The 54,759-nt window shown below is 65.1% G+C and carries 57 protein-coding genes, 2 pseudogenes and 1 riboswitch (2 of these 60 cut by a window edge); of the genes and pseudogenes, 36 read left to right on the top strand and 23 right to left on the bottom strand.

The annotated features are described in order from the left end of the window. From Q9235_RS25075 to Q9235_RS25065, 3 genes are all read left to right on the top strand, one after another. On the top strand, positions 1-351 hold the 3' portion of the coding sequence (locus tag Q9235_RS25075) for a CMD domain-containing protein (RefSeq protein ID WP_306224468.1). 117 nt of this gene lie to the left of the window's left edge; only the last 351 of its 468 coding nucleotides appear in the window; the start codon falls outside the window, past its left edge; the stop codon is at positions 349-351. Then, a complete protein-coding gene (locus Q9235_RS25070) occupies positions 348-938 on the top strand; it encodes a peroxidase-related enzyme (protein WP_306224467.1) in 591 nt (196 codons plus the stop codon). Before Q9235_RS25075 ends, Q9235_RS25070 begins: the two co-directional genes overlap by 4 nt. A 90-nt stretch (positions 939-1,028) precedes the next feature. Beyond that, positions 1,029-2,099 carry an NAD/NADP octopine/nopaline dehydrogenase family protein gene (locus Q9235_RS25065; protein WP_306224466.1) on the top strand — a complete coding sequence of 357 codons (1,071 nt, stop codon included), beginning with the start codon at positions 1,029-1,031 and terminating at the stop codon, positions 2,097-2,099. A 22-nt stretch (positions 2,100-2,121) separates the two neighbouring features. Here Q9235_RS25065 and Q9235_RS25060 read toward each other — a convergent pair whose 3' ends face one another. Together Q9235_RS25060 and Q9235_RS25055 are read right to left on the bottom strand one after the other, a co-directional pair. Beyond that, positions 2,122-3,090 carry a LysR family transcriptional regulator gene (locus Q9235_RS25060; protein WP_306224465.1) on the bottom strand — a complete coding sequence of 323 codons (969 nt, stop codon included), beginning with the start codon at positions 3,088-3,090 and terminating at the stop codon, positions 2,122-2,124. A 254-nt stretch (positions 3,091-3,344) separates the two neighbouring features. After that, a complete protein-coding gene (locus Q9235_RS25055; protein WP_306224464.1) occupies positions 3,345-3,911 on the bottom strand; it encodes a manganese efflux pump MntP in 567 nt (188 codons plus the stop codon). Between the two features lie 77 nt (positions 3,912-3,988). Further along, a riboswitch (yybP-ykoY riboswitch) is annotated at positions 3,989-4,090 on the bottom strand. Between the two features lie 585 nt (positions 4,091-4,675). Between Q9235_RS25055 and Q9235_RS25050 the strand changes: the two genes are divergently transcribed. The 4 genes from Q9235_RS25050 to Q9235_RS25035 all read left to right on the top strand — a co-directional run bounded on the left by Q9235_RS25050 (position 4,676) and on the right by Q9235_RS25035 (position 6,704). Beyond that, positions 4,676-4,900: a heavy-metal-associated domain-containing protein gene (locus Q9235_RS25050; RefSeq protein ID WP_306224463.1), complete on the top strand. Its 225-nt coding sequence runs from the start codon at positions 4,676-4,678 to the stop codon at positions 4,898-4,900. Next, positions 4,897-5,061 carry a heavy-metal-associated domain-containing protein gene (locus tag Q9235_RS25045; RefSeq protein WP_306224462.1) on the top strand — a complete coding sequence of 55 codons (165 nt, stop codon included), beginning with the start codon at positions 4,897-4,899 and terminating at the stop codon, positions 5,059-5,061. The genes Q9235_RS25050 and Q9235_RS25045 overlap by 4 nt, the downstream gene beginning before the upstream one ends. A 106-nt stretch (positions 5,062-5,167) precedes the next feature. Next, complete coding sequence (locus Q9235_RS25040; protein ID WP_306224461.1) at positions 5,168-5,803, top strand: peroxiredoxin; 636 nt, start codon at positions 5,168-5,170, stop codon at positions 5,801-5,803. A 28-nt stretch (positions 5,804-5,831) separates the two neighbouring features. Further along, positions 5,832-6,704, top strand: a complete 873-nt coding sequence (locus Q9235_RS25035) for an MBL fold metallo-hydrolase (protein ID WP_306224460.1) — start codon at positions 5,832-5,834, stop codon at positions 6,702-6,704. Positions 6,705-6,848: 144 nt separating this feature from the next. On the opposite strand, the gene Q9235_RS25030 is transcribed toward Q9235_RS25035, so the two are convergent. Further along, complete coding sequence (locus tag Q9235_RS25030) at positions 6,849-7,619, bottom strand: DUF1223 domain-containing protein (protein ID WP_306224459.1); 771 nt, start codon at positions 7,617-7,619, stop codon at positions 6,849-6,851. A 428-nt stretch (positions 7,620-8,047) separates the two neighbouring features. Here Q9235_RS25030 and Q9235_RS25025 point away from each other — a divergent pair, with 428 nt between their 5' ends. From Q9235_RS25025 to Q9235_RS24980, 10 genes are all read left to right on the top strand, one after another. Then, on the top strand, positions 8,048-9,388 hold the full coding sequence (locus Q9235_RS25025; RefSeq protein WP_306224458.1) for an Nramp family divalent metal transporter: 1,341 nt from the start codon (positions 8,048-8,050) through the stop codon (positions 9,386-9,388). Positions 9,389-9,896: 508 nt separating this feature from the next. Then, a complete protein-coding gene (locus tag Q9235_RS25020; RefSeq protein ID WP_306224457.1) occupies positions 9,897-10,388 on the top strand; it encodes a copper chaperone PCu(A)C in 492 nt (163 codons plus the stop codon). Between the two features lie 7 nt (positions 10,389-10,395). Beyond that, on the top strand, positions 10,396-11,016 hold the full coding sequence (locus Q9235_RS25015) for an SCO family protein (RefSeq protein WP_306224456.1): 621 nt from the start codon (positions 10,396-10,398) through the stop codon (positions 11,014-11,016). Next, the gene (locus tag Q9235_RS25010) at positions 11,013-11,555 is read left to right on the top strand and encodes a TlpA disulfide reductase family protein (protein ID WP_306224455.1); all 543 of its coding nucleotides are present in this window, start codon (positions 11,013-11,015) and stop codon (positions 11,553-11,555) included. Before Q9235_RS25015 ends, Q9235_RS25010 begins: the two co-directional genes overlap by 4 nt. 91 nt (positions 11,556-11,646) lie before the next feature. Continuing rightward, positions 11,647-12,039 (top strand): hypothetical protein, encoded by a 393-nt coding sequence (locus Q9235_RS25005; protein WP_306224454.1) that lies wholly within the window; start codon positions 11,647-11,649, stop codon positions 12,037-12,039. 135 nt (positions 12,040-12,174) lie between these two features. After that, the gene (locus tag Q9235_RS25000; RefSeq protein WP_306224453.1) at positions 12,175-12,717 is read left to right on the top strand and encodes a TlpA disulfide reductase family protein; all 543 of its coding nucleotides are present in this window, start codon (positions 12,175-12,177) and stop codon (positions 12,715-12,717) included. Then, positions 12,717-13,451, top strand: a complete 735-nt coding sequence (locus Q9235_RS24995) for a cytochrome c biogenesis CcdA family protein (RefSeq protein WP_306224452.1) — start codon at positions 12,717-12,719, stop codon at positions 13,449-13,451. The genes Q9235_RS25000 and Q9235_RS24995 overlap by 1 nt, the downstream gene beginning before the upstream one ends. Positions 13,452-13,468: 17 nt before the next feature. Then, on the top strand, positions 13,469-13,912 hold the full coding sequence (locus Q9235_RS24990) for a disulfide bond formation protein B (RefSeq protein ID WP_306224451.1): 444 nt from the start codon (positions 13,469-13,471) through the stop codon (positions 13,910-13,912). Next, positions 13,909-14,562, top strand: coding sequence for a DsbA family protein (locus Q9235_RS24985; RefSeq protein WP_306224450.1), 654 nt, complete (start codon positions 13,909-13,911; stop codon positions 14,560-14,562). The genes Q9235_RS24990 and Q9235_RS24985 overlap by 4 nt, the downstream gene beginning before the upstream one ends. A 58-nt stretch (positions 14,563-14,620) precedes the next feature. Next, positions 14,621-15,022: a MerR family transcriptional regulator gene (locus Q9235_RS24980; RefSeq protein WP_306224449.1), complete on the top strand. Its 402-nt coding sequence runs from the start codon at positions 14,621-14,623 to the stop codon at positions 15,020-15,022. Between the two features lie 44 nt (positions 15,023-15,066). Here Q9235_RS24980 and Q9235_RS24975 read toward each other — a convergent pair whose 3' ends face one another. After that, entirely contained in the window at positions 15,067-15,279 is a 213-nt protein-coding gene (locus tag Q9235_RS24975) for a hypothetical protein (RefSeq protein WP_306224448.1), read from the bottom strand. A gap of 406 nt (positions 15,280-15,685) precedes the next feature. Here Q9235_RS24975 and Q9235_RS26940 point away from each other — a divergent pair. The 4 genes and pseudogenes from Q9235_RS26940 to pcaD all read left to right on the top strand — a co-directional run. After that, positions 15,686-15,844, top strand: a pseudogene (locus tag Q9235_RS26940) (cation transporter); the annotation flags it as partial. 187 nt (positions 15,845-16,031) lie between these two features. Next, positions 16,032-16,424, top strand: a pseudogene (locus Q9235_RS24965) (CoA-transferase); the annotation flags it as partial. Positions 16,425-16,462: 38 nt separating this feature from the next. Further along, the gene (locus Q9235_RS24960; protein ID WP_306224445.1) at positions 16,463-17,560 is read left to right on the top strand and encodes a lyase family protein; all 1,098 of its coding nucleotides are present in this window, start codon (positions 16,463-16,465) and stop codon (positions 17,558-17,560) included. A gap of 11 nt (positions 17,561-17,571) precedes the next feature. Then, complete coding sequence (pcaD, locus tag Q9235_RS24955) at positions 17,572-18,855, top strand: 3-oxoadipate enol-lactonase (RefSeq protein ID WP_306224444.1); 1,284 nt, start codon at positions 17,572-17,574, stop codon at positions 18,853-18,855. Positions 18,856-18,858: 3 nt separating this feature from the next. Here the strand turns inward: pcaD and Q9235_RS24950 are convergent, their stop codons facing one another. Continuing rightward, positions 18,859-19,734, bottom strand: a complete 876-nt coding sequence (locus Q9235_RS24950; protein ID WP_306224443.1) for a helix-turn-helix domain-containing protein — start codon at positions 19,732-19,734, stop codon at positions 18,859-18,861. A gap of 131 nt (positions 19,735-19,865) precedes the next feature. Here Q9235_RS24950 and pobA point away from each other — a divergent pair, with 131 nt between their 5' ends. The 6 genes from pobA (at position 19,866) to Q9235_RS24920 (ending at position 25,774) form a co-directional block, all read left to right on the top strand. After that, positions 19,866-21,038, top strand: a complete 1,173-nt coding sequence (gene pobA / locus Q9235_RS24945; protein ID WP_306224442.1) for a 4-hydroxybenzoate 3-monooxygenase — start codon at positions 19,866-19,868, stop codon at positions 21,036-21,038. 139 nt (positions 21,039-21,177) lie between these two features. Beyond that, positions 21,178-22,371: an ABC transporter substrate-binding protein gene (locus tag Q9235_RS24940; RefSeq protein WP_422678239.1), complete on the top strand. Its 1,194-nt coding sequence runs from the start codon at positions 21,178-21,180 to the stop codon at positions 22,369-22,371. Positions 22,372-22,444: 73 nt separating this feature from the next. After that, a complete protein-coding gene (locus Q9235_RS24935; protein ID WP_306224441.1) occupies positions 22,445-23,308 on the top strand; it encodes a branched-chain amino acid ABC transporter permease in 864 nt (287 codons plus the stop codon). Next, a complete protein-coding gene (locus Q9235_RS24930) occupies positions 23,309-24,316 on the top strand; it encodes a branched-chain amino acid ABC transporter permease (protein ID WP_422678238.1) in 1,008 nt (335 codons plus the stop codon). Beyond that, positions 24,313-25,071, top strand: a complete 759-nt coding sequence (locus Q9235_RS24925; RefSeq protein ID WP_306224440.1) for an ABC transporter ATP-binding protein — start codon at positions 24,313-24,315, stop codon at positions 25,069-25,071. The genes Q9235_RS24930 and Q9235_RS24925 overlap by 4 nt, the downstream gene beginning before the upstream one ends. Beyond that, positions 25,058-25,774: an ABC transporter ATP-binding protein gene (locus Q9235_RS24920; RefSeq protein ID WP_306224439.1), complete on the top strand. Its 717-nt coding sequence runs from the start codon at positions 25,058-25,060 to the stop codon at positions 25,772-25,774. Before Q9235_RS24925 ends, Q9235_RS24920 begins: the two co-directional genes overlap by 14 nt. A 21-nt stretch (positions 25,775-25,795) precedes the next feature. Here the strand turns inward: Q9235_RS24920 and Q9235_RS24915 are convergent, their stop codons facing one another. From Q9235_RS24915 to Q9235_RS24865, 11 genes are read right to left on the bottom strand one after another with little or no spacing between them, the layout of a single operon-like run. Beyond that, a complete protein-coding gene (locus Q9235_RS24915; RefSeq protein WP_306224438.1) occupies positions 25,796-26,761 on the bottom strand; it encodes a 2-hydroxyacid dehydrogenase in 966 nt (321 codons plus the stop codon). Positions 26,762-26,797: 36 nt separating this feature from the next. Next, on the bottom strand, positions 26,798-28,474 hold the full coding sequence (locus tag Q9235_RS24910) for a cephalosporin acylase I (RefSeq protein WP_306224437.1): 1,677 nt from the start codon (positions 28,472-28,474) through the stop codon (positions 26,798-26,800). Positions 28,475-28,485: 11 nt separating this feature from the next. Further along, a complete protein-coding gene (locus tag Q9235_RS24905; RefSeq protein WP_306224436.1) occupies positions 28,486-29,166 on the bottom strand; it encodes an RraA family protein in 681 nt (226 codons plus the stop codon). A 9-nt stretch (positions 29,167-29,175) separates the two neighbouring features. Continuing rightward, positions 29,176-29,964: an ABC transporter permease gene (locus Q9235_RS24900; RefSeq protein WP_306224435.1), complete on the bottom strand. Its 789-nt coding sequence runs from the start codon at positions 29,962-29,964 to the stop codon at positions 29,176-29,178. Then, positions 29,961-30,803, bottom strand: a complete 843-nt coding sequence (locus Q9235_RS24895) for an ABC transporter permease (RefSeq protein ID WP_306224434.1) — start codon at positions 30,801-30,803, stop codon at positions 29,961-29,963. Before Q9235_RS24895 ends, Q9235_RS24900 begins: the two co-directional genes overlap by 4 nt. Beyond that, complete coding sequence (locus tag Q9235_RS24890) at positions 30,800-31,849, bottom strand: ABC transporter ATP-binding protein (RefSeq protein ID WP_306224433.1); 1,050 nt, start codon at positions 31,847-31,849, stop codon at positions 30,800-30,802. The genes Q9235_RS24895 and Q9235_RS24890 overlap by 4 nt, the downstream gene beginning before the upstream one ends. Before the next feature lie 10 nt (positions 31,850-31,859). After that, entirely contained in the window at positions 31,860-32,915 is a 1,056-nt protein-coding gene (locus tag Q9235_RS24885; RefSeq protein ID WP_306224432.1) for an extracellular solute-binding protein, read from the bottom strand. 53 nt (positions 32,916-32,968) lie between these two features. Then, positions 32,969-33,793: a creatininase family protein gene (locus Q9235_RS24880; protein ID WP_306224431.1), complete on the bottom strand. Its 825-nt coding sequence runs from the start codon at positions 33,791-33,793 to the stop codon at positions 32,969-32,971. Positions 33,794-33,826: 33 nt separating this feature from the next. Next, a complete protein-coding gene (locus tag Q9235_RS24875) occupies positions 33,827-34,645 on the bottom strand; it encodes an ABC transporter permease (RefSeq protein WP_306224430.1) in 819 nt (272 codons plus the stop codon). Beyond that, positions 34,642-35,598, bottom strand: coding sequence for an ABC transporter permease (locus Q9235_RS24870; RefSeq protein ID WP_306224429.1), 957 nt, complete (start codon positions 35,596-35,598; stop codon positions 34,642-34,644). The genes Q9235_RS24875 and Q9235_RS24870 overlap by 4 nt, the downstream gene beginning before the upstream one ends. After that, positions 35,595-37,127, bottom strand: a complete 1,533-nt coding sequence (locus tag Q9235_RS24865; RefSeq protein ID WP_306224428.1) for an ABC transporter substrate-binding protein — start codon at positions 37,125-37,127, stop codon at positions 35,595-35,597. The genes Q9235_RS24870 and Q9235_RS24865 overlap by 4 nt, the downstream gene beginning before the upstream one ends. A 321-nt stretch (positions 37,128-37,448) precedes the next feature. Here Q9235_RS24865 and Q9235_RS24860 point away from each other — a divergent pair, with 321 nt between their 5' ends. Then, positions 37,449-38,132, top strand: a complete 684-nt coding sequence (locus tag Q9235_RS24860; RefSeq protein WP_306224427.1) for a GntR family transcriptional regulator — start codon at positions 37,449-37,451, stop codon at positions 38,130-38,132. A 4-nt stretch (positions 38,133-38,136) separates the two neighbouring features. On the opposite strand, the gene Q9235_RS24855 is transcribed toward Q9235_RS24860, so the two are convergent. Continuing rightward, positions 38,137-39,588: an aromatic amino acid ammonia-lyase gene (locus tag Q9235_RS24855; protein WP_306224426.1), complete on the bottom strand. Its 1,452-nt coding sequence runs from the start codon at positions 39,586-39,588 to the stop codon at positions 38,137-38,139. Between the two features lie 230 nt (positions 39,589-39,818). On the opposite strand from Q9235_RS24855, the gene Q9235_RS24850 reads away from it, so the two are divergent. The 5 genes from Q9235_RS24850 to Q9235_RS24830 all read left to right on the top strand — a co-directional run bounded on the left by Q9235_RS24850 (position 39,819) and on the right by Q9235_RS24830 (position 44,273). After that, positions 39,819-40,688: a fumarate hydratase gene (locus Q9235_RS24850; protein WP_306224425.1), complete on the top strand. Its 870-nt coding sequence runs from the start codon at positions 39,819-39,821 to the stop codon at positions 40,686-40,688. After that, entirely contained in the window at positions 40,685-41,326 is a 642-nt protein-coding gene (locus Q9235_RS24845; RefSeq protein WP_306224424.1) for a fumarate hydratase C-terminal domain-containing protein, read from the top strand. The genes Q9235_RS24850 and Q9235_RS24845 overlap by 4 nt, the downstream gene beginning before the upstream one ends. Beyond that, positions 41,323-42,306, top strand: coding sequence for an NAD(P)H-quinone oxidoreductase (locus tag Q9235_RS24840; RefSeq protein WP_306224423.1), 984 nt, complete (start codon positions 41,323-41,325; stop codon positions 42,304-42,306). Before Q9235_RS24845 ends, Q9235_RS24840 begins: the two co-directional genes overlap by 4 nt. Positions 42,307-42,398: 92 nt before the next feature. Beyond that, positions 42,399-43,202 (top strand): DNA-binding transcriptional regulator, encoded by an 804-nt coding sequence (locus Q9235_RS24835; protein WP_306224422.1) that lies wholly within the window; start codon positions 42,399-42,401, stop codon positions 43,200-43,202. 84 nt (positions 43,203-43,286) lie between these two features. Beyond that, entirely contained in the window at positions 43,287-44,273 is a 987-nt protein-coding gene (locus Q9235_RS24830) for a Bug family tripartite tricarboxylate transporter substrate binding protein (protein WP_306224421.1), read from the top strand. A gap of 57 nt (positions 44,274-44,330) precedes the next feature. Here the strand turns inward: Q9235_RS24830 and Q9235_RS24825 are convergent, their stop codons facing one another. The 3 genes from Q9235_RS24825 to Q9235_RS24815 are packed head-to-tail and all read right to left on the bottom strand — an operon-like array spanning position 44,331 to position 47,009. Next, positions 44,331-45,263 (bottom strand): DUF6282 family protein, encoded by a 933-nt coding sequence (locus Q9235_RS24825; protein WP_306224420.1) that lies wholly within the window; start codon positions 45,261-45,263, stop codon positions 44,331-44,333. A gap of 11 nt (positions 45,264-45,274) precedes the next feature. Further along, entirely contained in the window at positions 45,275-46,198 is a 924-nt protein-coding gene (locus Q9235_RS24820; RefSeq protein ID WP_306224419.1) for a cupin domain-containing protein, read from the bottom strand. A 10-nt stretch (positions 46,199-46,208) separates the two neighbouring features. After that, a complete protein-coding gene (locus Q9235_RS24815; RefSeq protein ID WP_306224418.1) occupies positions 46,209-47,009 on the bottom strand; it encodes an HpcH/HpaI aldolase family protein in 801 nt (266 codons plus the stop codon). A 183-nt stretch (positions 47,010-47,192) separates the two neighbouring features. Here Q9235_RS24815 and Q9235_RS24810 point away from each other — a divergent pair, with 183 nt between their 5' ends. Next, positions 47,193-48,203 (top strand): amino acid ABC transporter substrate-binding protein, encoded by a 1,011-nt coding sequence (locus Q9235_RS24810; RefSeq protein WP_306224417.1) that lies wholly within the window; start codon positions 47,193-47,195, stop codon positions 48,201-48,203. 71 nt (positions 48,204-48,274) lie between these two features. After that, on the top strand, positions 48,275-49,345 hold the full coding sequence (locus tag Q9235_RS24805) for an Ldh family oxidoreductase (RefSeq protein WP_306224416.1): 1,071 nt from the start codon (positions 48,275-48,277) through the stop codon (positions 49,343-49,345). A 485-nt stretch (positions 49,346-49,830) separates the two neighbouring features. On the opposite strand, the gene Q9235_RS24800 is transcribed toward Q9235_RS24805, so the two are convergent. Beyond that, positions 49,831-50,706, bottom strand: coding sequence for a flagellar motor protein MotB (locus Q9235_RS24800; protein ID WP_306224415.1), 876 nt, complete (start codon positions 50,704-50,706; stop codon positions 49,831-49,833). A gap of 22 nt (positions 50,707-50,728) precedes the next feature. Then, entirely contained in the window at positions 50,729-51,592 is an 864-nt protein-coding gene (motA, locus tag Q9235_RS24795) for a flagellar motor stator protein MotA (protein ID WP_306224414.1), read from the bottom strand. A gap of 666 nt (positions 51,593-52,258) precedes the next feature. Here motA and Q9235_RS24790 point away from each other — a divergent pair. Then, positions 52,259-53,740 carry a tyrosine-type recombinase/integrase gene (locus tag Q9235_RS24790; RefSeq protein WP_306224413.1) on the top strand — a complete coding sequence of 494 codons (1,482 nt, stop codon included), beginning with the start codon at positions 52,259-52,261 and terminating at the stop codon, positions 53,738-53,740. Between the two features lie 410 nt (positions 53,741-54,150). On the opposite strand, the gene Q9235_RS24785 is transcribed toward Q9235_RS24790, so the two are convergent. Continuing rightward, positions 54,151-54,759: the 3' portion of a hypothetical protein gene (locus Q9235_RS24785; protein WP_306224412.1), read on the bottom strand. 63 nt of this gene lie beyond the right edge of the window; 609 of the gene's 672 nt are visible here — the last part of the coding sequence; its start codon lies beyond the right edge, outside the window — the gene reads right to left on this strand; the stop codon is at positions 54,151-54,153.

Below are 54,759 nucleotides of genomic sequence, written 5' to 3'. Positions count from 1 at the left end.
CCGCAATCGCCGGGCGCGATAAGTCACGGGCTTCGTGCCGCTCTCGCTTCTCGCATGGCCCGTCAGTACGAGGTGCCGAAGCTCGCGGAGCATTATGAGGAGCTGATCCAGCAGAGCCGCGATAACGACGAACCGCACGACGCTGCGACAGACGCTCAGACCGCCGCAATCGTCGCGCACTGCGACCTTCTCACATTGCGTCCCCGCGACGCGACCAGAGCCGACATCGAGAAGCTGAAAGCATCAGGCATGGGCGAGCCGGACGTCGTTCGCCTCGCCGAGTTGGCAGCATTCGTCAGCTACCAGGCCAGAGTGATCAAAGGCCTGCAGGCGTTGAAGGGGGCAAAATGACCCGCGTCGTCGAAAACTTCACCACGCAGGTCCCTGTTTGGTCGCCCTACATAAAGCCGGTCGAGTTGGCGTCTGCGACGCCGGAGCAGTTGGCCGCAATGCAGGTTACCCCATCCAACAAGGGGGTTTCGCCGTATGTGCTGACCCTCGCGCATGATCCGGAGTCGCTAGCCGTCCGGTCGCCGCTCTTCAATCAGATCATGTATGGAAAGGATGGGCTGAGTTCGGCCGAGCGCGAACTCGGCGCGGTTGGCGCCTCCGTCGTGAACCGCTGCATTTATTGCGCCGCAGTCCACGCTTCCCGCTTCAACAACCTTTCCAAGCGCCCAGGCGTCATCGACGAGATTTTCGAGCGAGAGCGCCAGGCCAGGCTCGAACCTCGCGACCAGGCGATCTTCGATTTTTCCGCTCAGTTGTCCGAGACCCCACCGGCCATCCCAAAAACCGCTGCGGCGGATCTGGCTAATGCCGGCCTGAACACATTGGAGGCCGTCGATCTCGTGCTTTCGAGCGCGCTCTTCGGGTGGGCCAATCGTCTCATGCACACCTTGGGCGAGCCGACAGAGCGAGAGCAGGCACCGCGGTAAGATCGGCTCCGAGGAGCACGAGAAGCCGCCCCGACGCGCTCGACAACGCCAGCACGAACCCCCTCCCGTTCGATCTAACGGAGTTATTCAATGCGTGTCGGCATTCTCGGTGCGGGCGGCATCGCCTTCGGAGCGGCTGCATATCTTCATCTGAACGGGCATGAGCCGATTCTCTGGTCCCCGTCCGGACGCGGCACGGCCGAGCTCGCGGCCGGGGCAGCGCTGAAAGCGTCAGGTGCTCTGGACCTGAGCTTTCACCCTCGGATCGCTTCGAGTGCAGAGGAGGCGATCGCCGGCTCTGATGTGGCGATGCTCGCCATGCCCGGGAACGCCCATCGCATGGCCATGGAAGAGATCGCCCGCAATCTGCGCGATGGCCAGCCGACAATCATCAGCTCCCACCTTTCGTTCGGAGCTCTCTATCTGTCGCGGTTGCTTTCCGAGCGAGGCATCAAGGCCCCGATCATCGCCTGGGGGACAACGCTGACGACCGGGCGCAAGCAGGGACCCACCGAGGTTGGCGTGAACTCCGTTCGTTCCAAGATCGACCTCGCGACAGTGCCCGAAAGCGACAGCGAGATCGGCAAGACGCTTTGCACCGAGCTGTTCGGCGATCGATTTGTTCGTCGCGACGGATTGCTGGCCATCTCGCTCAGCAATCTCAATCCACAAAATCACCTGGCCATCTCTCTTTTCAACCTCACGCGAATGGAGCGCGGGGAACGATGGGGCCAGGCGGAAAACGTCACAGCCTCAGTGGGGCGGGTCATGGAGCAACTGGACGCCGAACGGCTGGCGATCGCAGCGGAATTCGGCGTCCCGGTGCGATCGATCAAGGAGCACTATTCGTTTTCCTATCAGCTCCCCATCGCCAGCATCGCAGAGATGAACGCGGAGCTTCACAAGCGCGGGAAAGGCAGCTTTGGGCCGCCGACAACGGAGAGCCGCTACGTCCTCGAGGACGCTCCGTTCGGCCTATGGCCAACGATATTGCTCGGCCGTCTCGCAGGGCGTCCAGCCAGTCTTCACGAGGCAGGCTTGGCGCTGCTGTCGGCGGCATACGGCCGTCCGCTTGCCGACGACAACGACCTGTTGCCGTTGCTCGACATCCAAAACCTGTCACGCGACTACCTTCAGGAGATCTCCCGCGTTGGCATGTGAGCGCGCTCGCCAAGATGCGTGATCAGCGTTCGGATGAGTATGCCGGCCGTGCGAGATCGGCCACGAGTTGCTGCCTTGCCTCCGCAGGGTGCCTGACGAAACCCGGTATGGTCTCCCGGGCAATCTCGTCGAACTTGTCGATCAAGCCCGCAACCTGCGCGGCCAATGGACGACCGTACGGCGTAACAATCGCCCAGAAAAATGAGATCTTCACGTCGATCGGTCTGATCACCACGCCTTCGACAGGCATTCCATAAGCGATGATCGGCTCGATCAGCGCTACCCCCAGACCAGCCCGGGCCGACATGATGGCCGCATTCGACGTGTTGGTGTCCAACACTGCGGCGGGAGTTATTCCGTTAGCTTCCAAGGCGAGATCGACCCGCCGCCGCCATCTGAACGGGTTGGCCAGCGTGATCAGGCGGCGCCCCGCCAAAGCCGACAATGGCACGCAATCCAGCTCTGCGAGAGGATCGTCAGATGCGATCGCGGCGACGCAAGGGGCTTCACCGATCCAATGGATTTCCAACGCCGGATGATCCACCGGCAAGCTCGTGACGCCGATCTCTGACACCTGCGTAGCGATGTCCTGAACGACTTGCTCGGCAATCGCGGTGCGAATGTGAACCTGGTCAGGGAGATTATCGAGCCCAAGGCGACGGAGAGCAGCCGGCAGCATTCCTACCGAGAAGGATGCGATCGACGCGATGGAGAGCGACCGTGGCTTGTCGACCGCGATCGCGTCTGCCCGCTCTCGCAGTTGTCGGAGCCAAGCCAGCACTGGCTCGACCTCTTGATAGAAGCGAAGGCCCTGTTCAGTGGTCGTTACGCGCGGTCCGCTTCGATGAAGCAGGCTGAAGCCAAGCGAATTTTCGAGGTCCTGAATGAGGCGCGTCAGCGCGGGCTGCGATCGCCCGAGGAGCCGCGCCGCGCCAGTGATGCTCCCAGCGGACATGACCGCCGCAAATGCTTCAAGCTGACGTAGATCCATTGCGTCTCCCCGATCATGGGCATGATAGGGGCCCTATGATGCAGGTCAAGCATGGCGCGACTTCCCGTCCCGAGCGCCTCGCCGCTTCATTTATCCGACTGGTCCGCTCATCCCCGAACTTTGATCCGACCGGTTCGGATGCCGGTCGCGGCGAAGCACTATAGAGGCGCGCAAGGAACGAGTTCCTCGCGCTCTTCGAAGCTGCCGAGCGCTGGGAAAGCCAACACAACCACCGCCCGGATGGGATCTGATGATCAAGCCGCGGTGAGGTGGCTCAACAGGATCGAAATCCCTAATCCAATCAACGCGCCGCCGCCGACGCGCTCCGCCCATCGTCCAAATTTGGCACCGATCATGTTGCCGGCCATCATTCCGGCAGTGGACATAAGGAACGTTGCGAAGCCGATGGCGGCTGCAACGATGATGATATTGACATCGAGGAAGGCGAGAGAGACGCCGACAGCCATGGCGTCGATGCTGGTGCCGACGGCCGTCGCCATGAGGGTCCATAGGGAACGGCTCTGGACCGACTCGGAGCGCAGTTCTGCGGGCGCAAACGAATGCAGAACCATCCTGCCGCCGACAATGCCCAACAGCACAAACGCAATCCAATGGTCGACCGCCGCAACGTACTGGCTTGCGGCCAGGCCGGCTGCCCAACCGACGAGCGGCGTGATGGTTTCAACGATGCCAAAGACAGCTCCGGTCCGTAGCGCCTCGAGAAAGCGAGGTCGGGATGAGGCTGCTCCGCGCCCCACCGAAGCCAACAACGCGTCGACGGACATGCCCACAGCGAGCACCGCAATCGAAACAGGTGACATTTTCAACTCATGTTCGGACTGAGGATCGGACGGAAATCGAGACCCTGCCCGCAGGTCTCCCCGTCACGGTCTCGCTTGGCCGAAACACTCCGGCTGATCGCACCACGCGGTCCTCGCCGCGAGTCTGTTGATGCGACCGCGCCCCGACAAGGACGCCGCTACTCCCCGATGAGTGGCGGTGTAGTTCCCCTAGCCCCGAAAGTCAATAACCGAAACAAATCAATGGCTTGTCATTGAGAAGCATTTGCAGCAAGACGATATTCGGCACGGTGACTTCGCGAGTTTGGAGGAAGCATCTTATGCTGAGAGAGATGTGACCGACCTGTCGACGATGATCGCGCCTGCCAGCTCTCGCAGTTGTCGCGACCAAGCCAGCACAGGCTCGACCTCTTGATAGAAGCGACCCGCCTCGGGTCAGCACCTGATGGTTTGGAAATGTCGTAGCTTTCTTTAAACGAAGCCACCGTTGCGAAAATCTCGAAGCGGCGCCAGGCTGCATGTCAGCACGTCAGTGGTGAGTTCGAATGACTTCGCGATCGTGGATCAATCTGGGAATTCGGCTCGCGATCATAGCAGTCCTTGCATTCGGATTCTGGTCGGGGCGAATCGTCCTTCGTGGCTGACCAGCGGCGGCAAAAGCTTGCCCTCCTTTCGCATTGCGCCATCGACCCTGCAGGCTGCAAGTTCAGTCATGTGAGCCTCTTGACCCTGCAGTCGCTACAGACCCCACATTGGTCGGACAGGTCCTGAAACAGGAGGCGGTCATGGCCGAAAATTCATCTCAGACTCTCGAATTCAAGATTGAGGGCATGGATTGCGGGCATTGTGTCAGCTCCATCGAGAAGGCGATCCGCGCGCTTCCAGGGGTTGAAGCCGTGAAGGTGTCGCTCTCGGACAAGAGCGCGATTGTGAAGCACGATCCGGCAGCGATTTCGCAACACGCGGTCTTCGAAGCGGTCGAGGACGCCGGGTTCGACGTGCCGCGGTGAGCACGCTCGAGCTTCCGATCGGCGGCATGAACCACACCGCCTGCACCAAGAAGCTCCAGGGTGCTCTCAGGAAGCTGCCCGGCGTCGACGACGTCGAGATTCTGCTGAGCGCTGAGAAGGCGGTGATCGTCCGGTCGAGCGAGCGGGTGCAGATCGCCTGATCCGGCAAAAATAACGATGCCGGCGGGGACCGTTTAGTCCGCGCCGTCTTTAGACGCTGTCGTAGGATGCGGCGGCGTTTCCAATCCAACAGGAAAGGACATGACCATGACACTTCAACTCGGAGACACCGTTCCCGATTTCCGGGCCGAGACCACGATGGGGCCGATCCGCTTCCATGACTGGATCGAAGGCTCCTGGGCGGTGCTGTTCTCCCACCCGAAGAATTTCACGCCGGTCTGCACCACCGAGCTCGGCGACGTCGCGCGGCTGAAGCCCGAATTTGACAGGCGCGGCGTCAAGGTGATCGGGCTCAGCGTCGATGAGCTCGCCCGCCATAGCGACTGGGAAGACGATATCGAGGAGACCCAGGGCCAGCGCGTCAACTTCCCCCTGATCGCGGATTTCGATCGGAAGGTTGCCAGCCTCTACGGCATGATCCACCCTAATGCGAGCGACACCATGACGGTGCGATCTGTCTTCGTGATCGGACCGGACAAGAAGCTCAAGCTCAGCCTGACCTATCCGGCCAGCACGGGGCGCAACTTCGACGAGATCCTACGCACGATCGATTCGCTCCAGCTCACCGCCGGCCACAGCGTGGCAACCCCGTCGAACTGGCAGCCCGGCGGCGACGTGATCATCGTGCCCTCGCTATCCGATGAGGCGGCGAAAGAGAAATTCCCCAACGGCTGGAAGACGCTCAAACCCTATCTGCGCGTCGTGCCGCAGCCCAAGACCTGATACGGACCAGTAACGGCGGAGGCATCAAATGACCCCCAGCGTCGAAACGTTCTACGACAAGCGCAGCGGCACCGCGAGCCACCTGGTCTGGTGCGCACACGCAAAGGTCTGCGCCGTTATTGACCCGGTCTTCGATCTCGATCCGAAATCGGGCCACACCAGCAGAAAGCCGGTCGACGATATCGCCGACTTTGTCCGCGACAGCGGTCTCCGGCTGGAATGGATACTCGAGACCCATATCCATCACGACCATATCTCCGGCGCCGCCGAGTTGCGCAGGCTGCTCGGCGGCAGGATCGCGATCGGCGAACGGGTCGGGGAAGTTGCGGCGGCGATCGCCGGTGTCTACGGGCTCGACGCCGAGGGCCGCTGCCTCGACCGGTTCGACCGGCAGCTTGCGGATGGCGAGACGATCGCGCTCGGCGACCTGGCGATCGAGGTCATGGCCACGCCCGGGCATACGCTCGACCATCTCAGTTTTGTCGTGGGAGATGCCGTCTTCACTGGCGACACCCTGTTCATGCCGGATTCCGGGACGGCGCGTTGCGACTTCCACAAGGGAGATGCGGCCCGGCTGTTTCATTCGATCCATCGCATCCTCGACCGGCCCGACGACGCCATCTTGTTCGCTTGTCACGACTACGGCGCCTCCGGACGACGTGCGCCGGCCTGGCGCAGTTCAGTCGGTTCCCAGCGCCGGGCGAACATCCATGTTGGCAATGGAGCCGTCGAAAACGAGTTCGTCGCTTTGCGGAACAAACGAGACGCCGGTCTCGATATGCCGCAGCTCATGTTGCATGCGCTGCCGCTCAACATCAGGGCCGGCGATCTACCGGCACCGGCCGCCCATGGGCGGATCATGCTCAGCATTCCCCTAGACGTGCCGCGCGACGCGATGTGACCCCACCAAACAGAACAGAAGCGGCAGCGGCGCTCGGTGGTGTTCTCTGAATGATCGGCGATCCTGGTGTCCTAGACGCGCATCGCCTGCTTGCCGATCACGATCCCTACCGGGCGCGAGCGACACGCGCCGTGCCCAATGCGACTATCTTTCTCCATTCAGATTGAGTTTGGCGGCTCCATAGATCACGCCCGGTCCATCCTTCGTGGCAGCTTGAACGATAATAACCAGCCCGTCGGCATCCGGTGGAGCAGATGATTTCTGCACGGACAATGGATCGGCTCGTTCCGGCTGGACATCACCGAGCTTCTCAAAACCTCTCACCGCATTCCGATAGGTGACGGTCTTGCCGGCATTTTCTCCTGCCTCGATGCGAACCGACACCTCGTGCCTGGTCCAGAACGCCCAGATCTGCGCAGGTCTGTCCGTTGTGCCGACTTCGTATCGGCTCAGTGTGATGCCGATCCGGTCTCCCATATCCGTCAGTTCAACTGGCAGAGACAGGGCATCCGGATCTTTCTTGGCCTTGGCGAGAGCGTCAAGCAGCTTGCGCTCGTGATTGCCGAGAACCTGAACTCGGCCGTTGATCACGGCTTGAGGCGTGTAAATTTGGCGATCACCTCTTGCCGCGCCATAGGCCTTTTGACGTTTTGCAAATGCCGGCTTTGCAAGGCTGTCTTTCCACCCGAGATAGTTCCAGTAGTCGACATTCAGGGACAAGACGATCAGTTCGGGGTCGTTAGACAAGGCCGCGAGGTTGTCGTTCGCGGGCGGCGAGGCCGCGCAACCTTGGCTGCTGAACAACTCGATGACCGCGCGGGGCTTTTTGAACTCGCCTGCCACTGCCGCCTGCCAGGGCGTCGCTGCATACGCCGTCAGAGCGAGACAGGTAGCCAGAAGCGTCCGCCGGACCATGACGCTTGCTCCCCTTTTTTATGAAGGTCACTCAAAAAGCCAATACTCCGCTTGGCCACCTTGACGACGATCATAGTTGCGGTGAGCCGCCGAACCCATTCACGAAAGAGTTAGGGCGCCGTCGAAGGAAAAGGATCGGCGCCCGTCCAGCAGAAATGCGTAATGGGCCGGAGCGTCGCCAGAAGCCTGACGTCACTACAGTGTTCACGCCGGGCTTCAGCGGCTCATCATCTGAAATGAAAACTCATCGCTCGGAGCCGCCGCGATGGTCGGCGGCTTGTTTCGACCGCCGGACCTCGACGTTATGCATTACGGGCCTTTCGCGATGCGCCCCGACCATATTTCGAGCCGATCCGAAGATCATGGGTTGACAGGCTGCAACGCAATCCCTTATTGCAAATGCATCGCAATTACATCTTGAGGCAATCATGTCGAGCGAGAGCAGTCCAGCCGAGTCAGGCTGGCGCCGCAAGCGTGGCGAACCGTCGATGCTCGACGTCTTCCAATCGATCAGCGTTAAAAAGGGGGCGACGCCTTGGCGGCGCTTTCTCGCATTTGTAGGCCCAGGATATCTCGTTGCAGTGGGCTACATGGATCCGGGCAACTGGGCGACTTCGCTCGCCGGCGGAGCTCAATTCGGCTACACGCTGCTCGTCGTCGCGCTCATTTCCAACATTATGGCGATCATCCTCCAGTCGCTCTGCGCACGCCTCGCGGTATCGACGGGGCGGGATCTCGCTCAGGCTTGTCGCGACGCCTATCCGCGTGCCGTCTCCTGGCCCCTATGGCTCCTGGCGGAGCTTGCCATCTGCGCGACCGATCTCGCGGAGGTCATCGGCACCGCGATTGCGCTAAATCTGCTGTTCGGCATGCCTCTGGAAATCGGGGTCATCGTGACGGCGCTCGACGTCTTCGTGATCCTCTGGTTGCAACACAAGGGGTTCCGCTGGGTCGAGGCCTTCATCATCACATTGCTGGGCGTGATCGCGATCTGCTTCGGCGTCCAGATCGGCCTTGCCGACCCGAACTGGGGCGAGGTGATCCGAGGTTTCGCGCCGACCACCGAGATCATCAAAAACCCACAGATGCTCTATCTTTCGCTCGGTATCATCGGCGCGACCGTGATGCCGCATAATCTCTATCTGCATTCGGGCATCGTGCAGACGCGCGCCTACGGCGAGAGCCTGCCGGAGAAGCGCGAGGCGTTGAAATGGGCGACGCTCGACTCAACCATCGCGCTGATGTTCGCGCTGACGATCAACGCGTCTATCCTCATCCTTGCGGCCGCGACGTTCCACAAGACCGGTCAGAGCGGGGTGGAGGAGCTTGGTCGCGCCCACGAACTGCTCGCGCCGCTTCTCGGTGCTTCCATCGCGCCTACGCTGTTTGCCATCGCCCTGTTGTGTTGCGGCCTCAACTCGACCGTGACCGCGACGATGGCGGGGCAGATCGTCATGGAGGGCTTCCTCGACATCAGGCTCCCGGCATGGCTGCGGCGGCTGGTGACACGGCTGATCGCAATCGTCCCGGCGATCCTGGTCACCTGGATCTACGGCTCGGGCGAGACGGCGAAGCTTCTGATCCTCAGCCAGGTCATCCTGGGCCTGCAGCTACCCTTCGCGATTGTGCCGCTTGTAATGTTCACGGCGTCTCGCGCCAAGATGGGGGAGCTGGTGGCGCCGCGCTGGCTGACCTTCATCGCGAGTCTCGTCGCGGCCGTCATCATCGTGCTGAACGTCAAGCTGTTGATCGACTTCGTGATCGGATAAGCGCTGCGTCTCGTCGCATTGCGGGACGGTCGCTCATTCGCTAGTTGGAACACCGTGACCCGAACGGCATTCCAGCGTGTGATGCGAAGCCTGCTGGCGGTGGCGCTTGCTTATGCGCTGCTGCTGCAAGGCTCGCTTTTGCCGGCGCAGGCGAGCGCCCGGCTGGCCATGGCCAGCGCGTTGCCCGCCGGCATGTTGACGTTGTGCTCGGGCGCGCAGGTTGTCGACGGCGAGCAGAGCGACCCGTCCGCACATCATCTTTCGGCGCAATCGTCCTGTTGCGCCTGGGCATATCCCTTAGGACTCGACCCCTTCCTTGCGCCCGCACCGTCGGCAACCGAGCTCACATATGAAATCGGACACTCTTCGCCGGTCCTGAGGTCATATCCAGTCATATTAGCGGCGCCTTTCAGGGCGGTGACTGCACAAGGTTCAAGAGCGCCGCCTGTCCTCGCAGCGTGATCCGTGCCGGTCTTGCCGGCATCGTCATCCATCGAGGAGATATTCCATGAACCGTTCTGTCATGGGTGCCGTCGCGGCCGCCCTTTCCATAGCGCATTTCCCTACTGTTGCCGTTGCTCAAGATTACACGGTCGGATCTCTCAAGATCGACCATCCCTGGGCACGTGCGACACCGCCCGCGGCCAAAGTCGGCGGCGGCTATCTCAAGATCGTGAACAGCGGGACGACGCCGGATCGACTGCTCGGCGGATCAACCGAAGCGTCTGCCCGTCTTGAGATCCATGAAAGTAGCCTCGTCGATGGGATAGCCCGGATGCGCGAGAAGACCGATGGGGTCGCTGTCGGTGCCGGCGAAACCGTCGAGCTCAAGCCAAACGCGATCCATTTGATGCTGGTCGATCTCAAAGCCCCCCTGAAGCAGGGCGAAAAGATCCAGGCGACCCTGCGCTTCGAAAAGGCGGGACCGGTGGACGTCGAGTTCCAGATCCAGGGTATCGGCGCGCAGCCGCAAGCCTCTACCGATCACGCGACGCATTGAGGCCGCCATGCCAATCCTGAAATGGGTGCGCTACGGCGCATGGACCGCCGTCGTCCTCGTCGCCTTCGTCTCAACTGCGATCCTGCTAGGCTGGTGGAGGGTGGACGGGACAGACCCGGCTGGCGCAAGCAGCGCCAGCGAACAGGCTGCGCCGGCGATCGGCGGGCCGTTCACACTCGTCGACCACACCGGCAAGACCGTCACCGAGAAGGACTTCATCGGCAAGCCGATGGCGGTGTTCTTCGGCTTCACCTATTGTCCCGAAGTTTGCCCGACGACGCTTGTGCAGTTGGGCAATCTCACGAAGCAGATCGGTTCGATGGCCGATCGCCTACAGATTTTGCTCATAACGGTCGATCCCGAGCGAGACACTCCAGAGCAGCTAGCGCTCTATCTTCAGTCCTTCGATCCTCGTGTCGTTGGACTGACTGGCTCGCGCGAGCAGATCGACGCTGCGCTCAAGGCTTACAAGGCCTATGCGAAGAAAATTCCGACCGACGACGGCTATACGATGGACCATTCCGCCTCCGTCTATCTGATGAAGGCCGACGGTAGCTTTCGGACCATGATCGACTATCACGAAGAGGATGCTTCGGCGCTGGCCAAGATCCGTATGGTGCTGGGATGATCGGCGGCCGCAGGCTGGCCATCGGCGGCGTTCTTTTGGCGATCGCAGTGGCGACCTCGATAGCCCTGCTGACGAGGCAGGGAAAGCTGATGATGCCGCCAGCCGCGGCCGCGATCGCGTTCGAGGCGTCCGACGGCCGGCAGCTCTCGCTGGCGGATTTTCGCGGTCGCTTCATCCTGCTGAACCTCTGGGCGACCTGGTGTCCTCCTTGTGTCAAGGAGATGCCGTCGCTCGATCGCCTGCAGGCGGCGAAGGGCAGCGAAACCTTCGAGGTCGTCGCGCTGTCGCTCGACCGTCAAGGCATGGACGTGGTCGGGCCATTCTTCAAGCGGACGGGTATCGCCAATCTCGCAATCTATCTCGATCGCGCAGCTCGAAGCATGCCCGCGCTGAAGATAACGGGGCTGCCGACGACGATACTCATCGACCCTGCCGGACGCGAGATTGCGCGCTGGGCCGGAGCGAAAGAATGGGATCACGAGGCGAGCATCGCAGAAATCGAGGATCTCATCGAAAAGGCCCGGAAGGCCGCGAAATGAAGAGAGCCGTCAGCATCCGGAATGGTCAACAGAACGCGAGAAAGGTCCGCTCTCATTGCTTGGCGGCATCGTGCTGGGTTAGCGTTTCAGAATGACATCAGCTCGCACATGGCTGGATATGGGGCGCGGCCTGCTGTCCGCAGCCTGTGCGCTTGTGCTCCTGTTCCAACTGATGGCCAGTGCCATGGCCGGAAGCAACCATATCGCCACGAAATTCCGCGTCGGAGAGATTGCGCTCACCGAGATCTGCGGCACGACCCCGGCTTCAAAAAGCAACTCGTCGACCCATGTCGAGGGTGTCAATGCCTGCTGCGTTTGGGCAAAATCGGTTGCGCCGGCGCCGCTGATGCTTCCTGCCCTCATCGCGTCGGTTCCTGCGCGTACCGGCGCCATGGCAGTGACCTTCGACTGGCGATCAGCTCACACGAATGCCGGAGAGCCGGACGGGCCACCAAAGGCGACTGGACCGCCCCTGCAAGGCTGAACGGTCAAGCCTCCCTCGAGGCTTGCGGCGACACGGCGCTCAGTCCGTTTCGATCCATTGCTGCCGACCCTGGACGCGGCCGATGTGCCAGCGCGGTCGACGGCACGTAACCAGTCTACAATTCGAGGACCGAATTTGATCGGCCCAACGACAAGAACCGCATGGCTTGCCCTGTCGGCCGTTGTTACGGCGTCGACCGCCAACGTCATGGCCGACGATGGACAGGTCCGGCTGCGAAGTGATGGCACGCTTGCCATCCAGCGGCTCGATGGCGGTCGCGCGAGTCTCGCAGACTTTGCTGGAAGGGCCGTGCTCCTGACGGTCTGGGCAACCTGGTGCTGGTCGTGCCGGCAGGAGATGCCGGCGCTTGCGCGGCTCAATCGTCAATGGAAGGGGCGGCCACTGGCCATTATCGCCCTGTCGATCGACCGCGAGGGAGCAGAGGTCGTCAGACCCCTGATCAATGAGCTCGGTGTCGGCGATCTTGCGGTCTACCTCGATCCTCAAGGCGAAGTCGTGCGGCGCTACTCGGTCTCGGGGTTGCCGACGACGATCCTGTTGGGCTCCGACGGCCTGGAGCGGCGACGCTGGTACGGAGCCAGAGCGTGGGACGATCCGACCGCGGTGCAGGAGATCGCGTCGCTGCTCGCCGTCGAACCGAACAAGGTCACGCCCTGATGGAAATCGCCAATATCAGCATCCTGGCGGCGCTCGTGGCCGGTGCGGTCTCTTTCTTGTCGCCGTGCGTGCTGCCGCTCGTTCCCGGGTACGTCTCCTACATTGCCGGCGGCTCGGCCGCGGTCGGCGCGCGTACGCCGGCCAACTCGCGGATCAACGCTCTCGTCATGAGTGTATGGTTCGCGCTCGGCTTCTCGACCATCTTTGTCATGCTGGGCGCAGCGGCGACGGCCCTCAGCGGCCTCCTGCTCAGCTATCGCTATGAAGCTGGAATTGTCGGCGGCGCTATCGTTGTCGTCTTCGGCATCTTCACATCGGGCCTGCTCCGTCTTTCCTGGCTCGAACGGGAGCTACGCTTCAATCCCTCGATTGCCGGCGGCCGACCGATGGGCGCCTACCTCCTCGGGCTCGCCTTTGCCTTCGGCTGGACGCCCTGTATCGGGCCGGTTCTCGGCGCGATCCTGACCGTCAGCGCGACCTCACCAACCCCATCCACCGGCATCGCGTTGCTGAGCATCTACTCGCTCGGCCTCGCACTGCCATTCCTCATCACCGCGCTGTTCGCGGACAGCATCACGGTTCACCTGAGGCGCATGCGCGGCGCAGGCCGCGGTCTGCAGGTTCTGGCCGGGATCGTGATGATCGTGATGGGGCTCGCCATGATGTCGGGCCAGCTCTCGACAATGGCGTTCTGGCTTCTCGAAACCTTCCCAATTCTCGCAAAAATCGGATGAAAGGCACTGCTTCACCCATGGCAAACAACACGACGGTCTCCAGTGGCGATGACCGCTGGATTTATCTCTTCATCGCCTGGATCCTTGCGGTCGCGGCGAGTTTGGGCGCGCTCTTCATTGGGGAGATCGTTGGCCAGGCCCCCTGTAACCTGTGCTGGCATCAACGCGCATTCATGTTTCCGCTAGCCGTCGTTTTGGCGGTGGCAAGCTTCCGGAGTGATACCGGGGCATGGCGCTACGCGCTCCCTCTCGCCGTTATCGGCATGCTGATCGCGGGATTTCACGGCCTGCTCTACGCCGGCCTTGTTCCGGCGAGTATCCAGCCCTGCAGCCAGGGGCCGTCCTGCGCCAGTGCCGAAATGACCATCTTCGGCATGCTGCCCTTGCCCTACCTCTCGTTCGCAGCCTTTGCGGCGATCACGCTCGCGCTCATTGCTTCCAGAACAAAGGCCTCGTCATGAACCGTCGCGCTCTCGTAATCCTTACCGGCATCGGCGCGCTGGCCGTCTTTTCCGGTGCGACCACCTTCTATCAAAGGGAGCAAACCAAGCGGGCTCGCACCATTGCGGCAACCCGATCGGAGGCGCTCGTCCGAGATCATTCTCCGATCATCGGCCCGGCCGGCGCCCCTGTCACGATCGTCGAGTTCTTCGATCCTTCCTGCGAGGCCTGCCGCGCCTTCTACCCGCCACTGAAGCAGATTCTGGGCCTGTTCCCCAACGATGTGCGCCTCGTCGTTCGCTACGCGGCATTCCACGAGGGCTCGGATCTGGCTGTCAAAATTCTCGAGGCGGCGCGGCTGCAGGGCAAGTTCGAACCAGTTCTCCAGGCGATTCTGGAATTCCAGCCCGAATGGGCGGACCACGACAAGCCAGATCTCGAAAAGGCCTGGACCCGCGCCGGAGAGGCCGGCCTCGATATCGAGCGTGGGAAACGCGACGCGGCGCTGCCCGACATCAACGCGACGCTCCAGAAAGACGCTGCCGACGTGAAGACGCTGGAAGTCTCGCGAACGCCGACGTTCTTCGTCAACGGCCAGCCTCTCACCGAGTTCGGTCCGCGCCCGCTCTATGAAATGGTCAAGCAGGAAGTCGAGAAGGTGCGGAAATGAAGGCTGGCCAAGCCACATTGTCGAGCTACGCACGCCACGACCACGATTGGATGGCGCCATGCAAGCCAAGGTCCTGACGATCGGGCGGCTGTCCCGAGACACGGGCACGAAGGTCGAGACGATCCGCTTCTACGAAAAGTCGGGCCTGCTGCCGGAACCTGCGAGAACAGAAGGCAACTACCGAGCCTACGAGCCCAGCCACCTCGATCGCCTTCGTTTCATCCGACGTGCCCGCGTCCTGGGTTTTTCGCTGGAACAGGTTCGCGCCCTGCTGTCGCTCTCCGATGACCGCGCACGATCCTGCGCGGCGATCGACGAGATTGCCAAGGAGCATCTGGTCGAGGTCGAGCGGAAGATCGCCGATCTTCAGGCACTGAGGCGCGAGTTGAACCGCATGGTCGAACAGTGCGGTTCCGGAATCGTTGCGGATTGCCGGATCATCAGCTCCCTTTCTCCATAACCGCAGTCGCTTCCGGCAGATCGATGCGGAGCGAGGGCTGAAATTCAGTCGTGCATGGGATGGTCGTCGATCATTGGCGAGTATCTCTCCCACTCCCGGCGCGGGATCGGCACGCCGGGAGTGATCTCAAGGTCGACGACCTCGTCCAGCGATCGATCGAGCTTGCATGTGAACGTCAATGCACCTTGGAAGGCTGCAAGCATGGCGGCGGCGATCTGCCCACCGATCGATCTCTTTTTCGTCTGCGGCCGATACAAGGGGGATGCCGGTTACAAGAACCGATTACTGGAAGTGCCTCGCCAATTTTGCGAACCTCTTCCCGTTCTTGCGCCTTCCGCAACTCAAACCCGTCCATTTTCGTGCGAGATGCGATGACGCTGATGGATGGAACGGCCTTTAGGGAGAACCTGCAGGGTCGGGATTTCCTGGCTCGGCATCAGAGCCTAGCCGTGCTTCCCCGCCATCGCGGGGTACTCAAGGTTTCCAATGTTTGGCGACATCTCGGCTATCCTGCTATCGATGAGGGTCAATGCACTTGCACCCCATTTGCATTTAGATCGAACATCCACCAGTCCGGCGCACCCCATATTTTTCGCTTGAACCTGAAGTCACTAGAGGTCGTAAATGGGGGGCTTGTGATTTTCCGGCCGCAGGAGTTTTCCCATGCCAGCCACGAGCGACAACAAGCTACAGCCTCTGAGCTGGAAGATTTCCGGCATGGATTGCGCCAGTTGCGTGGCGAAGGTGCGCGGTGCCGTTGAGAAGATGCCAGGGGTCTCCGACTTCAGGTTGTCGCTGATGTCGGAAACGATGAAGCTGACGCTGGATGAGACGCGTACGACCCGTGAGGCTGTCGAGAAACGCGTCAAAAGCTTGGGCTTCGGTGCGGTGGCCATGGCTGAAACTCAGCGCCAGGTTGCCGCGGAGCCTGGGCATGATCACGAGCACGGCAAGGCCGACCCGGCCAACCAGCTTCTGTCCTGGAAGGTCGGCGGCATGGATTGCGCGAATGATCCGCGGCGGCCATATCGACCTGACCATCCTCGGCGCCATGGAAGTGGCGGCCAATGGCGACATCGCCAACTGGACGATCCCCGGCAAGATGGTGAAGGGCATGGGCGGCGCGATGGACCTCGTCGCCGGCGTCAAGAAGGTCATCGTCGTGATGGACCACGCCAACAAGGCGGGCGAATCCAAGGTGCTGGAGCGCTGCTCGCTGCCGCTGACCGGCGCCGGCGTCGTCGACATGATCATCACCGATCTCTGCGTGATGACCTGCGACAAGGCCAATGGCGGCGGGCTGACACTGGTCGAGATCGCGCCGGGCGTCACGCTCGACGAGATCAAGGCCAAGACGCAGGCCGCCTTCACCGTCGCGCCAAGCCTCGCAAAGGCCGCGTGAGCGGGCTTCTCCGCGCAAGGCCGGCGACGACCCCAGCCATGCTGGCCGCATTCTCGGATGCGGCCACGTTGCGCCACGCCCTCGCCTTCGAGGCGGAGCTCGCGCGAGCCGAGGCGGCCGAGGGCCTGATCGGTGCTGAAGCGGCCGAAGCGATCGCCGCGCTCTGCACCACGATCGCGATCGATCCCGCCGAATTGGCCGAGGAAGCGGCACTCGCCGGCACGTTGGCGATCCCGCTGGTGGCGCGCCTGCGCGCCACCTTGAGCGGCGAGGCCGCAAAAGCCTTGCACAAGGGCGCGACCAGCCAGGATGTCGCCGACACGGTACTGGCCTGCCAGATCCGCGCCGCGAGTGGCCTCCTCGACGCCGACCTGACCCGTATCACGACGGCGCTCGCCGCCCTCGCCCGGCGCCATGCCGCGACCCCGGCGATCGGCCGCACGCTGTTGCAAGACGCGCTCCCGATCGGTTTCGGCCTGCGCGTCACACATTGGCAAGTGGGTATCGCGGAAGCAGCAAGTCGCCTTCGCCATGAGGTCGAAACGGGCGCCGTCCTCCAATTCGGCGGCGCGGCCGGCTCTCGCGCCGGCCTTGGAGGCAAGGCAGCGGCTGTGTCCACCCACCTTGCGACCGCGCTCGGACTACCCGATGTCGCGCCCTGGCACGCGCGTCGTGGCGGCATCGCCGGCATCGCTGCGGCGCTCGCCATTACCATCGGCGCGCTCGGCAAGATGGCACGTGACGTCTCGCTTCTTGCCCAGAGCGGCATCGCCGAGGCCCACGAGCCCGTCGTTCCCGGCCGCGGCGGCTCCTCCGCCATGGCCCATAAGCGCAACCCGACCGGCTGCCAGGTCACGCTTTCCGCCAGCCTGCGCGCACCGGGCCTCGTCGCCGGCATCCTCGCCGGCCTTCCCGCCGAGCAGGAACGCGGCCTCGGCGGCTGGCAGGCGGAAGGCCCGGCACTGGCCGATCTCTTCCTGCTTGCAGCCGGCGCGGCCGAGGCGATGGCGACGGTGGCCGAAGGGCTGGAAATCGACGAGGCCGCCATCGCCCGCAATCTCGCAGCGGCCGGGCTCGGCAGCGATATCGGCGAGAGCGCGGCACTGGTCGCCGCGCTGCTCGCCCGGCACGACTGAGGAACGCAACCATGCCTTTCGCGACGAGCAACGGCACCCGCATTTACTGGAAACTGGAGGGTAGCGAGGACAAGCCGGCGCTCGTCCTGCTGAATTCGATCGGCACCGACATGTCGCTCTGGGATGCCGCGATGCCGGCCCTGCTCGCCGCCTTCCGGACCTTGCGGATCGACACGCGCGGTCACGGCGCCTCCGATGCCCCCGACGGCGATTATACGCTCGCCCTGCTCGCGGGCGATGTCGCCGCCGTCATGGCGGCCGCCGGCATCGCGCGGGCAGCCATTGCCGGCGTCTCGCTCGGCGGGATGATGGCAATGGAGCTCGCGCTCGGTCATCCAGAGCGTGTCTCTGCGATCGCCCTGATCTGCACCTCCGCGACGATGGACAAGGGCGTCTGGCGGGATCGCATCGCGCAGGTTCGCGCAAGCGGCACCGCGTCCATGGCGGATGCGGCGTTGCAGCGCTTCCTGTCGCCTGCCTTCACTGCCGGCCAGCCCGCGATCGCCGCGAGCCTCAAGCGCAACCTCATCGCCCAGGCGAGCCAGGGCTATGTCGGGGCGGGCGCGGCGATCCGCGACATGGATCTGATCGGGCGGATCGGCACCATCGCCTGCCCGGTCCTCGTCGTCACCGGCGGGCGCGACGTCTCGACCCCGCTGGCCGGCCATGGCGAGAACCTGCTCGCTGCCATGCCGGCCGCGAAGCACGTGCAGCTCGACTGCGCCCATCTGGCTCCCGTCGAAGCACCCGCGGCACTGGCCGGCGCCCTGCGCGCCTTCCTTGCGCCCGGCCCGGATGCGGCGAATGCGGCAGACGCCCTGTTCGAAGCCGGTCTCAAGAACCGCCGCCGCGTCCTCGGTGACGCCTGGGTCGACCGTTCGCTGGCCAACCGCACTCCCTTCAACGCCGAANCAGACGCCCTGTTCGAAGCCGGTCTCAAGAACCGCCGCCGCGTCCTCGGTGACGCCTGGGTCGACCGTTCGCTGGCCAACCGCACTCCCTTCAACGCCGAATTCCAGGCGATGATCACCCGCATCGCCTGGCAGGAGATCTGGAGTCGGCCCGGCCTTGACGACCGCACGCGCCGCCTGCTCGTGCTGGCGATCACCGCGAGCCTCGGCCGCTGGGAGGAATTCCGCCTCCATGTCCGCGCCGGGCTGACCCGCGGCGGCTTCACGCAGGACGACCTCAAGGAAGTGCTGATGCAGACGGCGATCTATGCCGGGGTCCCCGCCGGCAATACCGCCTTTGCCGAGGCCGCCGCCGTGATGAAGGAGATCGAGGCAGCCGGCTGAACCTCAGGCTTTCGCCCGGTAGTCCGAAGGCGACGCGCCCGCCCGCTTGGCAAAGAAGCGCGAGAAATAGGCGGGATCGGAAAAGCCGAGCCGAAACGAAATCCGCGAGATCGACATCGACGTGTAGACCAGATCGCGCCGGGCCTCGATCATCAATCGATCCTGGATGACTCGCGCGGCGGAGCGACCCAGCAGCTCCCGGCAGGAACGCGAGAGGTGCGGCACCGAGGTGCCGAGCATCCGCGCATAATCCGTCAGCGCATCATGATGCTGGAAGCGCATCTCCACCCGCTCGACGAAGCGGCGGACGAGATCGGCGCGTGCATCCCGCGCCGGCTCCGCCACCGCCCGCGCGCCGCGCATCGCCCTCACGAACCAGGCAACGATCAGGTCGGCATAGGCTCCGAGCGAGAACTCTCGCACCGGCCGATTGGCGGCGAACTCGCTCATCGCCAGCCGAAGCGTGGCATCGAGCCCTGCATATTGCGCTCCACCGACCGGCACATGCAGCACCGCCGCGCTGCCGAGCAGCGCCCGCGCCTCCGGTTCGTTGCCGAAGAGGCGCTTGAGCGAGGTCGCAGCCGCGCTGGCGACGAAACCGTCGGTGTCGTCGAGGAAGGCGAATTCATGGATGGTCGAGGGCGGCAGCAGCAGCACCGAACCCGGCGACAGGGCGTGCTCGCGGCCATCGACGCGGGTGCGCCCTCCCCCCGCCGTGACCAAGAAGAACTGGAAGAGGTCGTGATGCATATGCGGCTGGATCGTCCAGCCATGCAGGGAGCTGCGCGCCACGATCGGCTCGATGTGCAGCGCGTCCGGGAAGCGCTCCGTCAGGCGCTCGCCATAGAGCCAATAGGCGGGGACGCTTCTGCCGGGCATGTCGCGCTCACGATCGATTTGTCCAAGACAATGCGCGAATACTCCATTCCGTCAACCGCAGCGAGCGCGTTAGCATCGGCCTGCGGATCGAACGGTGCAAACCGTAAGGCTGCGGGAGGCAAAGAAGAACAATGCGGACGCAGGTCGCCATCATCGGCGCCGGGCCCGCGGGATTGCTGCTCGGGCAGCTCCTGTCGCGCGCCGGCATCGACAACGTCATCCTCGAACAGCGCAGCGCCGACTATGTACTGTCGCGCATCCGCGCCGGCGTGCTCGAACAGGGGATGGTCGATCTCCTGCATGAGGCCGGCGTCGGCGACCGGCTCGATCAGGAAGGCCTTGTCCATGACGGCTTCTCGCTCGCTTTCGGCGGCGCGCTTCATCGCCTCGACCTCAAGAACCTGAGCGGCGGCAGGACGGTCACTGTCTACGGCCAGACCGAGGTAACACGTGACCTGATCGAGGCCCGCCAAGCCCTCGGCCGCCCGACGGTCTACGAGGCCGAGAATGTCGCGCTCCACGGTTTCGACGACGCGGCGCCGCGCGTGACCTTCCGGGCAAACGGGCAGGAGCAGGAGCTGCATTGCGACTTCATCGCCGGCTGCGACGGCTATCACGGCATCGCGCGCGCCTCGGTCCCGGCCAGCGCCTTGCAGACCTTCGAGCGTGTCTATCCCTTCGGCTGGCTCGGCCTGCTGGTCGACAAGCCGCCGGCCGCACATGAACTGGTCTACGCCAATCACGAGCGCGGCTTCGCGCTCTGCTCGATGCGCTCGGCCGAGCGCAGCCGCTACTATGTTCAGGTCCCGCTGGAGGAGAAGGCCGGGGACTGGTCCGACGACGCCTTCTTCGACGAATTGCGCCGACGCCTGCCGGCCGCGGTCGCAGACGCCGTGCAGGCCGGCCCTTCGCTGGAGAAAAGCATCGCGCCACTGCGCTCCTTCGTCGCCGAACCCATGCGCTTCGGCCAGCTCTTCCTCGCCGGCGACGCGGCCCATATCGTGCCGCCGACCGGCGCCAAGGGCCTCAACCTCGCCGCCAGCGACATCCGCTATCTCTTCGACGCCTTCCGCGAGCACTATCACGAGGGCTCGGATGCCGGGCTCGACGGCTATTCGGCTCGCGCGCTCGCCCGCGTCTGGAAGGCAGAGCGCTTCTCCTGGTGGATGACGAACCTGCTGCATCGCTTCCCGGAGCGTGACGGCTTCGACCAGCGCATCCAGCGGGCGGAATTCGACTACCTCGTCCATTCGCGCGCGGCGGCCACCGCCGTCGCCGAGAACTATGTCGGCCTGCCCTATTGAGGGCATTGCCCTCGCGGCAGAAAATTGCGTTGGTGACAACAAGAGGCACGGCGCCATGGCGGCGACCGGCCCGAGCAGCTAGAGCTTCGACCCACGCAAGGCATTTGCGGGATCGCAGGCAGGATCGGGAGGAGATGGAATGACCAAGGGTTTCCTGAACAGATTGCTGCCGGCCGGCGCGCTGGCTCTCGCCGGGGCGCTCACGCTCGGTGCCGCCGCCATGGCGGACACGATCAAGGTCGGCATCATCGGGCCGTTCTCCGGCCCCTTCGCCCTGCAGGGCAAGAACTTCCAGGCCGGCGCCGAAGCCTGGCTCGCGCAGAACGGCAAGACCGTCGCCGGCCACGATATCGAGCTGGTCTATCGCGACCTGCCGACGGCCAATCCGCAGCAGGCCCGCGCGCTGGCGCAGGAGCTGATCGTCCGCGACAAGGTACAGTATCTCGGCGGCGTCTATTTCACCCCGGACGCGATGGCGATCACCCCGCTGCTGAAGCAGGGCAATGTTCCGCTGGTGATCTTCAATGCCGCGACCTCGGCGATCATGACCTCCTCGCCGCTGGTGGTGCGTACCTCCTTCACCCTGTCCCAGACGACGACGCCGCTCGGCAAGGCGGCGGTAGAGCGCGGCGTCAAGAAATTCGTCTCGATCGTCAGCGATTACGGCCCGGGCGTCGATGCCGAAACTGCCTTCAAGAAGGCGATCGAGGCGGCCGGCGGCGAGGTCAAGGAAGCGATCCGCATCCCCCTGAACACCACCGAGTTCAGCCCGATCATGCAGCGCATCCGCGATGCCGGGGCCGAGGGCGTCTTCGCCTTCCTGCCGTCCGGCCCGCCGACGCTCGGCTTCGTCAAGGCCTTCAGCGATACCGGCCTGAAGAAGGCAGGCGTCAAGCTCTTCGCGCCGGGCGACCTGACGCAGGAATCGGACCTGCCGGCTCTCGGCGAGGCGGCGGCCGGCCTGATCACCTCGTTCCACTATGCGATCTCGCATGATTCCGAGATCAACAAGCGCTTCGTCGCCGCGGGCGAAAAGGCGATCGGCGCGCCCGATCTGCTCTCCTTCCCCGCGGTCGGCGCCTATGACGGAATGTTCGTGATCTCCAAGATGATCGCGGCCACAGCCGGCAAGCAGGATGCCGAGAAGGCGGTCGAGGCGGTGAAGGGTCTCGGCTGGGAAAGCCCGCGCGGCCCGGTCAAGATCGATCCGGAGACCCGCCACATCACGCAGACGATCTACCTGCGCGAAGTCGCTAAGGACGCGCAGGGCCGCTGGATCAACAAGGAGATCGCCAGCGTGCCGGAGCAGAAGGATTCCGGCCTGACGAAGTAACGGCCCGAAACCTGAAACGCGGCGGGAGCGCGCAAGCTCCCGCCCTTCGCTCCCGTTCGACGAGGCCCGCAGCATGCAGACCGCGCTGAGCATCGCCATGGACGCGCTGGCCTATGGCATGGCGCTGTTCATCATCTGCATCGGCCTGTCGCTGACCATGGGCCTGATGCGGGTGGTGAATCTCGCCCATGGCGCCTTCGCCATGATCGGCGGCTACATCGCCTCCTATGCCGCGCGCGATCTCGGCCTTGGCTACGGCTTCGGCATCATCCTCGCCATGATCGGCACGGTCGTCATCGCCGTGCCGCTGGAGCGCCTGCTCTATCGCCGCATCTACGATCGCAGCGAACTCTCGCAGGTGCTGATGACGATCGGCATCACCTTTTGCGTCATCGGCATCACCAACTATTTCTTCGGCCCGACCCTGAAGACCATTCCCCTGCCGACCGAACTCGCCCGCTCCGTCGATCTCGGCTTCCGCAGCATCGCCGGCCACAGGCTCTTCGTCATCGCAAGCGGGCTCGTCGTCGCCGGCGGCCTGTGGTTCCTGATCGAGCGCACCGGTTTCGGCATCCATCTGCGGGCAGCGGTCGAGAATGCGCCGATGGCGCGCACGCTCGGCATCCGCACCGAGATCATCTATGCCGCGAGCTTCGCGCTGGCGATCGCGCTCGCCGCCTTCGGCGGCGTGGTCGGCGCCGAATTCCTGCCGATCGAGCCTTATTACGCGCTGCGCTACATGGTGACCTTCCTCGTCGTCGTCTCGGTCGGCGGGGCGGGATCCATTCCCGGTGCGCTCGCGGCCTGCCTGCTGCTCGGCGCCATCGACGTCACCGCGCGCTACCTCGTGCCGGATTTCGGCAATTTCTTCTTCTATCTCGCGGTGATCCTGGTGGTCTGCGCCTTCCCTCGCGGGCTGATGGGGCGGGCGCAATAAATGGCGAACGCGACGCCCATGCCCGCCATCCCCTCCGCCAGCCGGACGCTCGGCCGCGACCTCCTCGGCTTTGCCTTGATCGCGCTCGCAGGTCTCGCCGGCTACTGGCTCTTTCCCGACAACCTCGCCTTCCTCACCCGCGTGATCTCGGTCGCGCTGCTCGTGCTCTCGCTCGACCTCATCGTCGGCTATTGCGGCATCGCTTCCCTCGGCCAGGGCGCGCTCTACGGCGCCGGCGCCTATGCCGCCGGCATCGCCTGCATCAACGGCGTCACCGACCCCATCCTGCTGATCCTGATCGGCGCCGGGGCCGGTGCAACCATGGGTTTGCTGATGGGCGCGATCATGCTGCGCGCCCATGGCCTGCCGCAGCTCGTGCTCTCGATCGCCATCGTCCAGCTCCTGCACGAAGCCGCCAACAAGTTCTCCTCGATCACCGGCGGCAGCGACGGCCTCTCCGGCATGAGCCCGGCCCCGCTCTTCGGCGTCTTCGAGTTCGATCTCTGGGGTCGCAGCGCCTATCTCTTCGGCCTCGGCCTGATCCTCATCGTCTTCACCGTGCTGCGCTTCGTTACGCGCTCGCCCTTCGGCATGGTCTGCCGCGGCCTGAAGGAGGACCCGCTCAGGATCAGCGCGCTCGGCATCTATGCCTTCCCGGTGCTGCTCAAGATGTTCGTCATCTCCGGCGCGGTCGCCGGCATGGGCGGTGCGCTCGCAGCCATCGCCACGCAGGTCGTCGGGCTCGACAGCGTGAGCTTCGAGATATCCGCCAATGCGCTGGTCATGCTGGTGCTCGGCGGCATCGGCCATCTCTATGGCGCGCTGATCGGCACGGTGATCTTCATGGCACTCGAGCACATCGTCGCCGCGATCAATCCCTTCCACTGGATGACGCTGGTCGGCGCCGTGCTGATCGCCATCGTGCTCTTTGCCCCGCGCGGCCTCTCCGGCACGCTAGACGAACTCGCCCGCCTGCTGACGCGCGACCGATGGGGAGGTGGCCGATGAGCGCGGTCTTCGCGGTCTCGCATCTCTCCAAGGCGTTTGGCGGGCTCAAGGTCAACAGCGACATCTCGCTGGCGATGAACGAGGGCGAGCGCCTCGCCCTGATCGGCCCGAACGGTGCCGGCAAGACCACCTTCGTCAATCTCGTCACCGGCCGCATCCCGCCGAGCGCGGGCAGCGTCCATCTCGCAGACGAGGACATCACCAAACTTGGTGCCGTGAAGCGTGTCAGGCGCGGACTCGTCCGCACCTTCCAGGTCACGCGCCTGTTCCCGGACATGACCCCGGAAGAGCATGTCGTTATGACCATCCTGCAGCGCCTCGGCCGGGCGACGCGCATCCTCGCCCGCTTCCACGGCGATTCCGCAGCTCGTGACGAAGCCGCCGAAATCCTCGCCACGCTGGGTCTGACCGAAGTCGCCCGTCGCAAGGTCGCGACCATCGCCTATGGCCAGCAGCGCCTGCTGGAGATCGCCATCGCGCTGGCGCAGCGCCCCAAGGTGCTGCTGCTCGACGAACCCGCCGCCGGCGTGCCCTCCAGCGACACGCCGCGCATCGAGGAGGCCTTGGCCCGCCTGCCGGCCTCGCTCGCGGTGCTGATGATCGAGCACGACATGGACCTCGTCTTCCGCTTCGCCAGGCGCGTCGTCGTGCTGGCGGCGGGCGAGCTCATCTTCCAGGGCCTGCCGGTCGAGGTCGCCAGGGACCCCAAAGTCCGCGAAGCCTATCTCGGGAGCTATGCCCATGCCGGCGGCTGAGCTCGACATCCGCAACCTCAGCGCCGGCTATGGCCAGACCCATGTTCTGGAGGATGTCTCCTTCGCAGTGCCGGCCGGCGGACGCCTCTCCATTCTCGGCCGCAACGGCATGGGCAAGACCACGCTGATGGCGAGCCTGATGGGGCTGACCCGCCGCTATGCCGGCAGCATCAGCCTGGGCGGGCTGGATGTCACCGCACTCGGCACGGCGGCCCGCGCCCATGGCGGCATCGGTCTCGTCCCGCAGACCCGCGAGATTTTCAAGGGGCTGACGGTGGAAGAAAACCTCTTTGCCGGATTGAAAGGTCGCCCGCGTAGCGCGATCGAGGAAGCCTATGCGCTTTTTCCCCGGCTCGGCGAGCGCCGCCGCAATCTCGGCTCCCAGCTATCCGGCGGCGAGCAGCAGATGCTGGCGACGGCGCGCACCATCCTCGGCCAACCCTCCGTGCTGCTGCTCGACGAGCCGCTGGAGGGATTGGCTCCGGTGATCTGCGACATGCTGATGGAGGCCTTCGGCCGCCTCGCCGCCAGCGGCGCGATGACCATCCTCTTCGTCGAGCAGCGGCTGGAAAGCGCGCTCGCCTTCGCCGATGACGTCATCATCCTCGAGCGCGGCCGGATCGTCTGGTCAGGCAAGCCGGACGCGCTGCGCGCCGATGCCGACGTGCTCGAACGCTATATCGGTGTCGGCGGGCTGCACTGAGCCGCCGACACCGGCATTATCTCACACCACCAGATCGAGCGGCGGCACCGGCTCGCCGCGCGAGACGTGCTGCATGTTGGCGAACATGCGCTTCACCACCGGCGCGAAATTGTCGGAAGCCATGGCGGCGAGATGCGGCGTCGTCACGAGATTGTCGAGGGTCAGCAATTGGCTGTCCGCCGGTAGCGGCTCGATCTCGTAGACATCCATCGCCGCGCCCGCGATCTCCTTCGCCCGCAGCGCCGTGACGAGGTCCACCTCGTTGACGACGCCGCCACGCGCGCAATTGATCAGCACCGCCGTCTTCTTCATCTTCCTGAGCGCCGCAAGGTCGATCAGATCCTTGGTTTCTGGCGTCAGCGGGCAGTGCAGCGAGACGACGTCGGCCTGGGTCAGGATCTCGTCGATCGAGGCATGTTTCACCCCGAGCGCCGCCTCCTCGGTGGCATCGAGCGGGGAGCGCTTGCTGTAGAGGATGGTGCAGCCGAAGCCCTTCAGCAGCTTGGCGAAATTCTTGCCGATCGCGCCGAGACCGACGATGCCGACCGTCTTGCCGGACAGCGTATAGGTGTCGGAAGGTAGTTGCCCGGTGCGCCAGTTGCCCTTCTTCAGTTCGGCATTCCCATAGGCGATCAGGCGGAGCGTCGAGATCGTCAGGCCGAGCGCGAATTCGGAGACGGCGACCGCATTCGAGCCGGTCGTGCGGGCGACCTTGATGCCGAGCTCCTTGGCCGTCTCGATATCGATATTGTCGTAGCCGACGCCCCATTTATGCAGGAGCTTCAGCTTCTTCGCAGCACGCAGCACATCGCCGGAGACGCCGACCTGGCCGGAGATCGCATAATCGGCCTCGGCGATGATCTCCTTCATGTGCTCGTCGCCGCGGGCCGTGCCGTGGGTCAGCACAAAGCCTTCGGGAAGGAATTCGCGCAGGCGGTCGGCCCGCTCGGGCGTGGTCATGTCGAGGAGGCAGATGGTCTCGGGCATGGGATGGTCCAGTCGCAGGATCGGGAAGATATCGGATCAGATGGTGAAGCGGGCACCGGCGCGGGCGAGCCCGCCGGAGATGGCGACGGGCGTGCCGTCGGCGCGCCAGCAGGCGGCGCCGGTCAGGGTGCCGTCCGGATTGAAAGCGATGGCGTTCATGCCGCCGGCGACGCGGGGCGAACGCACGACCTTGTGGCCGCGCGCGATCAAGGCCTGCGCCACCGCCTCGGGAATGGCTTCCTCGAGTTCGAGCACGCCGCCCTCGGTCCAGACGCGCGGCGCCTCGACGGCCTCCTGCAGGCTCATGCGGTGGTCGATCAGGTTGACGATCGCCTGCAGGGCCGAGGGGAAGATGCGCAAGGCGCCGGGCAGGCCGAGCGCGAAGGCGAGCCGGCCGTCCTTCACGGCCATCATCGGTGCCATCGAGGTGAAGACGCGCTTGCCCGGCGCGATCGAGAGCGCGCGGCCGGGATGCGGATCGAAATTGTACATGTAGTTGTTGGCGATCATCCCCGTGCCGGGAATCTGCACGCAGGCACCGAACAGCCCGTTGATCGTCTGCGTCGCGCTGACGACATTGCCCATCGCATCCGCGACGGTGACATGGGTGGTATCGGCGGATTCGCCGCCGGAGAGCCCGGCCGTCCAGCTCTTCGCCTGCCCCATTTCGATGAGCGCGCGCCGCTCGTCGGCATAGGCCTTGTCGATCAGCCTCGCGACCGGAACCTTGACGAAAGCCGGGTCGGCGGTCGCCACGGCGCGGTCGGCAAAGGCGATCTTCAGCGCCTCGGCGAGCAGATGCACGGCGTCCGTCGAGCCGAAGCCGAGCGCACCGATATCGTAGCCTTCGAGGATGTTGAGCATCTGCGTGATATGCACGCCCGAGGACGAGGGCGGCGGCGGACCGATGATCTCGTAACCGCGATAGGAGCCCCGGATCGGCTCGCGCAACTCGATGCGGTAATTGGCGAGATCGGCCTGGTCGATCAGCCCGCCATTGGCGGCCATGTAGTCGGTCAGCGCCCGCCCGAGCTTGCCGCCATAGAGCGCTTCCGGCCCCTCCGCCGCAATCAGCTTCAGGCTCGCGGCATAGTCGGTCTGGACAAGCCGCATGCCTGGCTGGAGCGGCTTGCCGCCCGGCAACAGCATCGCGGCAAGGCCGGGATCGCGGGCGAGGTCGGCCGCATTGTCGGTGATGCAGTTCGAGAGATAGGGCGTCACCACGAAGCCGCGCTCGGCCAGCCCGATCGCCGGCTGGAGAACATCGGCCAGCGGCAGCGTGCCGAAGCGGGCGAGCGCCTCGCACCACCCTTTCAGCGCACCGGGAACCGCGACCGCCTTGGCGCCGACCACGTTCTCGCGGTCGCGCGTGTCGCGCTGCTTGCCGATCTCGTCGGACAGGCACTCGTACATGTCGGCCGTCGCCTTGCCCGGCGCGGTCGAGAGATTGTCGATCACGACATGGCGCCCGTCGGCGAGCCGGATATGACTCAGGCCCCCGCCGAGGATGCCGACCATCATCGGCTCGGCCACCGTCAGCGCGAAGAGCGAGGCGACGGCCGCGTCGATGGCATTGCCGCCGGCGAGCAGGATCTGCGCGCCAGCCGCTGAGGCGAGCGGATGGTTGGTGACGACCATGCCGCGCGAGCCGCTCGCCGGCTTCTTCTCGCAGGTGAAGTCGGCGACGCGCGGGACGGGGACGGGAGCGTTCATGGCCGGCCTCTTCAGCCCTTCGCCGCGGCGATGGCGTCGAGCACCATCTTGGTCGCGCCGGAGATGTCGCCGAGCTTCTCGCCCGCCTTCACCCGGCTCTGGCTGCGCTCGCCCCGCTCCTGCCGGGCGATGGCGGCATCCGCGATCGCCTCGGCCTCGGCGCGAGGCAGCACAAGCACGCCGGATTCGTCGGCGAGGATGACATCGCCCGCCTTGACCGGGACATTGCCGCAGGAGATCGGCAGGTTGAGCGTGCCGCCGAGATTGTAGAGCCGGGTCGTGATCGGCGACATGCCGCGGCACCACATCGGAAAATCGGAATCCTCGATCTCGGCGAGATCGGTGCAAGGTCCGTCGACGATGCCGCCGACCGCGCCGGCCGCCTTCGCCGCGACAGTGACGCCGCCGCCCCAGCAGGCATGCTTGTCGTCGCCGAGCCGGTCGACGACGAGGATATCGCCGGGGCGCAGCAGGCCGAGCGTGTGATGCAGCAGAGTCGAATCCTGGCCGGGGATCGCCAGCGTCACGGCCGCCGCGGCGATGCGCTTGCCGCGCAGCAGCGGCTGGATGCGGCGATCCATGAAGCCCCAGTGCTGGGAATGGCCGATGGTCGCGGTCTCGACCTTCTGCAGTTTCTCGACCAGCGCGGCCGGGAGCTGCTCGGGCATGGCTTCGATGCGATAATCGGGCATTTCTCTCTCCTACTTCCCTACGGCACGGGCGACGCCGACGAGGCGTTCGACCACGAGAACGACGGCGAGCGTCGCGACGATGAGCACCACGGACAGGGCCGCGATGAGCGGATCGGTGCGCCCTTCGACATAGCGCACCATCTCGACCGGCAGGGTCGAAGCGCGCGGGCCGGCGATGAAGAGCGAGATCACCGTCTCGTCGAAGGAGAGCAGGAAGGACAGGCAGGCGCAGGCGATCAGGCCGGGCGTCGCCAAGGGCAGCGTCACCCGCCGCACCACCCGCCAGGGCGTGGCGCCGAGCGTCGCGGCGGCTGCCTCGATATCGTCAGGCAGGTTGGCCAGCGCCGTCGTCATCATCCGGATCACGAAGGGCACGGTCACCGTCATATGGCCGAGCACGAGGCCGGGCAGCGTCGCGGTCAGCTTCAACGGCGAGAAGAACAGCAGCAGCGCAAGACCGGTGATCAAGGTCGGCAGCAGCAGCGGCGCCACGAAGAAATTCGCCAGCGTATCCCGGCCGGCAAAGCGCCCTTTCGCCAGCGCAAGCGCGGCGGGCACGCCGACCGCCAGCGACAGCAGGGTCACCACGGCGGCGACCTGGACGCTAAGCCAGAGGGCAGCCTGCAACGGGGCGTGCCCCGCAAGTTGCTGGAACCAGCGCAGCGAGTAGCCGGATGGCGGGAACAGGATGAAGTTGTCAGCCGAGAAGGCCAGCATGACCACGACGACGATCGGCGCCAGGATCAGCACATAGACCAGCGCCGCGAAGCTGGAGAGAACGCGCCCTGCCCCGGTCATCGCTGCAGTCTCCGCGCCACCAGATTGGAGACGACCAGCAGCGCGAGCAGCAGGACGAGCGTGTAGATCGCCAGCACGGCCGCAACCGGCCAGTTGGTATTGGTCGTCGCCTGCTCGAATATCTCGGTCGCCAGCACGAAGACGCGCCCGCCGCCGAGCAACTTCGGCGTGATGTAGGCCGACATCGAGAGCACGAAGCCCAGACCTGCAGCCAGCGCGATCGCCGGCAGACTGAGCGGCAAGGTGACGCGCCGGAAAGTTCGGAACGGCGAGGCGCCGAGCGAGCGCGCCGCTTCCTCCAGCGTGCGGTCGAGCCGGCCGAAGCCGGCGAGCAGCGCCAGGATCATATAGGGCATGATGCTCTCGGCGAGGCCGATGGTGACGCCGGTCCAGTTGAAGACGAGCTTCAGCGGCGTCGAGATCAGTCCGAGCGATTGCAGCGTCGTGTTGACCAGCCCGCGATCACCGAGAATGGCGAGCCAGCCGAAGACGCGCACCACGCCGGAGACCAGCATCGGCATGATCGCGACGACTGCGAGCAGCCCGCGGAAGCGGGAATCGGTGCGAAACAGGAAGAGCGAGACGGGATAGGCCATGCACAGCGCGATCAGCGTCGAGACCGACGAGAGCCAGAGCGAGTTCAGCGTCAGTTCGAAGGTGAAGCTGTCATGGAAGGTCGCGCGCCAGGTCGCCAGCGACCAGGCCTCGACCATCGCGCCGGTCGGGCCGACCTCGTTGAAGGCGTTGCGGAACAGCCCGAGCGACGGCCAGACATAGATGACGAGCAGGAACAGCGTCGCCGGGATCAGCAGCAGCGGCAGGCGGCGCGAGACGGTCATGGCGCCTCGCGCGCGAAGACACGGCTCTCGGACCGTGGCCAGACGACCGCGACCTCGGTGCCCTCGGCCGGCGCGGCCGAGCCTGATGGCATCTCGACGGTGAGCTGGCCGCCCGCGCCCTCCACGAGCACCTCGACATGGTCGCCGACGAAGACGCTGCGCAGCACGCGGCCTGTCAGGCGCGCCGCATCGCCGCTGGCCGGTTCGGAGACCGGCACGATGCGCATGCGCTGCGGCCGGACGAAGAGATCGGCATTCTCGGCGGGATCGACCGGTACGGGCTGATCCCAGACGGTCGCACGGCCCTGCGCGTCGCGCGCCAGCGGCAGCACATTCGCCCGCCCGACGAACTCGGCCACGAAGCGCGTCGCCGGACGGTCGTAGATATCCTCGGCATTGCCGATCTGGGCGATGCGGCCGCGATGCATCACCGCGATCCGGTCGCACATGGTCAGCGCCTCGACCTGATCATGCGTGACGAAAAGCGTGGTGATGCCGAGCGTGCGCTGGATCGAGCGGATCTCGTGGCGCATCGCGTCGCGCAGCTTGGCGTCGAGATTGGACAGGGATTCGTCGAGCAGCAGCACCGACGGCTGGATCACCAGCGCGCGGGCCAGGGCGACACGCTGCTGCTGGCCGCCAGACAGTTCCTTCGGGCGGCGTTGCTCCAGGCCACTGAGACGCACCAGCGCCAGCCCCTCCTGGACGCGCTTCTCGATCTCGCCGCGCGAGGCGCCGCGCTCTTCCAGCCCGAAGGCTATGTTCCGTCCCACGGAAAGATGCGGAAACAGCGCATAGGACTGGAAGACATAGCCCATGTTGCGCTTATGGGCCGGAAGCTTGGTGATCTCGCTGCCGTCGAGCGTCATCGTGCCGCGGTTCGGTTCGATCAGCCCGGCGAGCATGCGCAGGGTCGTGGTCTTGCCGCAGCCGGAGGGGCCGAGCAGGGCTACGGATTCGCCCTGCTCCACCGACAGCGAGACGTCGTCGACCGCGACGGATTGGCCGTAGCGCTTCTGCAGCCCGGCGAGTTCGAGATAGCTCATTGCCTGCCGCTCAGCGTGCCGCCGCGATGACCTCGCGCCGCCAGCGGTTGTTCCACTGGTCGCGCACCTTCAGGACTTCGTTCCAGTCGACCGGGATCATGCGCGCCAGGTTTTCCGGCGAGGCGGCGGTGCGTGCCAGCGCCTTGGCGTCGATTTGTGCCTTGGCGTTGGACGGCGCGTAGAACATCCGCTCGGTGAAGGCCTTCTGCGCGTCCTGCGACAGCGCATGTGCGACGAAGGCCGCGGCCGCGGCGCGGTTCTTCGACCCGGCCGTCAGGTTGATGGTGTTGACCTGGAAGACCGAACCTTCCGGCGGCAGCAGCACGTTGATCTTGCCGTTGGTCTGGTCGGAATAGAGCTGGGCGCGGGCGTTCCAGCCGGTCGCCACCTTCGCCACGCCGTTCAGGATCAGCGAATAGCCGTCCGGATTGGGGTCGAAGGTGTTCACGCCGGGCGCGAGCTCCTTCAGCTTCTTCATCGCGGCGTCGATCGACTTGCGGTAGTCGCCGCCTTCCATCTTCTCGGTCATCGCCGTCAGCGCGAGGCCCTGGATGTTCGGCGGGGCAGCCAGCGCGATATGGCCCTTGAGATCGGGCCGCCAGACATCCGCGAGCTTGGTGAGCTGGGGATTGAGCGCCGCGTCCTGAACGATGACGAGATGGTCGAAGGTCACGGCCGGACCGAATTCGCCGCCGGCCGCGCGCGCTTCCGGCAGGAGCTCGTTCAGCACCGGGAACTCGGCCGGTGTCAGCTTCTCGAACAGTCCTTCGAGATTACCGATGCTGGACGTCGTGACGTCCATAATCACCACATCGGTCTGCGGATCCGCCTTCTGCGCCCGGACGCTGCCGACCATCTGGGCCGAGGAGCCACCGGGCACGAAGTTAACCTTCACGCCCGGATGCTTCTGCTGGAACGGCTCGATCACCGTCTTGGTGTAGTTGTCCTGGAAGATGCCCGCATAGGACATCAGCGTGATCTGCCCCGAGAGCGTCTGCGCCCGGAGCACGGCCGGCATCGCGATGGTCGCGAGGCCGGACTGGATGGCGAGGCGGCGAGTGAGCATGGGAAAACTCCTGCTGTGACGCCGCCTCGGCGGCAGGTTGGCGCGTTGTCGGCTCAGGCCGGGATCTTGGCCGCGAAATGGGCGATGAAGCGGGCGCAGACATCGCTCAGCTTCTCGGCCAGCTTCGCGCCGGTTTCAGGCGAGCAGAGCGTGGGATCGCCCTTGCCGACGCCGGCATGATAGACCTCGTCATATTCGTTGGGCATCCCGACCTCGGCGCCGTCGAAGCTCGCGGTGCCGAGCCCCGTGAACGGCAGATCGAGAACGGGATCGCGCTTCATCGGCTTGCCGTCCGGGATGAGGTCCTTGCGGATCAGCTCGGGAAAGAGATGCAGGCCGAGGCTAGTCAGCGGATCGGCGCCATGTCCGGAGACCTTCGCCGACTTTTCGGCGCCGACGATACCCGGCAGCATGCCGTAGGCGATGCGCCAGAGATAAAGGCTCGGCAGGACGATGCGCTCGCGCTGGTAGAGTTCGCGGGCGACCTCGGAGATCGGCCCGACATTGCCGCCATGGCCGTTGATCACGATGATCCGGGTAAGGCCGTTGCGATGCAGCGAGTCGACCATCTCGGCGATCACCGCCGTGAGCGTGCCCTGCGAAATGGCGATGCCGCCGATCATCGGGCCGAACCAGTCCGCGCCGCCATAGGGCAGCACCGGCGCGACCAGCGTGCGCGTGCCGGCCTTGCTCGCCTGCAAGGCGGCAAGCTCGGCGATCTTCTCGGCCAGCAGATAGTCGCCCATCGGCGCATGCGGGCCCTGGTCCTCATGGCTGCCCATCGGCAGCAGGATGACTGGGTTGGTCTTCAGCAGCTCGCGCGCCTCGCCGCCCGAGATGGTGCCCATATGGACGAGGGGATCGGTCTTGGTAGCCATGGCGTGGTCCTTCCTTGAGATAGGCTTAGGTCTTCAGCGCTCGCTGGTGCGCGGGTCGAGGATGTCGCGCAGCGCGTCGCAGAGCAGGTTCATGGCGAGGATGGTGAGCGTCAGCACGGCGCAGGGCCAGAGCAGCAGGAGCGGCGCCTGCTCCATGGTCGAGCGCGCGCCGCGGATCATCAAGCCCCAGGACGGCGCCGGCGGCACGACGCCGAGCCCCAGGAAGGACAGGCCGCTCTCGATCACCACCGCGGCGGCGACGGCGAGCGAGAACTGCACGAGCAGAGGCCCGGCAATATTGGGCAGCACGGTGCGGAAAAGCAGATGCGACTGCGTCGCGCCGAGCGCGCGCGTCGCCTCGACATAATCGCGCCCCTTCACCGCCAGCACCTCGGCATAGGTCACCCGCGCGAACCCCGGCAGGTAAAGCACGGAAAGAACGAGGATAAGCGTCGCCGCGCCCGGTCCGAGAAGGGTCACGACCAGCAGCGCCAGCAGCACCGGCGGGAAGCACATGATGATCTCGACACTGCGCACGGTGAGAAAAGCGCCCCAGCTCCGCGCCCAGCCGCCGATCAGCCCGAGCGTGATGCCGACGAGCCCGGCGAAGGTTGCCGAGACGAAGGCGACGGAGAGGCTGGTGCGGGCGCCCCAGACCAGGCGCGAGAGCACGTCGCGGCCGAACTCGTCACGCCCGAGCCAGGAGCCCGGCATCGGCCCGGCCAGGCGCCGCGCCACGTCCTGCCGGATCGGATCGGGCAACGGCAAGAGGGGCGCCGCGATCGCGAGAAGCAGGATCGCCGCGACGATGCCACCTGGCAGAAGAAGCCGTTTGAGACCGCGCCGCTTCATCCGTGCTGCACCCGTGGATCGATCGCCGCATGCAGAAGTTCGACGAGAAGGTTGATGAGCAGGAACAGCACCGAGATCGTCAGGATGATGCCGACCACCATCGGATAGTCGCGCCCCTCGACGGCGCGCAGCAACGGCGTCGACAGGCCCGGCCAGTTGAAGACGTACTCGACCAGCACCGTGCCGCCGAGCAAGGTTCCCATCTGGAGACCCAGCACCGTGACGACGGGGTTCAGCGCATTGCGCAGCACATGCACGACAAGGACGCGCTTTGGCGACGCCCCTTTGGCGCGGGCCGTGCGGACATAGTCATGGGCAAGCGCGTCGAGTGTCGCGGCCCGCGTCATCCGGAACAGTACGGCCGCCAGCCCCTTCGCGATGGCGATGGCCGGCAGGGCCAGAAGCTTGAAATGCTGCGCGGGGTCCTGCGTGATCGGAACGAAGCCGCCGGCCGGCATCAGGCGCAGCGTCTGCGCCAGCAGCAGCACCAGCAGCGTGCCGACGACGAAAACCGGCACGGCGAGCAGCAGCGCGGTGATCCAGGACGCCACGCGGTCGAAGGCGCCACCCCGATGAACCGCGGCATAAACGCCCGAGGGCACGCCGACCAGGAGCGCGATCAGCGTTCCCGCCAGGATCAGTTCCAGCGTGCGCGGCAGCCGCAGCCCGATCTCCTGGATCACCGGATAGTCGTCGATCAGCGAGGCGCCGAGATCGCCCCGCGCCAGTCCGGCGAGAAAATGGCCGTACTGGACCAGGATCGGCCGGTCGAGCCCGAGCTTCTCGCGCAGTTCCTGTACGGTCGCCGGATCGGGCATCGCACCGGAGGTCGAGAGCAGCAGCTCGGCCGGATCGCCCGGCACCATATGCAGTGCCAGGAACACGATCGTCGCGACGACCCAGGCCATCGCCAGGGTCATGATCAATCGCCGTCCGAGCCAGGCCGCGCTCATCCGAAATACGTCTCCTCGAGCTGGTTGCCGGAGGAGGTCGAGAGCGCACCGGGCAGGTTTGTGAAGCCCTGCACGCTCTTGTCCATGCCATAGCCCTGCTGACGCCAGGCGAGACCCACCATCGGCACCTCCTCCAGGGCAGCGCGCTGCATCTCCTTGTAGATCTCGACGCGCTTGGCCTGGTCGAACTCGGCCCGCCCTTTGGCGAGCGCGGCGACGGTGCGCGGCGCCTCGACCTTGAACGAGCGCCCATGCGTCGGCGAGAGCGAGGTGTCGAGCACCACGGTCAAGCCGTCCGGATCGTTATTGTCCGAGGACACGCCGTGGATCGCCATGTCGTATTGACCGCGCGTGCCGCGGCTGACCCGCGTCGACCAGTCCGGCAGTTGCAGCTCCGCCTGGATGCCGATCGCCGCCAGATATTGCTGGACGATCTCGGCGGTGTCCTTGTGCATGCCGAACTGGGCCGTGGCGAGCAGCGTCGTCTGGAAGCCGTTGGCATGGCCGGCCTCGGTCAGCAGCGCCTTGGCCTTGGCCGGATCGTAGTTCCAGCCATGCGCCAGTTCCTTGTCGTACCAGGGCGTGCCCTCGACGATCGGCACGCCCTCGAGCGGCTTGCCACGCCCGAAGAAGGCGACCTTGACGATATCCTCGCGCTTCACCGCATGCGCGACGGCGCGGCGCACCCGCGGATCGTTGAACGGCGGCTTGGAGCCGTTGAAGAGCACGTCCATGAACGGCCCTTCCTGGTTGTCGAGCTTCAGGCGCGGATCGGCCTCGACCGCCGCCATCGACTGCCAGGGCACATATTCGATCATGTCGACATCGCCCGAGATCAGCGCTGCGTTGCGCAGGTTCTCATCGGCATAGACGATGAACTTGATGCCCTTCGCCTTGGGGATGCCCGGCTTGTAGAACTTGTCGAAGGCGGCGAGTTCCACAGAGGTGCCGCGCTCCTGCCCGACCAGGCGGAAGGGACCTGCGCCGATCGGCTCGTTCGGGTTCGATTTCCGCCAGATGATGAAGGTGTTGTAATTGGCGAACCAGCTCGGCAGCGTCGCCTGCGGCCCTTTGGTGACCAGGCGCACCGTCTGCGGATCGGAAATCTCGATCTTCTCGATCAACTGGAACTGCGTGCGCATATAGGCGGTCGATTTCTCGCCGGCGATCTGCTCGATCGACCATTTCACGTCGTCCGCCGTGACCGGCTCGCCATTATGGAAGACGCAGCCCTTGCGCAGCTTGAAGACCCAGGCGCCCTCGGCATCGCGCGACCAGGATTCGGCGAGTTCGCCGCGCAGCTCGCCCTTGGAATCGTAGGAGACGAGGCTGCGGTTGATCAGCATCTTGACGGTGCCGGCCGAGGCACCCGTCGAAACCCAGGGCTGCAGGTTCGGCGGAAAGGCCGAGAGGCCGTAGCGAATGATGCCGGCGGCGCGTTGCGCGCTCGCGGGCCGGATCAGGAAGGGCGAGGCCAGCAGCGGGCCGGCAAGACCGGCACCAAGGACGGAACGGCGAGAGATGGTCATCGGCTGATCCTCTGCTGCTGGGTCCGGCTGTCCGCGGGCTTTAGGCCCTGTCGCGTCCCGTCGATGGCGGGAAGGGCGGAGCCGGGCGGACGCGAGCAATAACCGCGCCAGCAAACCGACAAGGTCCGGCGAACCCGGCCCATCGGCCCGGATTCCGGCTCTCTGTCGCGATGATGGCGTGCGCGGTCATGCGGTTCCCCGGCGCGGCTTCACTGTAGACGAACAGATGAGCCACGCTCTTGATGCGTCATGTATACGTGGCGGATTTTTTGTTGTCTACTCTCGAAAGCCCTATGGAAGAGCGAAAGGGGCGCGATGTCGATGGCCATGATCGAACAGGACGAGATGGCTGCCTTGCGCGGGAAGCCGACCCGGGAGCGGGTCTATCTCTATGTGCGCGAGCAGATCCTGCGCGGCCGCTTCCTCGGCGGCTGCTTCATCGAGGAGGAGGAGATCTCCTCGGCGCTCGGAGTCTCGCGAACCCCGGTCCGTGAGGCCTTCCATCGCCTCGAAGCCGAGCGCTTCATCGATCTCTTGCCGCGTCGTGGCGCGCTCGTCCGGCAGGTGACGGCGCAGGAACTGCTCGACCTCTACGAGGCCCGGCGCATGATCGAGGGCCACGCGATCCGCCGCATCTGCCGGGAGGAATTGCCGCTCCCCGCCGATATGCACGCGATCCTCGCCGAATTGGAGCACCTGCCGCAGGGCGACTATTTCAACCGCGTCGAACTCAACCGCGAGTTCCATTTCGTCATGATCGCCGCGGTCGGCAATGTCGTGCTTTCGGAGCTCTACCAGTCGCTAGGCGCCCGCCAGCAGCGCGTCGCGATGACCGCGATCAACACCGAGCCGACACGCATCACCCGCATCAGCAAGGAGCATCACGCCCTGATCGCCGCGCTCTCCGAATGGGACGAGGAGAAGGCGCTGGCGATCCTCGAACAGCATCTGCGTCCGATCGTCGGGGTGATCTCGCGGCTGCCGGAACAGGCCGGCGAGATCTGACGCGTCAGGCCGGCTCCAGCATGGAGCGGACGGCGTCACGCCTGTTCCCGAGATGCCGCAGCAACGGGTCGAGATGGGGCACCCGGTCGCCGGCCGCCGCGAAGGGCGTTACCTCCCGTACCAGCGCGTGAAGCCTGCCGGTAACGGCGCCGAGCGGGGTTGCCTTGCGGATATCGACCGCCTGCGCCGCGACCATCAGTTCGACCGCGGCGATCGACCGGCAGAGCGAGGCGACCTCACCCGTCTTGCGCGCCGCGAGTCCGGCCATGCCGGCCCGATCGAGATTGCCATTGGAATGGCTGGAGCTGGCAAGCTCATGCACGACCGGCGCGGTCGCGAGCCGCGCCTCGGACGTGATCGCCTTGTGGAACTGCGCCAGCCCGTTGAAACCGGGCAAGCCGACGCCGTCCTCCTCGATCAAACCCACGGTGAGGCCCGACCAGAAGGAATCGACCTGCTTGGCGACGCGCTCCGCCGAACTGGTCATCACCGGCGCGAAGCCGAGCCGCGCGATATCGAGCGCCATCGACAGCGAGACCGTGTCGAAATTGGCGACCGAGACCAGCGCCTGTTCCTCGATCGAGACGATCGGATTGTTCTGGCTCGCGCTCAACTCGGCCTCGACCTGCCCATAGGCGAAAGCCATGCTGTCGGCCGCCGTGCCATGGAGCAGCGGCAGCGAACGGAAGCTCAGCGGGTCCTGGAGATGGCGCGGCCCGCCCTTGGCGAAAAGATAGCTGCCGGCGAGGTAGGCCCGAATGCGCTCGCCATGCCGTTTCAAACCGGCCAAAGGACGCGACTGCAAGGCGGCGTTCGAGACGATCGAGGGATTGGCGGCGAAGCCTTCCATGCTGAGCGCCGCGATCAGGCTCCATTGGTCGAGAACGTCACGGAGATCGGCCATGGCGAGCGCCGCGGTGCCGAGCGCGAGCGCACTGGAATTCAGCATCGCCAATGCCTCGCCGGCCTGCAACTCGAGATCGCCATAGAGCGCCAGCGCCAGATCGGTGATCGGCGCCATGTCGCTCTGGCCCATCGAGCCCCAGATATGGACGTCGATAGCGCGATCTTCATTGAGCGCAGCCGCCAGCCGCTCGGCCAGCAATGACCGGACGCCGAGCCGCCCGCTCGCCATCGCATTGAGCAGCACGGCCATCATCGCCCGCACGGCCTCGGGAGGCGCGAGCGGTCCATGCGCGACGTTATGGGTCAGCAGCAGCCGGCGGTTGAACTCGCCGATCCGGTCCGGTGCCAACGGCACGCCGGTCTTGGCGCCGACGCTGGTCGTGACGCCATAGACCTTCTCGCCGCGCGCCACCGCATTGTCGATGACGGCACGGGCCGCCTTCATCCGCTCGACCGCCTCGGCGGTGACCGAAACCTGAGCCCTCTCCCGGGCGATGCGGACGAGCTGGTCGATCGTCAGTGCGAAACCAGTGATAGCGACATGGCTCATGGCAGATCCGTCCCCAGCAAAGCCCTCCGGTAAGCAGGGCGTTCGATCTCCCTGCGCCGGACTTGGTTCTCAGCGTGCGCGAGCACCTCTGACCGATTCCGTGCTTAGCGGGAAGCAAGTGAGTGCGCCCGGGAAAGGGCTCTGTTTCATTGATTGAAATGCAGCCTGCTCAGCCCGCCGCCGCCCCGCAATCGTCTAGTTTCGCGGCATCGAAACAGGCTCGAGCGCGCATGGCGATCACCTACGATCTGGTCAAGGAGGTCACGGCCAATCTCTATGATTGGTCGCTGCGTCGCATCCCGGAATCCTCCAAGGCCGAGTTCCGCAAGGCGCTCACCACAGAGACAGAACCGCAGGCCCGTCAGACGCTGGCCTTCATGCTCGACAGCGCCGAGCGCGCCGAGCAGACCGGCAAGTTCCTCTGCTCCGATGCCGGCGTTCCCAGCTATGTCATCAAGATCGGCTCCGGCGTCCGCATGGAAGGCGATATCCGCCAGGCGATCGTCGACGGCTTCGCCGACCTCGTCCGCACGATCCAGCCGCCGATCCTGCGCTTCGTCACCAACCCGCTGACCAATGAGCGCAGCTTCCACGGCAAGGACATGCCGCTGGTCTCCTGCGAACTGATCGGGGACGTCGACTATCTCGACATCACCTGCGCGCCCAAGGCGCTCGGCGGCGGGCGCTGGGCCGCGATCGAGACCCTGGTCAGCCCGAGCCTGGAGGAGATCGAGCGCTGCATCCTCGAACTCGTCCTGCGTGCCGGCGGTCAGCATTGCCCGCCGGTGGTGATCGGCGTCGGCATCGGCGGCACCTTCGACCACGCTGCAAAACTCTCCAAGGACGCGACCTTGCGCCCCTTCGGCGAACGCAATCCAGAGGCGATGGTCGCCGAGATGGAGGAGCGCCTGACCCGCGCGGTCAACCAGATGGGCTTTGGCCCGATGGGTGTCGGCGGCTCGACGACCACGTTCGGCGTCCATGTCGAATACGCCTCGGGCCATGGTTTCACGCCCGTCGCTGTCTCGTTCAATTGCTGGATCAACCGGCGCACCCGCGCCCGCATCCATAATTCCGGCGTGGTGGAGCGGATCGAATGACGATCTCTCCGCCCCGCCGCCTCTCCCTGCCCCTCTCCCGCGAAGACGCGCGCTCGCTGAAGCTCGGCGATGTCGTGCTGCTCGACGGCGACGCGGTCGCGACCGTCGGCATGCCCACGCAGAAGCGTATGGTCGCGGAGCTCGCAGCCGGTCGCGAACTGCCCCTGCCGCTGCGCGGCGGCGCCTTCTTCCATATGGGCGTGAGCTATGAGGAAGCCGCGAACGGCCCCGGCCCGCTGCATTACGTCAACCCGACCACGTCGAGCCGCTTCGACCACCTGATGCCGACCCTCATCCGGACGCTGGGCCTCAGCGCGACCGGCGGCAAGGGCGGACTCGGGCGCGAGAGCGTCGAGGCGATGCGCGAGGTTGGCTGCGTCTATTTCTCCTTCGTCGGCGGCGCCTCGGCCCTGCTGAGCCAGGGCGTACAGGCGGTGACGGATTGCGCCTGGACCGACCTGATCATGCAGTTCCGCCTGAACCGCATTCGGCTCGACGGCTTCGGCCCCGTCATCGTCGCCATCGATGCCCACGGCAATTCGATCTACGAGCGCCTGATGGAGAAGGCGCGCGAGCGGATGCCCGATATCTTGCAATCGCTTCACCCCTCTGCGGGCAACAACGAGACATCGCGATGAAAGTGATCGAAATCACCAAGCCGGGCGGCCCCGAGGTCCTGGCCTTCGCCGAACGTCCGCGTCCCGAACTCGGCCCGAACGACGCGCTGATCCGCGTGCGTGCCGCTGGCGTCAACCGCCCCGATATCCAGCAGCGCCGCGGCCTCTATCCGCCACCGCCCGGCGCCACCGACCTGCCTGGGCTCGACGTCTCCGGCGTGGTCGAGGCCGTCGGTGCTGACGTGACCTGGCCCAAGGTCGGCGATAGCGTCTGCGCTCTCGCGAACGGCGGCGGTTATGCCGAGTTCTGCGCCGTGCCGGCCTCGCAATGCCTGCCCTTGCCCGATAGCTTCTCCTTCGCGCAGGCCGCCGCGCTGCCGGAAGTTTTCTTCACGGCCTGGAACAATGTGATCTGGCTCGGCAGGCTGGCCGAGGGGGAGACACTGCTGGTCCAGGGCGGCACCAGCGGCGTCGGCATGGCCGCGATCCAGCTCGCCAAGCAGCTCAGAGGCGCCCGCGTGATCGCGACGGCGGGCTCGCCCGAGAAGCGCGCCGTCAGCCTGGAGATCGGTGCCGACTACGCCGTCGATTATCGCGCCGACTGGGTCGCCGAGATCGAGGCCGCCATCGGCAGGGAGAAGGTTGATGTCGTGCTCGACGCACAGGCCGGCCCCTACACCGAAAAGCAGCTCGGCCTGCTCGCGCCGGACGGCAGGGTCGTCCTGATCGCCAGCCATCTCGGCCAGATTGCGGAGGTCAATGTCCGCAACATCGTCCGTCGCAGGCTGACCCTGACCGGCTCGACGCTGCGCCCGCGCGACGCCGCCTATAAAGGCCGGATCGCTGCCAAGCTCGTCGAACATGCCTGGCCCCTGCTCGCCAACGGCAAGATCCGCAGCCATATCTGCGCGACCTTCGACTGGGCCGATGTCCGCGACGCCCATGCGCTGATGGATGCGGGCGAGCAGATCGGCAAGGTCGTCCTGACCATGCCGGGCTGAGTGTCGCGGAGCGCGACCTGAAAAACTGCAAGCAAGCTCTACGGGTTCTGCTCTAGTGTCGGCGTTCGTCTTCGCTACGCCGGACCCGCAGAGTGTTCTCCTTCGCGCCCGTTCAATCCGTCCTCAAGGCCCTCAGGCTGCTGACCGAGGTCAACCGCTCCAGCCCGGCCACCGTCGGCGAATTGCATCGCCGCACCGGCCTGCCGAAACCGACCATCGTGCGCCTGCTGGAGACGCTGATCGAGGCCGGCTACGTCACCCGCGACGAGCGCATGCGCGGCTATCTCGTCACCTCCCAGGTCACGCAATTGAGCTCGGGTTTCCATGGCGCGCCGATGGTAATCGAGGCGGCGCGGCCCTGGGCGACGGCGCTGACCCGCCAGATCAAGTGGCCCTGCACCGTCTGCCTGCTCGACTACGACGCGGTGATCGTTCGCTTCAGCACGATTCCCGACAGCCCGATCTCGCCCTTCCACGCGACGCTGGGCTATCGCCTCAGCCTTGGCGGACGGGCCCTCGGGCGCGCCTATCTCGCCTTCTGCCCGGATGAAGAACGCGCCGTGCTGCTCGCCGCGATGCGCGCCTCCCCCGATGCCGAGAACAGCAGCCTGACCGACGAGGATATCGAGCGTTTGATCGCGCAGGCCCGCTGGCGCGGCTATACGGAGCGGGACACAGCCGTCGAGCCGCGCAACTCGGCGACGATCGCGGTTCCGATCAAGCTCGGCGAACGTGTGCTCGCGACCTTCGGCGTCACCTTCTTCCGCGCGGCCGTCGCCAATCCCGACGACAAGGCGAGGATCATCCATCCCTTGAAAAAGGCCGCCGCCAGTATCGAGGCGCAACTGGAGGCGCTCTCGCAATCCATGGGCGTCGCGTTTCAAGGTGAGAAATGAGACCCTATTTCCGGAGTCGGTCGACAGCCCGCCCGTAGTCTCCGCCCAATGCGCCCGCAGTGGCGCCGTGGGGAGGAGATTTCAATGGAGCGACAGCTCTCACGCCGCAGTTTCATGGCCTCGGTCGCCGGAGCCGGCATCCTGGCGGGTAATCGGCCGGCCTTTGCCGATACCTGGCCGAGCCGGGCAACCAATATCGTCGTGCCGTTCCCTGCCGGCGCCTCGACCGATGTCGTCGCCAGGCTTCTGGCGGAGCGTTTGCGCGGCGAACTGGGCCAGGGCTTCGTCGTCGAAAACAAGACCGGCGCGGGCGGCAATATCGCCGCGACCAGCGTCGTTCGCGCGGCGGCGGACGGCTACACGCTGATGTTCTCGTCCTCGGGCCCGCTCGCCACCAACAAGCTGCTCTACAAGACGCTGAACTTCGATCCGCTCGCGGATTTCACGCCGGTCGCCCTGCTCGGCGACGTCCAGGGCATCGTCGCGGTGCATCCGTCGCTGCCGGTCAAGTCCTTCGCGGAGCTCGTCGCCTATGGCAAGGCCAACCCGGGCAAGCTCACCTTCGGCAGCCCCGGCTTCGGTCTGATGGGGCACATGATCGGCGAGCTGGTCCAGCGCAAGGCCGGCTTCCAGATGACGCATGTGCCTTATCGCGGCTCGGCCCCGCTCGCGACCGACCTGCTGGCCGGCGTGGTCAATGTCGCGATCGATTTCCTGCCGAGCTACATCCCGCATGCGAAGAGCGGCGCGATCCGCGCGCTCGCGGTCACCAGCGATCAGCGTGCCCCGCAATTGCCGGATGTCCCGACCTTGGCGGAATCCGGCCTGCCGGATGTCAATGTGGCCGGCTGGTTCGGCCTCGTCGGCCCCAAGGGGTTGCCCGATCCGGTCGCGACGCGCCTCGCCGCGATCACGCGCGCCTATATCGACAGCGATGCCGGCCGTGAGAAACTCGACGTGATCGGCGTGCGCGCCCGCACCGGCGACGCGACGGCGCTGCGGATCGCCCAGACCCAGGAAATCGCCCGCTGGGCCGATGTGATCAAGGCCGCTGGAATCTCGATGGACTGAGGGGGGCGAAACTCCAGAAACGAAACGGCCCGGGGAAACCCGGGCCGCTTTTCTTTGTCAGACTACCTGATCGAGCTCCAGCAATTCCGCCGCATGCCCGCCGGTCATTCGCTTGATCTCGGCTTCCGTGAACTGCAGGTCGAGCAGGTGGCCGACGATCTCGCGATAGCCGTCGACCGGGCGCGGCGAGCCGGTGAGGCCGAGATCGGAACAGAGCACGGTGTTCTCGACACCGGCGACCTCGATCACCCGGCGCAGCTCCGGCGGGTCGAACTTCTTCGACTTGCCCTCGACGAACATGCAGATCGAATGCTCCATCACCGCGCCGAGATCGACGAGATGGCGGATTTCCGCGTCGCTGCAATGGTTGACCATGTAGGTCGGGTGATTGACGAGCAGCTTCTTCACGCCGCGCGCCTTAGCCTCCTCGAACACGGCGAAGAGTTCCGGCGTCGAGAGATGCCCGCCGGCCAGGATGATGTCGCCCTCCGCGATCAGGTCGAGGATCTGCTTGACCTCGTCGATCAGCTTGCCGTCCGGGCCGAAGGCCGTCAGCGGGATCGGATCGAGCATCTTCTGAGCCGTCTTCGGGAAGGTCTTCACCGCGCCGGAGGCGAGCACGTCGATATGGTTCTTGGCCGAAAGCGTCGGCAACCAGACGATCTTGCCGCCGAGCTTGATCGCATGGTCGACCGCATGCGGATTGAAGCCGCCCGAGGCATTGTTCAGCGCTATGCCGGAGAAGAGCCTGACGCCGGTATCCGGCACGAGCTTCTCCAGCAGGATCGCATGCGCGGTGCCCAGATAGAAATGGTCCTTGTAGACGACGGCGCGAAACTGGGCTTCGGCTGCATCCAGCATCGCCTCGTGATGGTCGAGGATGCGCGGCATCGCGGCCGGGCCGCTATGGCAGTGCAGATCGACGGCGCCGACAAGGAGATCGGCGATCTGGCGGCTGCGTGCCTCGGCATTCGTGGCGGTGGCGTTCATGTCCGTGGCCCTCACGCGGTTTCGCCGGGCATCGGATAATCCGCGGCGTTGATGACCCAGCCCGGCTTCAGCGAGAAATCCAGGCGGGGCGGGGAGAAGATGTCGATCATCTGGTTCAGACCCGGCAGCACCGAGCGCGAGGTATGGATCGACGGCGGCGGGATCACGGTGAGCGAGGGCGCGGCCATCAGCTCATGCTCGTCCTCGCGCCAGATGCGCATGTCCGGTGTCCAGGGCCAGCGGATATCGTGGATATAGCCGCCATCGATGACGAGCGAGCCCTGCTCGAAATCGTCATGATGATGCGGGGAAAGCGTGGTGGTGTCGCGCAGGCCGAAGCGCGGATCGAGCATGTTCACCATCAGCGTCGTGCAGCGGAAGATGCTGCCGAAGCGCCCGGTTCCGCCGGCGTCGACATCGAGACTGTAGGACCGGATCTTCCAGCCGCCGCGCGGCTCCGGCCAGGGCTTGAGCAGCGCGACATTGGCATGGGGCTCGGCATAGGACGCCGCATTGGAGCAGGCCTCCGCGAGGTCGGGCGCCACGCTGGAGAAGATGCGGATCAGGCGGCCCTTGCCGGCCACGCTCACCTTCGACACGCCGGGCGGAATGAAGGCGATCGAGCGGCCGGGCACCTCGACAGTCTCAGCCCCGGCCGTGACCGTTGCGCCAAGCGTCTCCTCCGGCAGGATCAGGCAGTATTCGTCGGGCTGCGCCGGGCGCTCCAGCACGGCGCCGGCCTCGGCATCGGAATAGGCGACGATGAAGTTCTGCCCGCGCGCCAGCCAGGTCTTGAACCTGTCGCCGGCCTGCTGCGGCGCCTCGGCATAGAAGCGGGCATAGTCGGCCCCGGCATAGGCCTTGGCCGCAGGCGCCTTGGCGGCGGGCTGAGCCGCCAGTTGCGAGCGGGGATCGCTGGAAGGATAGCTGGACACGGGTGTTCTCCTATCGCGTACCGGCGGCTTCGACCCGGCTCCGGGCGGCCTGCATCTGTGAGAGGGTGTCGCTCGCGGCCTTGCGCAGGAAACCCTGGTCCGAAGAGAGGATGAAGGCGCTGGCGCCGCGCTCGGCGAAGGCAGCGGATTCCTCGCCATTATCCGTCATCACGCAGACCGGCTTACCGGCTGCCTTGGCGGCCCGGAGGATCGCATCGACCGCATCGCGAACGACCGGCGCATCGCGCGTCGGCGCGCCGAAAGCCACCGTCAGGTCACCACGGCCGATGAAGACGGCATCGAGCCCCTCGACCGCGAGGATCGCGTCGATCTTCTCAAGCGCAGAGGGGTCCTCGATCATCGCGATGGTCGCGACGGCCGCATCGGAGGTATCGACGAGGTCCCACATCTTCGCGCCGCCATAGCGGCCGGCCCGGGTGACGCCCGAGAAGCCGCGCTTGCCGCCGCGGTAGCGGCAGGCAGCGACCAAGGCCTCGGCATCGGCCACGGTGGCGATATGGGGCGCGAGCACACCCTCCGCGCCGCAATCCAGCACCGAGAGGATCGCATCCGCCGAAAGCGTGGGAACCCGGACGACACCGGCGATCCGGGCGGCGCGGGCCGCCAGCAGGGCGATATCGGTGGTGTTGCGATCGAAGGGCGCATGTTCCTGGTCGATGACGACGAAGTCGTAGCCGCAGAATCCGAGGATCTCGGTCGCATGGCCGGTCGGCGTCTTGAGGAAGCTCCCGGCGAGGAAGGCGCCGCTGAGCAAGCGCTGGCGGAAGCTGTTCGGTGCGGATGTCTGCATGGTGCAACGTGCCGGTTTCAATGGCCGTGATGATGGGCGCGGCCAGCACCGGACGCGGCCGGAATTGACTTCGTTTCACGTCGCGAAATGCGTGGATGCAAAACTGCCCCTGGGTCGGAAAGCCGACAGGATCGCGCCGGGATCAACGAAATGGCGGATCGTACCGCCTGAAAGGCCATCGCAATGAAGAAGCGTCTCCTGCTGCTCGCCGGCTTGCTCGCCGCCTCCGCCCTGCCCGTTGCTGCCGGCACGCTCGAGAACGTCCGGGCGCGAGGCGAACTGGTCTGCGGCGTCAGCCCGGGCGTGGCCGGCTTCTCCGTGCCCGACGAGAAGGGGCTCTGGGGCGGCTTCGACGTCGATATCTGCCGGGCGGTCGCAGCCGCCGTGCTCGGCGACGCCAAGAAGGTGCGCTTCACGCCGCTGAGCCCCAAGGACCGCTTCGTCGCATTGCAGACCAGCGAGATCGATGTGCTCTCCCGGCAGGCGACCTGGACGCTGGGGCGCGATACCCAGATGGGCCTGCGCTATGTCGGCATCGGCTATTACGACGGCCAGGGCTTCATGGTCCGCAAATCCGCGAACATCGCCTCGGCCAAGGACCTGAACGGCGCCTCGGTCTGCGTGCCCACCGGCACCACGACGGAGCTCAACATCGCCGATTATTTCCGGGCGAACGGCATGAAATACGAGGGCGTCGCCTTCGAGGCCGGCGATCAGGTCGCGAAAGCCTTCGAATCCGGCCGCTGCGACGTGTTCAGCAACGACGTCTCGGCGCTCTCCGCCTATCGGCTGAAGCTGGTCAACCCGGCCGAATACGTCATCCTGCCCGACCTGATCTCGAAGGAGCCGCTCGGTCCGGTCGTGCGCCAGGGCGACGAGGCCTGGACCAGCATCGTGCGCTGGTCGCTCTATTCCATGATCGTGGCCGAAGAGCTCGGCGTTACCTCCGCCAATGCCGATGGGCTCAAGACCAGCGGCTCGCCCGAGGTGCAGCGCCTGCTCGGCGGCAACGGGAATTTCGGCGAGTCCATGGGCCTGAAGCCCGACTGGGCCCTGCAGATCGCCAAGCAGGTCGGCAATTACGGCGAGGTCTACGAGCGCAATGTCGGCACGGGCTCGAAGCTCGGCATCGCCCGCGGCCTCAACAGGCTCTGGACCCAGGGCGGCCTGCAATACGCCCCGCCGGTGCGCTGAGCACAGCTTTCAACGACACCGACAACCGCGCCCGGCCATAGCGCCGGGCGTCTTGCATCGAGGACGGGCTGATGGCGGCTTCGAATACCTATCCGGCCGAGAGCCTGACAAGCTTCGCCATCGCCCTGCTCGAAGCGGCCGGCGCACCGCACGACAATGCCGCTCTCGTTGTGGAAGCTCTCGTCGAGGCCGATAGCGGGGGCCTGCCCTCGCATGGCCTGCTGCATCTGCCGATGTATCTCGCCCGCATCGGGGGCGGCTCCGTCGATCCCCGCGCCACGGGCGAGATCGTGGTGGATCAGGGTGCGCGCCTGACCATCGATGCGGGCAACGGGCTGGGGCAGGTCACGGCCGAAACCGCCTGCGCGATCGCCATCGCCCGCGCCGATGCCCATGGTCTCGCGCTGGTCGCCGTCCGCAACGCCTTCCATTTCGGCGCTGCCGGGCGCTTCGCCCGCAGGATCGCGCTGTCCGGCCAGATCGGCATCGTCATGGCGAACACCCGCCCGATGCTGCCCGCCCCCGGCGGCACGGAGGCCGTGGTCGGCAACAATCCCCTCGCGATCGCAGTCCCGACGGAGACCGAGCCTGTTGTCCTTGATTTCGCGATGAGCGCCGGTGCGATGGGCAAGATCAGGCTCGCGGCCGGCAAGGGCGAGCCGATACCCGAAGGCTGGGCGCAGACGGCCGACGGCCTGCCGACGCGCGATGCGCTGGAAGCGCTCAAGGGCACGCTCCTGCCCGCAGCCGGGGCCAAGGGCTTCGGGCTCGCCCTGATGATCGATCTCATCGCCGGTGGCTTGTCCGGTGGCGGCATGGGCGAAGCCGTGCAGCCGCTCTATGGCGACATGGCCCGCCCCTATGACAGCGCGAACCTGTTCCTGGCGATCCGGATCGACGGGTTGCGGCCGCCCGCCGAGTTCGCGGCAGCGGCATCGGGCTTGACCGATCGCGTCCGCGCCTCGCGGGTCGCGCCCGGGGGCGACCCGGTCCGCGCCCCCGGCGACAGGGCGATCCAGGCACGCCGAAGCTTCGACGGGTCTTGCCCTCTGGGCCGGGAAACGCTCGCGGCACTCCGGGACAATGCCCGCCGCCTCGGCGTCACGATACCTGCTGCCCTTGCCGGCGCCGACGACAAATAGCGCGTCTGGGCTTCACGGGCCGATGACGCCGAAGAGCGGGGCCGCCGGTCGGACCCCCTGGGCTCAGCGCAAGGCTGCGGTTGCGGTAAACGTAGCGATCGTCGAGGCGAACTGGGCCGCGCCAGTGCCGGAGCGCTCACCATTCGCCCCCGTCAGGCTGACACGGTATCTCGAATGAGCACAGATGCCGGAGTTTGCAAGCGACCTGTCCGCTCGATCGGTAGCGGATCGAAGGCGATCGCGTCGGCCAGCGCCGCGATGACCGTCTGCTCAGCCGGTCGATGCCGGCGACTTGAGCTCGAGCGCGGATCGGACGGATCGACGCGACCTTCACGCGCCTGCGGGGCCTGCTTGAGCAACCGCCGATCGAGATGGGCAAGCTGAGGGAGTGCGGACGACCGGCCGAGCCGGGCCGCTGTGCAACGCCTCCTGGGGCTCAAGAGGGGCGTGCAGACTAACTCTGACGCGGTCGAGGCGCCCCGTCCTCAGGGAATGCCGCCCGGGGGCAGCGGCGGCTCCGCATTCAGCAGCGTGATCGTCACCCGGCGGTTGGGCGGGATGTAGGGATTGTCGACGAACAGCGGCTCGGTGTCGGCGCGTCCCGCCACGGAAACGAAGCGGTTGCTGGGGAGCCCCGCACCCGACAGGATCTCGCGCACGGCGAGCGCGCGACCGGCGGTGATGCTCCAGGAATCGACGGCTTGCGCCGAGCCCGGGCGTGCGGCGGCCGTGTGGCCGGCGACAGACAGTTGGTTGGGCATCCGGCGCAGGGTCGGCGCGATCGCCTCCAGCACGACACGGGTGCGCTCGTAGGGCTGGACCGAGCCCTCGGGGAACATGGAACGACCGTTCTCGTCCACGAGCGAAACGTTCAGCCCCTCCTTGGTCTGCTCGATCACGATGTTGCGCGACAGATCGGCAATTTCGGGCATGTTCTGGAGCGCCTGCCGAAGGCTGGCTATGGCGCTATAATTGGCTTGCATGTTGGTGGCGCGGCGGCTGGCCTCGCGCTCGCTGGCGCCGCCTGAGTTGGCCGGGCGCGTTTTGTCCTCCTGCCCGGTCGTGTCCCTCGCCGCGTCGCGAGGCGCCGACGTCTTGTTGCCTGATTTGTCCAGTGCGGTACCCATCAGGATGCCGCCGGCGCCACTGGTGCCGGGGCTCAGGGCAGATGTCGGCGCGAAATATTCCGCCAAGCCGTCCTTCTGCTCCTGCGTCGTCATGCTGATCAGCCACATCAGCAGGAAGAACGCCATCATGGCGGTCACGAAATCCGCATAGGCGATCTTCCAGGCGCCGCCATGGTGGGCATGGCCGGCCTTCTTGACCTTCTTGATGATGATCGGCTGGGTCGACTTGGCCATCGCGTTCCTGCTGGAGATCGGGTCAGGCGCTGGCGGGCAGAGCAGCGGTTGCCGCTTCCACTTCGGCGAAGGTCGGGCGGACGTCGCTCATCAGAGCTTTGCGGGCGAATTCGACCGCCATCACCGGCGGCTGGCCGCTGATATGGGCAAGGAGTCCCGCCTTGAGCGAAAGGAAGTATTTGGCTTCCGCCTCGAAGGTGCTCTTGAGCGACGACGCCATGGGCGCGAAGAAGCCGTAGGCGACGAAGACGCCGAAGAAGGTGCCGACGAGCGCACCGCCGATCAGATGCCCCAGCACCTCCGGCGGCTCCTTGATCGCGCCCATCGTCTTGATCACGCCGAGCACGGCGGCGACGATGCCGAGTGCCGGCGTTCCGTCGGCGATCGACTGCATGGCGGAGACGATCCGCTCCTGCTCCTGGTGGTGCGTCTCCAGCTCCTCGTCCATCAGAGCGTCGATCTCGTGGACGTTGTTGGCGCCCAGCGTCAACATGCGCATGTAGTCGCAGACGAACTCGACCGCATGATGGTTCGCCGCAAAGGCCGGGAAGGCATTGAACAGGGACGATGCGCTCGGGTTTTCGATATGCTCCTCGACCGCGAGCATGCCCTTCTGCTTCACCAGCTTGTAGAGCGAGTACTGCATCCCGAGCAGCTCGACATAGTCTTCCTGCTTGTATTTGGGGCCCTTCACGATGGTGCCGAGCATGGACGGTACGGCCTTGAGCACCGGCCCGGGATTGCCGATGACGAAGGCGCCGACCGCCGCCCCGAGGATGATGACGAACTCGAACGGCTGCCAGAGCACGCTGAGGTAGCCGCCCATCGCCGCATAGCCGCCGAAGACGCATAAGCAGACGATGATTGTGCCGACGATCAGCCGCATGGTTTTTGCTACCCTCGCACCGCAGCAGCTACAGCCCGCGCGAAGCCACTACTGCTCCGACGAAATGACCGATCGAGGTTAAGGGCGAGTTTATGGCCGGTGGTCCGCGGGTTTGGAGGCGTTGTCCTCCCACCTCGACTTCGAGGCTTGGGGTAACGGGTAGACCCAGGGCAGGAAGTCAGGGTGATGCTGCGTCTCCGCCGATCCCGGTAGCCGGCGTCGGACGGGAGACCGTTTCCCCGGAGGCATCGATGCTGCGCCGTCATGCCGTGACGCGGCGGGTCATTTCGGTCGGCGAGGCGGCGACACGGACTGAAAGAGCGAGCCAGGCAAGCAAAAGCCCGACCTAACCGCCGATCTCCGCGTCAATCCGCCGCCCGGGCTCGGACCAGAACAAGGGCGGCATATCGCCAGCCTCAGAGAAGGCAACGAGGATCAGGATTTTACGGAAAGGCCTGGTGGAGCTGAGGGGACACCGTTGATTTTTCCTTCCAAACCGTTGCTACGGCTGAAACATTCGATGCCATCGGGGTTACCGGGTATTTGCATGGGTACCGATATGGGTACTAGGTGTGAATTCCGATGAGACAACCCATGCCAAGTAAGAGCACCGTCGATGCCCGATACCTGGAGCCCCACGGTCCCCAGTGGAGGGTCACTTACCCGGTGCCTGCGGACCTGCGCCTGCGGATGGGCAAGACGCGATTGAAGCGTCCGCTCGGCACCGGCGACCTGAAAAAGGCGTCGAAGCTGAAGCGGGCCGTCATCGTCGAGTTCGACAAGCTGATTGAAGCCGAGCGTCGCGCCATGCGTCTGGAGGCAAAGGATGCCGAGAGCATCCGCTTCCTGGCAACGCCCATCCAGAAGGGGCTGCAGTTTCGGAAACTGCTCGATGATCCCGACAATGATGCCGAGGGCCGCCAGTCCATCAGGATGGATATCGACCTGGAGCACGGCCTGTTCCTCGGAAAGCCAATCGGCATGTGGGATGATGGAACGGGAGAGGAAGAGCCCATTGAGCTCTACGATGAGCAGAAAGAAGCGGATGCCGCTCTGTTTCTCCAGACGGTTTATCCTAACCACTATGAGCGGCGCCTCGAGGACTGCCGGAAAGCCTACATCGAAAAACTGACAATCGAAGACGAGCTTACGGCTCGCACGATTGCTGATGATGAGCGTGCATTTCGCTACCTCAAGGAGTGGTGCGAAGCCAACGGCCATTCGTTTGATATGAGGAAATTCACCGAGCTGATGGCCTACAACTTCCTGCGCGAGATGGACCGGCTCACCGGCCGACCGATCGCGAATGTCACGAAAAACAAGTACGTCAATCGCCTGAAAAAATTTTGGGTGGTGCTGCGCCTTCATGAGCTGGCGGGGCCGAACGTCTGGACTGACCAGCTTCTCAAAAACAAAATCAAATCGACGGACGAGCGTGAGCGCGCATTCACGATGGACGAGGTGCGCCGCCTGCTGATGGGGAAGGCTCCGCGGAAGCTTCATGATGTCATCATGATCGGCCTTCTAACCGGCGCTCGGCTTGAGGCCATTGTCCGGCTAAAGGTCGAGGAAGTCGGGAAGGACTTCATCGTATTCCAGCGGATGAAGAAGGAGGTCGGCTCTCGGGTGGTCCCGATGCATCCCGAGCTAGCAGAGATTTTCAAACGCAGAACGGCCAATCGGAAGCCGAAGGACGATGTGTTTCCAGATTGGCCCGCAGCGAAGAAAGCTGGGAGCATGCGCGAGCGCTCGTTCAAGGCCAGCAACGCATTCACCGCATATCGCCAGCGGGAGGGTGTCGATGTGCATGACCGACTGCCGGGAAGCCGGCGCTCTCGGGTAAACTTCCATAGCTGCCGACGCTGGTTCATCACGCATTTTCGTCGGACGGCATCTCTTAATTTGACACGCGCAGTCGTTGGGCACAGCCAAGCCAGTGTGACCGACGGAATCTATGCAGGCGGTCCGCTCTTCCACGTGGCAATGAAAAAGCTCCTCAAGGTACAATTGCCGCCGCTGACCGATCAGCCTGTCGAGGATCCGCCTGGGATCAACTTGTTCGCATACACGCAGCTGGACAAGGACGATCCAGACGAGGCTAACCGAGATGGTGACGAGGCCGAGCTTGAGGATCTCACGGGGGGTTGATGATCTGACATATCGGCCTTGAACCCTAGACATTGGCCCCAACGACCTCTCCAAGCGCGAGCGCATCCTTCCGCCGTCAGCTGCGCATTTTTGGTTCCTTGAGTGGCGCCGTTCTATATCCCTCGGACGAGTTACCAGTCGCTACTACGCCGCTGGCAATCGCGGCGCACTCGCGGCACAGGCGCGTTGGGTGGGACATGGTTTTAGCCCCTTCCTACCCTTACCGGCGCTTACGCCTAATATTGCTTACGGGGGCTCGCCGGAACACGCCTTTGCCCAGAGAGCCAAGTGCGCAAATTGTTTGGTGAGCGATCGAGCTGCCTGGAACCCTACCCACTGCCAGCCTGGCTGCGTATGCTCACAACCTGCGCTGGCGGATTTCGACTAACAGAACCGGCGGCCGCTTTGCGTTATTCGAGCTCGATCAGATTGGTTACCGGATACCCCACATGCTCAAAGGGAAGTGGGTTCGTAGGATCTGTTGGTGGCAAGCCGTTCAACTCGCGCGTAGCATAAACGTTGATGACAGTAGCAGCGCGGAGATGATCAGCGACAATGGGATCGATGGCGTGCCTTCTCTTTTCTCTCCGATTTTGAAGCACGGCGACGTATCCCTTCCCGATCCCAACCTCGATGGGCGCGCCTGGCTCAAGATGGACATCGCCAATTGGGATACTGGCGAGGCCATGGACGTAAAAGGCGATGCCGCTACGATCGTATGTCTTACCCAAATAGGGCTGCCGCTCAGGAGCGATGTTGGTGACATATTCTACAATGGCATTTTCATGCACAGTTAACCCACCAATCCCCGGCGAATGAACCTCCTTAACATGCCCTTCAATGACCGACACAGAGTGAGCATTCGCTAGTTGGTAACTCGTATAATGCTTAACATGCTTACTATATTTTACCGCATCGCACTGGTTGATAGTAACTTTTTCGTCATCGCATACGATGCGAATCACCGTATCTGGACATAAATTACATCTAGGGATATGAATTTTTCCATATCCATAATA

This window comes from Bosea beijingensis (assembly GCF_030758975.1).
Classification (GTDB): domain Bacteria; phylum Pseudomonadota; class Alphaproteobacteria; order Rhizobiales; family Beijerinckiaceae; genus Allobosea; species Allobosea beijingensis.
The sequence above is the reverse complement of the archived record's forward strand: the minus strand, read 5'-3'. Positions and strand labels throughout refer to the sequence as shown.

What these genes read in the sequence shown, in the direction of transcription:
- Q9235_RS24855 (WP_306224426.1), bottom strand. Translation starts at nt 39,588, where the DNA reads ATGAGCCATGTCGCTATCACTGGTTTCGCACTGACGATCGACCAGCTC.
- Q9235_RS24875 (WP_306224430.1), bottom strand. Translation starts at nt 34,645, where the DNA reads ATGAAGCGGCGCGGTCTCAAACGGCTTCTTCTGCCAGGTGGCATCGTC.
- Q9235_RS24890 (WP_306224433.1), bottom strand. Translation starts at nt 31,849, where the DNA reads ATGAGCTATCTCGAACTCGCCGGGCTGCAGAAGCGCTACGGCCAATCC.
- Q9235_RS24905 (WP_306224436.1), bottom strand. Translation starts at nt 29,166, where the DNA reads ATGCCCGATTATCGCATCGAAGCCATGCCCGAGCAGCTCCCGGCCGCG.
- Q9235_RS25070 (WP_306224467.1), top strand. Translation starts at nt 348, where the DNA reads ATGACCCGCGTCGTCGAAAACTTCACCACGCAGGTCCCTGTTTGGTCG.
- Q9235_RS24915 (WP_306224438.1), bottom strand. Translation starts at nt 26,761, where the DNA reads ATGCCCGAGACCATCTGCCTCCTCGACATGACCACGCCCGAGCGGGCC.
- Q9235_RS24940 (WP_422678239.1), top strand. Translation starts at nt 21,178, where the DNA reads ATGACCAAGGGTTTCCTGAACAGATTGCTGCCGGCCGGCGCGCTGGCT.
- Q9235_RS24895 (WP_306224434.1), bottom strand. Translation starts at nt 30,803, where the DNA reads ATGACCGTCTCGCGCCGCCTGCCGCTGCTGCTGATCCCGGCGACGCTG.
- Q9235_RS25025 (WP_306224458.1), top strand. Translation starts at nt 8,048, where the DNA reads ATGTCGAGCGAGAGCAGTCCAGCCGAGTCAGGCTGGCGCCGCAAGCGT.
- Q9235_RS24815 (WP_306224418.1), bottom strand. Translation starts at nt 47,009, where the DNA reads ATGCAGACATCCGCACCGAACAGCTTCCGCCAGCGCTTGCTCAGCGGC.
- Q9235_RS24885 (WP_306224432.1), bottom strand. Translation starts at nt 32,915, where the DNA reads ATGCTCACTCGCCGCCTCGCCATCCAGTCCGGCCTCGCGACCATCGCG.
- Q9235_RS24985 (WP_306224450.1), top strand. Translation starts at nt 13,909, where the DNA reads ATGAACCGTCGCGCTCTCGTAATCCTTACCGGCATCGGCGCGCTGGCC.
- Q9235_RS25015 (WP_306224456.1), top strand. Translation starts at nt 10,396, where the DNA reads ATGCCAATCCTGAAATGGGTGCGCTACGGCGCATGGACCGCCGTCGTC.
- Q9235_RS24930 (WP_422678238.1), top strand. Translation starts at nt 23,309, where the DNA reads ATGGCGAACGCGACGCCCATGCCCGCCATCCCCTCCGCCAGCCGGACG.
- Q9235_RS24825 (WP_306224420.1), bottom strand. Translation starts at nt 45,263, where the DNA reads ATGAACGCCACCGCCACGAATGCCGAGGCACGCAGCCGCCAGATCGCC.
- Q9235_RS25065 (WP_306224466.1), top strand. Translation starts at nt 1,029, where the DNA reads ATGCGTGTCGGCATTCTCGGTGCGGGCGGCATCGCCTTCGGAGCGGCT.
- Q9235_RS24995 (WP_306224452.1), top strand. Translation starts at nt 12,717, where the DNA reads ATGGAAATCGCCAATATCAGCATCCTGGCGGCGCTCGTGGCCGGTGCG.
- Q9235_RS24990 (WP_306224451.1), top strand. Translation starts at nt 13,469, where the DNA reads ATGGCAAACAACACGACGGTCTCCAGTGGCGATGACCGCTGGATTTAT.
- Q9235_RS24880 (WP_306224431.1), bottom strand. Translation starts at nt 33,793, where the DNA reads ATGGCTACCAAGACCGATCCCCTCGTCCATATGGGCACCATCTCGGGC.
- Q9235_RS24910 (WP_306224437.1), bottom strand. Translation starts at nt 28,474, where the DNA reads ATGAACGCTCCCGTCCCCGTCCCGCGCGTCGCCGACTTCACCTGCGAG.
- Q9235_RS24935 (WP_306224441.1), top strand. Translation starts at nt 22,445, where the DNA reads ATGCAGACCGCGCTGAGCATCGCCATGGACGCGCTGGCCTATGGCATG.
- Q9235_RS25005 (WP_306224454.1), top strand. Translation starts at nt 11,647, where the DNA reads ATGACATCAGCTCGCACATGGCTGGATATGGGGCGCGGCCTGCTGTCC.
- Q9235_RS24830 (WP_306224421.1), top strand. Translation starts at nt 43,287, where the DNA reads ATGGAGCGACAGCTCTCACGCCGCAGTTTCATGGCCTCGGTCGCCGGA.
- Q9235_RS25040 (WP_306224461.1), top strand. Translation starts at nt 5,168, where the DNA reads ATGACACTTCAACTCGGAGACACCGTTCCCGATTTCCGGGCCGAGACC.
- Q9235_RS25010 (WP_306224455.1), top strand. Translation starts at nt 11,013, where the DNA reads ATGATCGGCGGCCGCAGGCTGGCCATCGGCGGCGTTCTTTTGGCGATC.
- Q9235_RS25020 (WP_306224457.1), top strand. Translation starts at nt 9,897, where the DNA reads ATGAACCGTTCTGTCATGGGTGCCGTCGCGGCCGCCCTTTCCATAGCG.
- Q9235_RS24840 (WP_306224423.1), top strand. Translation starts at nt 41,323, where the DNA reads ATGAAAGTGATCGAAATCACCAAGCCGGGCGGCCCCGAGGTCCTGGCC.
- Q9235_RS24860 (WP_306224427.1), top strand. Translation starts at nt 37,449, where the DNA reads ATGGCCATGATCGAACAGGACGAGATGGCTGCCTTGCGCGGGAAGCCG.
- Q9235_RS24980 (WP_306224449.1), top strand. Translation starts at nt 14,621, where the DNA reads ATGCAAGCCAAGGTCCTGACGATCGGGCGGCTGTCCCGAGACACGGGC.
- pobA (WP_306224442.1), top strand. Translation starts at nt 19,866, where the DNA reads ATGCGGACGCAGGTCGCCATCATCGGCGCCGGGCCCGCGGGATTGCTG.
- Q9235_RS24805 (WP_306224416.1), top strand. Translation starts at nt 48,275, where the DNA reads ATGGCGGCTTCGAATACCTATCCGGCCGAGAGCCTGACAAGCTTCGCC.
- Q9235_RS24925 (WP_306224440.1), top strand. Translation starts at nt 24,313, where the DNA reads ATGAGCGCGGTCTTCGCGGTCTCGCATCTCTCCAAGGCGTTTGGCGGG.
- Q9235_RS25060 (WP_306224465.1), bottom strand. Translation starts at nt 3,090, where the DNA reads ATGGATCTACGTCAGCTTGAAGCATTTGCGGCGGTCATGTCCGCTGGG.
- Q9235_RS24900 (WP_306224435.1), bottom strand. Translation starts at nt 29,964, where the DNA reads ATGACCGGGGCAGGGCGCGTTCTCTCCAGCTTCGCGGCGCTGGTCTAT.
- Q9235_RS24800 (WP_306224415.1), bottom strand. Translation starts at nt 50,706, where the DNA reads ATGGCCAAGTCGACCCAGCCGATCATCATCAAGAAGGTCAAGAAGGCC.
- Q9235_RS24960 (WP_306224445.1), top strand. Translation starts at nt 16,463, where the DNA reads ATGCTGGCCGCATTCTCGGATGCGGCCACGTTGCGCCACGCCCTCGCC.
- Q9235_RS25055 (WP_306224464.1), bottom strand. Translation starts at nt 3,911, where the DNA reads ATGTCACCTGTTTCGATTGCGGTGCTCGCTGTGGGCATGTCCGTCGAC.
- Q9235_RS24870 (WP_306224429.1), bottom strand. Translation starts at nt 35,598, where the DNA reads ATGAGCGCGGCCTGGCTCGGACGGCGATTGATCATGACCCTGGCGATG.
- Q9235_RS24845 (WP_306224424.1), top strand. Translation starts at nt 40,685, where the DNA reads ATGACGATCTCTCCGCCCCGCCGCCTCTCCCTGCCCCTCTCCCGCGAA.
- motA (WP_306224414.1), bottom strand. Translation starts at nt 51,592, where the DNA reads ATGCGGCTGATCGTCGGCACAATCATCGTCTGCTTATGCGTCTTCGGC.
- Q9235_RS25030 (WP_306224459.1), bottom strand. Translation starts at nt 7,619, where the DNA reads ATGGTCCGGCGGACGCTTCTGGCTACCTGTCTCGCTCTGACGGCGTAT.
- Q9235_RS24850 (WP_306224425.1), top strand. Translation starts at nt 39,819, where the DNA reads ATGGCGATCACCTACGATCTGGTCAAGGAGGTCACGGCCAATCTCTAT.
- Q9235_RS25035 (WP_306224460.1), top strand. Translation starts at nt 5,832, where the DNA reads ATGACCCCCAGCGTCGAAACGTTCTACGACAAGCGCAGCGGCACCGCG.
- Q9235_RS24810 (WP_306224417.1), top strand. Translation starts at nt 47,193, where the DNA reads ATGAAGAAGCGTCTCCTGCTGCTCGCCGGCTTGCTCGCCGCCTCCGCC.
- Q9235_RS24865 (WP_306224428.1), bottom strand. Translation starts at nt 37,127, where the DNA reads ATGACCATCTCTCGCCGTTCCGTCCTTGGTGCCGGTCTTGCCGGCCCG.
- Q9235_RS24950 (WP_306224443.1), bottom strand. Translation starts at nt 19,734, where the DNA reads ATGCCCGGCAGAAGCGTCCCCGCCTATTGGCTCTATGGCGAGCGCCTG.
- Q9235_RS24920 (WP_306224439.1), top strand. Translation starts at nt 25,058, where the DNA reads ATGCCGGCGGCTGAGCTCGACATCCGCAACCTCAGCGCCGGCTATGGC.
- Q9235_RS25050 (WP_306224463.1), top strand. Translation starts at nt 4,676, where the DNA reads ATGGCCGAAAATTCATCTCAGACTCTCGAATTCAAGATTGAGGGCATG.